Below are 56523 nucleotides of genomic sequence, written 5' to 3'. Positions count from 1 at the left end.
GCGCAGGCGCACCGACAATCTGATCCGTGGTGCCGGCTTCCTGCACCTCGCCATCCTTGAGGACGACGATCCGGTCGGAAATCTGGGCGACCACGGCCAGATCATGGGAGACATAGACACCTGTCATACCCCGCTCGACGATTGCCGATTTGAACGCCCGCAGCACCTCGATCTGGGTGGTCACGTCCAGCGCCGTGGTGGGTTCGTCGAAGACGACCAGCTCCGGGTCGCCAAGCAAGGCCATGGCGGCGGCAAGACGTTGCAGCTGGCCGCCGGAAACCTGGTGCGGATAGCGCTCGCCAATGGTGTCCGGATTGGGCAGGGAAAGGCTGCGGAACAGCTTGATGGCTTTTTCCCGCGCTGTGTTGGCGTCGAAAATACCGTGGATCTCGGCAACTTCGATCACCTGGTCCATGATCTTGCGGGACGGGTTGAAGGAGGCCGCCGCACTCTGCGGCACATAGGAGACCTTGTGCCCGCGCAGCTTGCGGCATTCGCTTTCGCTGAGCTTGGTCAGGTCTCTTCCGTCGACCAGGACCTGACCGCCGGCAAAGTGGCAGCCTTCGCGGACATAGGCGAGCAGAGAGAGCGCAATCGTGGTCTTGCCGGATCCGGATTCGCCAATCAGGGCAACCATTTCACCACGGTGAACGTCGAAGGACACGCCTTTGAGGATTTCGATCTCGCGGCCGCTGTCCGTCGTGGCCGTTACTCTGAGGTCTTTGACGCTGGCAAGGGGCGCTTCCGGGGCATTGGAAAGGGTCGTCATGGCTCACTCCAGATGGTCGCGGATGCGCTGCGGCAGATTGTCGATCAAGAGATTGAGGGCAAGTGCGAGGCTCGCAAGGGCAAGACACGGGATGATCACGGCCGGTGCCCCATAGGAAATCCCGATGATGTTCTCGCGCACCATCGCGCCCCAGTCTGCGTAAGGGGGCTGAACGCCGAGCCCGAGGAAGCTCAGGCCGGACAGGAGCAGCACGATGTGGACGAAACGCAGTCCCAGATCCGCGAGGATCGGCCCGACGATATTGGGCAGGATCTCATGGATCATGATGTAGAAATGCCCCTCGCCTCTGGCCCGGGCCGCAGAGATGAAGTCCAGTGCGTTGACGTTGACAGCCATCGACCGGGTGAAGCGGTAGCAACCGGGGAAGAAGATCGCTGTGATGGCGCCGATCAGGACCGGAATGCTGGAGCCGCCGCCTGCGATGATGACCAGCGCAAGCAGAAGGTTCGGAATGCCGACGAACGTGTCGATGGCCCGGCTCAGAAGCGTATCGAACAGGCCGCCGAAGGCTGCCGCGAGCAGACCGAGCACGACGCCGATGGTGCCGGCCAGGATCAGACCGGCAAAGGCAATGCCGATGGTGTAGCGCGCGCCCATGACGAGGCGGGAATAGATGTCCCGGCCGAGATAGTCCGTACCCAGCCAGTAGTCGGCGCTCATCGGTCCGAAATAGTCGTAGCTGACAAGGTCACCGACCGGATAGCGCAGGAAAAACGGAGCAAAGAGCGCCACGATCACCCAGAACAGGACCACAAGCAGGCAGATGGCCGCCAGGGGCTTGACGCGGAACCGGACCTTGCGGCGCGGCTTGATGCTGGCACTGGTCATCGGCGCAACCTCGGATTGGACAGAATGGCGATGATGTCGGCCGCCATGATCAGGAGCAGGTAGAAACCGCAGAAGATCATCGAGCAGGTTTGAATGAGCGGCATGTCACGGGTCATAACACCGTCGACCATGAGCTTTGCCAGCCCCGGATAGTTGAACACTGTTTCGACGATGATCACGCCGCCAAGCAGGCCGGACATGCTGAGGGCCACCGAATTGACGATGGGCGCAACGGAATTGGGCAGGGCATGGCGCAGCACGAGCCTGGGGCGCGAGGCGCCCTTGAGCAATGCAAGTTCCACATAGGGCGTCGCCATGGCATCGCTGATGGCCGCGCGGGTCAGGCGGATCATCTGCGAACAGCTGCTGAACACCAGAACCGTGACGGGCATGATGAAGGCGAGAACAATGGTCGTGAAACTGGCCGAGGGCGGCAGGAACGACAGCGCCGGCAGCCACTTCAGATAGACCGAGAACAGCATCACGATCAGCGTGGCGATCATGAACTCCGGGAAGGAGACGAACATGATGGCCGCGGAAGAAATGGCCCGGTCGAAGATCGATCCCCGCCAGATGGCCGCAATGATGCCAAGGCCAAGGGCGAGCGGGATGGTGATGGCCATGGTGATGGCCGCAAGGATCAGGGAATTGGGTAGCCGTTCCGAAATCAGGTCGGACACGGGCCGGTTGGAAACCAGCGAAAAGCCCAGGTCGCCCCGGAACAGGCCGAAGATCCAGTCCATGTAGCGCAGCACGGCGGGACGGTCGAGGCCGAGCTGTTCACGCAGGATCGCAGCAGCTTCCTTTGTGACGGCCTGGCCGAGAAGTTCCTGGGCCGTATCTCCCGGCAGAAGCTCGGTGATGAAGAACACGGCGAGCGAGACGAGAAACAGGGAGAGGACGGCGACGGCCAGCCGCTCGCCGATCATCGCCGATGTACGCTTGGTCATGGATATCTGTCTTTCACGGTCTGGTCGTCAAAGGCGGCCGGAAGGCGCGGTGTGCCCGCGCCTCCCTTCTCCGCTTAGGAGGCGAGCCAGACGGAATCAGCGATATTGTAGCCCTGAAGCATACCCAGCGGGTGCGGCTTGAGGCCTCCCACCTTGTTGCTCATGGCATCTGCGCTGGCAATATAGGCCGGGATGATGGTGGCCGCGTCCTTGGCGACCATGGCCTGCATTTCCCCGTAGATCTGCTTGCGGCGCTCTTCGTCGAGCGAACCGCGTGCCTCGACCAGCATCTGGTCGAACTTCGGATTGGCGTATTTGCTTTCGTTCCAGGCAGCATCCGACTTGTAGAGCAGCGAGAACAGGATGTCCGGCGTCGGGCGGGCGTTGATGTTGCCGAAGTGAACCGGCGCCTTGAGCCAGTAGTTGGACCAGTAGCCGTCGGACGGCACGCGCTGGACGTCAATCTGCACGCCGATCTTGGCGGCATCCTGCTGCAGGACCATGGCCATGTCCGGGGAGGACTTGGCAGCGTCCGAGCAGATCATCGGAATGGAGACGCCGACGAGACCGGCCTTTTCGAAATGGTGCTTGGCCTTTTCCAGATCGTAAGCTTCCGGCACCACATCCGCATTGAAATAGCGGCTTGCACGCTGGATCGGCTGATCGTTGTGCGGCTCGCCAAGGCCGCGCAGAACGGCGCGGTTGATGGCATCGCGGTTGATCAGCGCGCGCATGCCTTCGATGAAGTCGCGCTTGGAGCCCGGCTCCATATCCATGCGGATGTTGAGGTTGGTGTAGCTGCCGCCCGGCGAGACCAGAAGGTTCAGGGCCGGATTGCCCTCGATCAGCGGCACGGTGCGGGCATTCATGGTTGCGCCGATGTGGATGTCACCGGAGAGCAGCGCATTGACCCGGGCGTTTTCATCCGGAATGCCGAAATACTCGATGCTGTCCACATAGGCAGCGTCGCTCTTGAAATAATTCGGATTGCGCAGGCCGACCGTGCGGATGCCCGGCTCGAAGACTTCAGTCATGTAGGGACCGGTGCCCACAGCCTTGCTGAAGTCGGTCGTGCCATCCGGAATGATGACGAAATGATAGGTGCCGAGGATTGCCGGAAGGTCGGCATTGGGCTCTTCGAGTTCGATACGCACCGTGTTGGCATCGACGGCTTCGATCTTGATCATCGCCTTGGCGAGGGCGTTGGCGCGGGAGGTCTGCGCCGGGTCCACGTGGCGGTTGAGCGAATAGACCACGTCGGCGGAATCCATCGTCTTGCCGTTGTGGAAGGTGATGTCCTTGCGCAGCTTGACGGTCCAGACCTTGGAATCGGAAGACTGGAAGCTCTCCGCTAGTTCCATCTGCGGGGTCAGCGTGTCATCGAGGACAGTCAGCTTGTTGTAGAAGGTCGACATGCGCATGTAGTCGCCCTGGGCGGATGCGCGGGCCGGGTCAAGCGTGTCGGCCGTCGACGTGGAGCTGAGCGCAACGCGAAGCGCCCCGCCCTTCTGTGCGGTCTGGGCAACAGCACGCGAGGCCGAGCCGAAGATCGTGCCGGCAGTGGACAGGGCAACGCCCGAGGCGCAGAGCATGCGCAGCAGGTCGCGGCGGGTTGCCCCACGGCGGATTGCCGTTTCAACGAGGTCCTGGTCTTTCCGGCTGAAGTGAGGCAGGTCGAATTCATTGGTCATGCGATGCGATCCCTCTGGTTGTTTTGCGCACCATCTATGTTGGCACCCTCCATGCGGAAACCGTGCCAACGGTAGAACTCAATTGCTTCACTATGCCGCTCTTCACCATGCAGGATGCGCGGTTTTGCGCGGCCTCGCCGCATAATGTTCCGCTGAATCGGCTCCCGCAGACAATCTATGCTGTTGCCTCTCGCAAGGGCCTTTTTGAACCTCAGACGGCGTATAATCTGTGCATCCCCGCCATTTTGCGGCGTTTGCAACGGATGCGGGAAGCCGGGCTTTGCGCACGCGAGTTGAACCGTCAAACACACAAGCCCTGCCCTTCGGAGGAAAGGCAGGGCTTGTGTATCACCTTGGGCCGGATGGATCGCCTCCGGCGGGGAGCTGACGGGTTCAGGGCTCCAGGAAGAACTGCCGCCGGAATTCGAACATCGTATCGAAATAGCAGAACTCCGGCAGGCCAAGGTCAAATTCCCTTGGCAGTTTGGTCAGATACTCTGTCAGCTTTGCTTCAAGCCAGGCGCTTTCCTGTTCCGAGGGAAAACGGATGAAATAGGCAATGCTGAGATGGAAGGCATAGGCCTCGTGGGAGGGATGGCGGATCTGCAAGGTGTCGGACAGGCGGTCGCGAAGACCTCGGAGTTCGCTTTCCTGGCTCGCCGAAGCCGGGTTCAGATGGAGACCGATCCCGTTGACGCGCGGGAGATATCCGTCGATGCGCAGGCGGAAAGGTGCATCGAAACCCAGGTTGAACTTCTGAAGTTTGCGAGAATAGACCGCATTGCAGTCCTCAAGCGGGGCATCCATGGGGAGGTCAGAAGGCCAGAATCCCGGCTTGCGCACCTGGTCGCACACGCCTTCGAACACGGTCATGTGCCAGCTGGACGGCGGCAGCAGCGTGATCAGCGTATCTGGATTTTCTGCCTCCAGTTCCCGGTAAAGCGGCAGAAGGGCTTCGAAAAGCGGACTTTCCGGTGACAGGTGGCAGATGATTGTGTTGCCGGGGAAATGCTGAACGCGGCCTTCCGTGTCGAACTTGGCGGGAACGCCTCCTGGACGGCCTGCTTCAGCGCCGGCCAGAGGCCGGCGCTCGATCATTTCGGATTTTGTCATGGACTATCTCTATCGGCCGGGAGGGTAGGCTAATGCCCCCCTCCGGCTCTGATTTCTGGTTCGGATTATTGGGAGAGCACGACTTTCTCGATGAATTGCGCCTTTACGGCATTGGTCGTCTCGATCGGGAGCCAGTCGGTTGCATAAGCGCGCTGCTCGGCCGGAACGCCGCCGGGAACGCCCTTGGCATCACTGTTGACGGGAGATGATCCCATTTCCTTGGCAAAGAGGTCCTGGGTCTCGGCAGAGGTCAGCCATTCCAGGAACACCAGCGCTGCGGCCTTGTGCTTGGCGTTGGCCGGGATGCCGACTGCATTGCCGCCGCCCGGCATGCCGAATTTCGGGATGTAGAACTTCATGCGCTTGTCGACTTCGCCTTTCTGCTGAAGGCCCGCCAGATGATCCTCCCAGGCGGCGACAAGCTGGAACTCGCCGCCGTTGAGGCGGGTCAGGCTGTCAGCGTTCGATGAGGTGAAGCCGTAATTTTCGCTGTTGGCGGCAAACCAGTCCCAGGAAGGTTGAAAGTTTGCGCCCTTGATGTCGTCCGGGGTGCTCGTGTTGACCACCGCAGACTGAATGAAGGCACTTCCCGCACCGCCGCCGCGCGGATCATTGAAGGCGAAGGCCTGCGGATTTTCCGCGATCCAGGCGTTCAGTTCCTCGAAGCTTTGCGGCAGCTTGGCTTCATCAAGCTGGGTCGGATCATAGGCCAGACCGGTCTGATTGCCCCAATAGGCAACCGCATAGTTCTTGCCGTCTCCGCCGTTGATCTTGGTGCGCCGCTTGTCGAAGCCGGGGATCGGGTCGAGCGGGCCCATGAAATAGGTTGCCGGTTCGAATTGGGCGAGCCGGTCTCCGGGAACCGACATCACGTCGATATCGCCTTCGGCGCGGTCGCGCTCTGCCAGGAACTTGCTGAAGTTGCCGTCCACCGTGCCGTCAGGGATGGTGACCTTGATGCCGTATTTGTCTTCAAAGCCCTTCGTGAGCTCGCGGAAACGCGGCTGCAGGAACCAGTTGTACCAGACAACCTCTCCTTCCTGCTTTGCCTGGGCGACGACATCGTCCCACGGCTTGCTGAGGAGGTCGTCTGCTGCGTGTGAGGGACTTGCGAGAAACGCGGCAGTGATCGCTGCCAAGATCGTATGCTTCAACATCTTTTGGCTCCTGGTGGAAATTCAGGCTCTCGTGACATCATCCCTTGCCGCCGGACACCGCCGCTCCTTCACTCTTGAGGAGGCGTTCGAAGACCAGCATGAGGATGACATTGGGGACCACCAGGACTAGCGAGACGACAGCCGCATTCGGCCGAACGAAATTGTAGCCCAGGTAGGAATAGAGAATTGTCGGCACCGTGGTGAAATCCGGCGAGCCAAGAACAAAGGCGATCGCGAATTCCTCGATGCTCTGGATGAAGACGATGATCAGGGCGGCGAGGATGCCTGGCCGCAGGACCGGCAGGTAGGCGGCAGAGAAGCGGGCCCAGGGGCTAGCGCCCAGATCACGGGCAGCATCGATCAGATCCTGGCGGACCTGCGAGAAAGATACGGTGAGAATGCGGATCGCATAGGGCAGGAAAAGCACCACGTGACCCAGCACGATGCCCGCGAACTTGTTGTAGATGCCCAGCTTGTAGAGCAGCGACGTGAAGAACAGGGCAATGATGAAGCTCGGCAGCACCAGGGGCAGAAGCGACAGCATCTGGGCCACGGCCTTGCCGCGGAAAGGAATGCGCCCGAAGGCATAGGCCGTGGGAGCTGCGAGCAGGAGCGTCAGGAACGCAACCACCGGCGCGAGGAGGTAGCTGTTGCCTATGGCGGCCGGCAGGCTGGTCGTCAGCCACATGTCTCCCCAGCGCCGGAACGACAGCTTTTGCGGGAAGAGATCCGGATAGCTCCAGGGTTTGTCCGGATCGACCAGCGACCACAGAAGGGCCATTGCGAAAGGAACAAACAGCCAGAGGAAGAAGACGATGGCGAGCAGGGCGAAGAGGATCACCTGAAGGGGTTTGTTGCGCATCATTTTTTCCCCCAGGAGACCGCCAGCTGGCTTGCCGCCGCCAGAAGGATCGAGCCGGTCAGGGCGATCGCCATCAGGACGATGGCGACGACCGCTGCCTCATTCCATTGTCCGAACTCCCGCTGAACGGTGTACATGTGCTGGGCGAGAGAGCTGGATCGCGTTGGGCCTGCAACAACCTGGAACGAGTAGTCGCCCGCCGCACCTATGAAGATGATGATCAGCGCTGCCTGCATGGATTTCAGGGTCAAGGGCAGCACGATCTTGCGGAAGCGGGCCAAGGCGCCCGCGCCAAGGTCACGCGCAGCGTTGAGAAGGTCGTCATGGATAGACTGGACAGCGGCACTCAGAAGCAGCAGTGCGAAGGGAAGCTGCTTCCAGACCTGAAGAAAGATCACGGCAAAGCCAAAGCGGTCATTTTGCATGCGCAATGGCTTTGATGTGATCCCGAGGCCGAGCAGGGTCTCGTTGATGATGCCGTGAAAGGCGATCACGTTGACCAGGAGGAAGGCTGCGACCAGTCCCGGGACCATCATCGGAGCCTTGAGCAAAGCGCTGATCGCGCCGGAGCCCGGAAAGGGTTTGCGCAGCCAAAGGGCTAGCGGATAGGCCAGCGCGACGGACAGAATTGCAGAAATCGTGGCGATCTTGAGCGAGTAGAGCACGGATGTGCGCAAGATCGGAGAGGTCAGCTGCTTGTGCCAGAAGTCCAGCGTGAACCCGCTTGGGCCGGAAAAGTTGAAATATCCGACGGACTGGGCAACGGCCATCGAGATCACCGTTCCGATGAACAGAACGATCAGCCCGAGGCCCGGCAGGAGCAGGAGCAGCAGACCCGCGGTTTCCCGCCAGCGGGCGGGCTGGGCCGCTCTCATTGAACCGCCTCCAGCACCGAAAACCGCTCCGGCGGAATTGTGATGGCAACCTGCGTGCCGAGGGGCAACGGACGGCGGACCTGAATCCGGCATGTTCCCGTCGAACCTGTGGGGGTCAGGATCACATCCGTCAGATTGCCCTGAAAGGCCTGGGCCGTGACCTTCGCCAGGAAGCTGTTGTTCGCAGAGGCTGCCTCCTGCACTTCAGCATCTTCCGGGCGCCAGCAGATGTAATAGCTGCCCCGGCTCAGTTTCTTGTCCGTGCGGATCTCAAAGGCGGCGACGTCCGTGCGCATGCGCCAGAGACCCGACCCCAGATCTTCCTGGACCTCCGCCTTCAGAATATTGGCGGCTCCGATGAAGTCGGCGACGAAGCGGCTGGCCGGACGGTCGTAAATGTCCTCGGGTGTGCCGATCTGTTCGATCCGGCCCTTGTTCATGACCACGATCCGGTCTGACATGGCGAGTGCCTCTGCCTGGTCGTGGGTCACGTAGATCGCGGTGAAGCCCAGTTCGGCCTGCAAGGCCCGGATCTCGAAGCGGACCTGTTCGCGCAATTTTGCATCAAGGTTCGACAGCGGCTCGTCAAAGAGGATGATGCCTGGCCGCATGGCCATGGCGCGGGCGAGAGCGACCCGCTGCTGCTGGCCTCCCGACAGGGCGGATGGCAGTTTTTCGGCATGGGCGCCAAGGTCCACCTGGCGCAAGGCCGTTGCCAGCCTGTCTGCGCAATCCGCCTTGCTCACACGGTTTTGCCGGGGTCCGAAGAGAATGTTCTCAGACACCGTCATATGCGGGAACAGCGCGTAGGACTGGAAGCACATGGCCGTGTCGCGCCGCTCCGGCTCGACCCGTGTCACATCCTCGCCATTGATGCGCAACGCTCCCGATGAAATCGCATGAAAGCCGGCGATTGCCTTTAGCAGCGTGGTTTTCCCGCAGCCGGACGGGCCAAGCAGGGTCAGAAATTCACCCGGGGCGACATCGATTGAAATGTCGTCGAGCACCCTGAATCCATTGGCAAAGGTTTTGGATACGCGATCCAATTGCAGATGTGCCACGAGTGCCCTCCCAGAAGCCGGCTTATATTTTGTTCACATCATGAACATAAAATAAGTTCATGACATGAACATGACAATCCTTTATTTTCGGATTCTGGATTTTTTTGCTGAGCAGCAAGCTGGAGACGTGCTTTTGGACGGCACCAAAGACGATGAATTACCGGTTCCGGGCCTGACCGAGGTGGAACATCAGGTGCTGAGGTACATTCGCCAGAATCCGGGAAAAAGCCGGACCCAGCTGGCCTCGGATCTCAATTTGTCCAAGGCCATGCTGACCAAGGCCGTTGCCAATTTCGACAAGGCCGGGCTTATTCAGGAGGAGCGCAGCCAGCAGGAAAACGGAGAGCGCGGCAAGCCGCCGGTCTTCCTGTCGGTCCGCAGTTCCGCCTTTCACAGCATCGGTATCTACGCCCACCGGCACTTGTGTGCGGTCGTGCGCACGGATCTGTCCGGCAAGGTTCATTACAGCAGCCTGAGGGAGATGCCGCAGGAAGGTGCCGTCGAGACGATCATCTTCGAAGTGGCGCGTGCGATGGAGAACAGCCCTTCCCCGATCATCGGCATTGGCCATGCCGTGCCGGCGATTGTCGGTGAAGGCGGAGAGCTGTTCGAAGTCACGCCTACCCAGGTCGGACTGCCGCTGGTGGACATTGCCAAGGGTCTGCGCAGCCGGTTCAAGCTGCCCGTTTACTGGGAAAACGACGCCTTTTGTTCAGCGGCCTATATGGCGAACGGCGCTTATGCGGCCAAGCGCTGTGTCTTCTACACGACCTTCGGCTTCGGGGTCGGGGGCGGCGCGGTTGTCAAGGGCGAGGTGTTCCGGGGGGCCTTCAATCAGGCAGCCAACATCGGTGCGCTCATCCCTGAAACGGGTCCGCGGCCAAGCCTGACGGATCTGGCAAGGCATCTGGGATGTGAGCTGGAGACACTCTCCCTCGAGCACCTGTCTGCGCTCTATGCTGAGCGGGACGGGAAGCTTCTCGACTGGATCGCAGACCGGGGCCCCCGTCTGTCCGAACCCTTCTCCGCTGCCATTCAGTTCTTCAACCCGGATGCCATCGTCGTGGGTGGGTTCCTGCCACGGGAAATCCTCTCGGCTCTCTGTGCCGAGGTGACCCTTACCGGCTATGACATCAGCGGACGGCGGCCCCTGACCAAGCCCGTGCTGGAGGTTGCCGGGCTGGTCGGGCCGCTGGCAACAGCGGAAGCTGCCTCCTTCCTGCCCGTCGCCCAGAACCTGCTGGGTCAAAAAGCCCTGATTGCCGCACCTGACTGAGCGGAGCGAAACGAGCCTGAGTTGTCAGGCCAAGGCAAGTTCTTGCAGGCCGCCCCGGCGCACTTGTGCCGGGGCAGGAGTTTGGACGGCTGTCACTCAGCCGCAGCCTTGCAGGCCGTTGGAGCCGCAGGTGCAGCCATCCGGGTGGGAAGCTTCTGCGTCATGAGGGGTGTCGTCCAGGCGGATGACCTCGATCACCCAGTCTTCCGGGCCCGGCACTTTGTAGATCCAATGGAACTGACCCGCGAAGAACTGCTGGAACTGATAGAGCAGCCCCAGCGGATCATGGTCGTTTGTGAACTCGAACGACTGCCCCGGCAACAACGCGTCGAATTGCTGGAAGACCAGCGTATGGCGCTGGGGGCGGGGCAAGGGGCGCAGATCGTGGGAAGCGACCAGTTCGGCGGCTTCAAGCTCGGTTTGGGACATTCCTGATCCTCGGTCAAACAAACGGAAGACCGGGACACTAGGCATTTCGGAAAATGGGAACGTTGTTGCAGAGCAAAGAGTCTGGCTGAGTTTCTCTTTGCTCGGCTGACCATTTGGACGAAATCCTCACTCGCTGTGTTCGGCCAGCACGTAGAGACGGTGCGGGTCGATGACGATCACTTTCTTGCGGCTTGATTGGACGAGGCCCTTGGCCTCCCAGGCCGTCATGACCCGGCTGACCGTGTGCAGCGTCGTGCCGGTCATTTCTGCAATGTCCTGACGGGTGACGGGGAAGTCGATCAGGATGCCTTCATCCGTCTTCTTGCCGGCCTGCTGGACGAGCCGCAGGACAGCATGGGCAACCCGGCGTTCCACTTCTTCTGTAGACAGCTCGCGAATCCGCGAATGTGCATCCTGCAGCCGCTGGCCGACTGTTTGAAGTGCGTTGAGGGCCAGGGTCGGGCTGCGGGCAATGAAGGCTTCCCATTGGGTCGACTTCCAGGCCAGTGCGAGGCTTTCGACGATTGCCACGGCCGTTGCCGGATATTCCGTGCGGCGCATGGCCTTGGCGATGCCGAAGATGTCACCGGGATTGACGTGACGCACCACGACCTGCTGGCCGTCCGGTGTGGTCTGGACGACTTTAAGGCGGCCATTGAGCAGGCAGAAGAACTCGGTTGCAGGCTCGCCCTGGGTGAAGGCTGACCCGCCTTCCGGCAATTGCCGCACGGATGCCATGGCCAGGACATTGTCCAGGTCTTCATCCGACATTTGCTGAAAGATCATGAGATTGCGGATCAGGGACCGATCCAGCTTGTTTGCAGCCATATTTCCCCCGCCCTGATGCGCGCCGCCTTGCTTTGGCTGGGATACTCTTCCGCGCGGAAAATGACAACCAGAAGGGCAAAAACAATCGTCTTTGCCTTTTCGCAAAGATGAATTCCTGCCTTTCGCGTTTACTGCCCTCACCGACACAAACAAGGGTAACGAAAGGAACTGCCATGTTGACCCGTCGCGCAGCCCTGTGTGGGGCAGCAGCCATCGCCCTGATCGCCGGAATGCCGGTTCACGCTGAAAACGCCAAGGTTGTTGCAGCCTCGGCCGCTGAACAGGTCGACCTCGCTGCAGGCCTTGAACACGTCAAGGCAAAGCTGGTCGCTCCTCCGATGGTCATGGAACATGACCAGATCGCCAAGGGTGGTCCAAAGGTTGTCGAATTCACCATGACGATCGAAGAAAAGAAGATCGTCGTCGACGATGAAGGCACGACCTTCCAGGCCATGACCTTCAACGGCTCGATGCCAGGACCGACGATGGTTGTTCATGAGGGTGACTACGTCCAGCTGACCCTGATCAATCCTGAAACCAATTCGATGCCGCACAACATTGACCTTCATTCGGCAACAGGTGCCCTGGGCGGCGCGCAGATGACCTTCGTCAATCCGGGCGAACAGGCCACCATGCGCTTCAAGGCAACGAAGACAGGTACCTTCGTCTATCACTGCGCCCCTCCGGGCATGGTTCCCTGGCACGTTGTCAGCGGCATGTCGGGCACGATCATGGTCCTGCCCCGCGATGGCCTGAAGGATGCTGACGGCAAACAGATCGCTTACGACCGTGTCTACACGATCGGCGAGTTCGACCTCTACATTCCGAAGGACGAGAACGGCAACTACTTGGAGTTCGACAGCCCCGGCGATGCCTACGCCGATACGGTTGAAGTCATGAAAGGCCTGGTCCCGACCCATGTGGTCTTCAACGGTGCCAAGGGCTCACTGACCGGCGACAACGCAATGACGGCAAAGGTCGGTGAAACGGTGATGTTCATTCACAGCAGCGCCAACCGGGATACCCGTCCGCACCTGATCGGTGGTCATGGCGACTACGTCTGGGAACGCGGCAAGTTCGGTAACCCGCCGCAGAAGGGACTGGAAACCTGGTTTGTCGCAGGTGGCAGCGCAGCAACCGCCATCTACACCTTCCAGCAGCCGGGCATCTACGCCTACGTGAACCATAACCTGATCGAAGCAGCCGAACTCGGCGCAACCGGTCACGTCAAGGTCGAAGGCGAATGGAACAATGATCTGATGAAGCAGATCTCTGCTCCGGGCCCGATCGTCGCCAACTGACGTCACTCAGGAACGGCTCGTCCATGACGGGCCGTTCGGCTCTCGTGACCTCGCAACAACTGAATTGACTGTCCGTTCAATGGACGCATGGAGGGTGTCATGACCCTGCTGAAATATGCTGCTTTCGCCGCCCTGGGCCTTGCCGGAATGGCTGCGCTTCAGGGGTTCAAGGCCACTCCGGACGAGGAGGGACTTGTCCGGCTCGAAGATGTCAGCGTCATCTACCGGCACCCGGGAGAGTTTCTGCAGGATGAGACCCCGGTGAATGGCCCTTTGGCCGAAATCAGGTTGCAGAAACCTCTGACAGTCATGCGGAACCAGGTGACCCGCGGCGAATATGAGCGGTGTGTGGCAGCCGGTGTCTGCGAGCCTCTGGACACCAGTGGCGATCCGTCCTTGCCGCTCGGCGGCGTCAACTTCAACGATGCAGTGACTTATGCTGCCTGGCTCAGCGAAGAGACCGGCGAGCATTGGCGACTGCCTACCGATCAGGAATGGGCTCTGGCCGCCGGATCCAGGTTCAAGGACGATGCCTATACGGAGATCAGCGATCCTGACAATCCGGCCAAGCGCTGGATGGCCGTCTATGACGCGGAAGCTGAAACCCAGAAGGAGACTGAAACCCGGCTCATGCCTGCTGGCCACTTTGGCGAGAACGAGCATGGTCTCGTCGATCTTTCCGGCAGCGTCTGGGAATGGACCTCGACCTGTTATGTCCGTCATCACACGAAGGCCGGACAGGAGCCAGTTGTGACCGAGAATTGCGGCGTTCGGATTGCCGAGGGCAGCCACCGGGCCTTGATGACCGCCTTTTTCAGGGATCCGAAGGCCGGGGCCTGTTCGATCGGCATTCCGCCGGCAAATCTCGGGATCCGTCTTGTCCGGGAGGAGACCAACCTTCTGGAGTGGCTGGGGTTCTGATGACCGAACACTCCGACAGGATAAAGGGCGGCGACCGTGCCGGCGCCGCGCAAAAGATCGCCGCTGATCAAGCCCTGCTCCGGCGCTTGTCCAACGTGCTGCAGGACATGGGACTGCCCTGTGCCTGTCAGGATGAGGTTGAACGCACTCTTGCTGTTTTCGAGGAATTCGAAATCCGCAGATCCCGCAAGCGCTTGATCATAGCTGCCCGGAAACATGCAGATGTGTTGTGCGCGGCGCTCCCTTACTTGCAGGATGTTCATCACCTTGAGGAGCCGGACATGCATCCTGATGACGTGACGGCTCTTGTCGAGACCTTCCGGCACATTTCAGAGACAGCGTCACAGGCTGCTGCCAATCTCGAAATCCTCAGCGGCCTCAATCATTCTGAGCCTGCCGGAAAAACCTGACTTTTCACTCGAAGTTTGTTCCCGCTCAAAGAAGCTCTCCGGCTTCTGCGGCATTGTCATGGTCCTGAGATGCCAAACTGGCCCTGGAAACCTGACAAAAATGACAATTGAAACAGCGCCTTACGGCCAAGTCCTGAATATGTGCGAATTGCCCTGCGCATTGCGGCGTGTCACCGCCCTCAAGGCGTTTGAGGCTCTTGTTCCCGGGCGGTCCTTCGAAATCGTCAACGATTGCGATCCCTCCCGCCTGCGCAAGCTGTTTTCAAGCCGGTCCCTAGAACCCTTCGACTGGACCTATCTGGAAGAAGGGCCGTCGGTCTGGCGCGTGAGGGTGAGCCTGCCATGACACTTCCGCTTCAAGATCAGATCCGTGCTGCCCTCTCGACGGTCGACGACCCGGAGCTCGGCGTGAACATCGTTGACCTCGGGCTGGTCCGCTCGGTCGAGATTTCGGGGGTGTCCGTGGAGATCGGGCTGTGCATGACCACACCGACCTGCCCGCTTGGCGGGTTGATCGCCGAAGAGGCCGCTCTGGCGGTGTCGCAGGCGATTGGGCCGGAGTTTGCCGTCAAGGTCCTTCTCGACCGCACGGTTCAATGGATACCGGATTTTGCAGATGCCGGAGTTCTTGAAGCATTCACTCCGCAGCCAAGCCGGCTTGGTCAGGCCATCAGCTCCGCTCTCTCGGGTTTCTGGAGCCGGAAATGAGCGTCATCCGCCAAGGGGTTTCCAGAAGCAAGGTCCCGCATGTCCTGCTCGGGCTTTGCGCAGCAATCAGCCTTGCGGTTGGACTGGCGGCTGGTTTGAGCCGGCTGGGACTCCTGGACTTTGCGGTCAGCATTGCGGATCGTCACGGCGCTTTCATGCTTTGCGGGTTCTTCGGCACCCTGATTTCCCTCGAGCGTGCCGTGGCCAGCGGACAATCCTCGGCGTTTCTCGTGCCAGGCCTCTCTGCAGCGGGGGCTGTTCTTCTCTTCCTTGATCCGGTCGCTTCCGGTTTGCTGTTTGGAATGGCTGGGCTCGGTCTTTTGGGGCTTACAGCGCAGGCGGCATTCCGTCTGCCGCAGCTTTTCACGGGCATCATGGTGATTGGCGCGGCTCTCTGGCCAGCCGGAACCATCTGGTGGCTTCTCGGCGGCGGCCTTCCTGAGGCGAGCTACTACTGGCTGTCCTTTCTGGTCATGACCATTACTGCCGAGCGCATTGAATTGGCACGGCTGCGGATGACTGGGGCGGGGGCAGCGAAAGTCTTAACCGCAATTGTTGCCCTCTTCTGCCTGGCGCTGGTGGCGGGAGAGCCGCTGTCCGGAGATTTTGGCGTTTCCACCCTGGTTCTGATGCCGCTCGCGCTCGTCTGTCTGGCAGTCTGGCTCGCGGCCAATGACATCGCCAGAACCACGATCCGCAAGTGTGGTCTTGCCCGGTTTTCGGCTTTTGCCCTTCTTGCCGGTTATGGCTGGATGGTCATTGCGGCTGCGCTGCTTGTGATTTTGCCTCCCGCCCAGACGGCATCAGGCCATGACGCTGTCATTCACGCTCTTGGTCTCGGCTTTGTGCTGTCCATGGTCTTTGCCCATGCGCCGATCATCCTGCCCGCAGTCGCAGGAGCCAGGGTGCGTTATGTCCCGGCTCTCTATCTGCCTCTCGCTTTGCTGCAGCTGTCCTGCCTCTTGCGGACCAGCGGAGACCTGTTCGGGAAGACGGATTTTGTGTCCCTCTCCGCCTGGCTCACGCTTGGCAGCCTTCTTGTCTATGCCGGTCTTCTGGCCGGGACAGCCCTTTCGTTTCGGCCGAAAGGCCATGCCGTGTTTTCGGAGAGTCTCAAATGACTTACCAGATTGTCACGCCCACCCACCGGCCCAAGATTGCCGGACAGACCGGCCCAGTGGTTCCCCAGTCCGTGCGCGGTTTCTACCGCCGACTGAAATGGGGCCTTCTGGTCATGTGTCTCTGCGTCTATTACGTCCTGCCGTTCCTGCGGTGGAACCGGGGGGCCTCGCAACCCGATCAGGCAATCCTCTTCGATCTGGCGGATGTCCGCTTCTACCTTTTCGGCATCGAGGCCCGGGCCCAGGAACTGATTTATCTGACCGGCTTGCTGGTTCTGGCCACGGTCATTCTCGTTCTGATGAATGCGGTTGCCGGCCGGATCTGGTGCGGTTTCTTCTGTCCGCAAACCATCTGGTCCGACCTGTTTCTCGCCGTGGAGCGGTTTTTTGAAGGCGACCGCCGGGAGCAGCTGATAGCTCGTGGCAAGCCCATGACGGTCAAGCGGGCCATCCGCCTTGTGGCAAAGCATGGTGTCTGGCTCGCGATTGCGGCAGCAACCGGAGGCGCTTTCGTGCTCTATTTTGCCGATGCCCCAACACTGCTGACCGAACTCTTCACCGGCAAGGCGTCCGCGCTTGCCTATGGCATCACAGCCAGCCTGACCTTCACCACTTATGCGCTGGCCGGATTTGCCCGGGAAAAGGTTTGCACCTTCATGTGCCCCTGGCCGCGTTTGCAAGGCGCGATCTGGGATGGGGACGCCCTTACGGTGAATTACCGGGATCCACGGGGCGAACCGCGCATGTCCGCCAAGAAGGCGGAACTCGCGCGCGTCCATTTCCTGCCGGCTGGCGACTGTGTTGATTGCAATGCCTGCGTCACTGTCTGTCCCATGGGTATCGACATCCGCAACGGTCCGAGCATTGCCTGTATCAACTGCGGCCTGTGCGTCGATGCCTGCGACACGACCATGGGCAAGCTTGGCCGGGACCGGGGTCTCATCGACTATGAGAGCTGGCGCAACATTGAGCGGGAGCGCAAGGGCGAGCAGCGGCAACCTGTTAAGGTCATCCGGCCGAAGACCTTGGGTCTGGCAGCTGCGGCCCTTGTGCTGATTGCCGTCATGTCGGTGCACTTTGCCACCCGTTCGCCGCTTGCGCTGACGGTCATCCATGACCGGAACCCGATTGCCGTGCGCCTTTCTGATGGGACGGCCCGCAATTCCTACGAAGTCCGGATTTCCAACCTGGAAACCCAGCCAGCGGTATTCGAGCTTCATGTGACCGCCGGCGCCCCCCTGAGCTTTGCTACGCCGGGACTGGAGCCTAGCCTGGATGGTGCTCCGCTCGTGATCGACGTGCCTGGTGACGACATGCGCAAGCTGCGGGTTTCCGTGACCGGCCCGTCGACCCTGAGTGGCGATATCCAGTTCACGATCACTCGTCCGGCGTCCGGTGAAGAGGTCTCGAAGACAGACCGGTTTCATCAGCCGTGAGAACTTCGAGAAGTTTGATGTGAAACAAAGTCGCGATTTCCGCGTGCCGCTATCAAGAGCCTATAGCTGAGTTTCAACTTCCACTTAATCGGAGAAAAACCGTGCACATCAAGTCCATCGCTCTTGCAGCCGTTGCCACTCTCGCTCTGTCCAGCGCAGTCATGGCAGCTGAAATCGAAGTCCAGATGCTCAACAAGGGCGCCGCGGGAGCCATGGTGTTCGAGCCGGAAGTCGTGAAAGTTGCTCCGGGCGACACCGTCATCTTCAAGGCAACGGATGCCGGCCACAATGCGGAAACCATCAAGGACATGCTGCCGGAAGGCGCTGAAGCCTTCGCAGGCAAGATGGGCAAGGACATTTCCGTGACCTTCGACAAAGAAGGCGTCTACGGCGTCAAGTGCAAGCCTCATGTCAGCATGGGCATGGTCGCCGTGGTTGTCGTCGGTGAGCCCGTGAACCTTGAGGCCGTGAAGGCAGTCAAGGTGCCCGGCAAGGGCGGCAAGAAGCTTGCCGGTCTTCTTGGGGGTCTCTGACCACCCGACAGGCCGCAGAACCCCTTCTCCCTGGGGTTCTGCGGCCTGCATTTCATGAAATTTCCAAGGATTGAAGCCATGGCAAAGACGGCACAAGCATATCAAGGCCCTCACTGGCTTTCGGGCGGGTTCCGTCCCTTCTTCCTTGCGGGCGCCCTGGCCATGGCTGCTCCGGTTCTGATCTGGCTGCCGTTCTATTTCGGCGATCTCACGCTCCCGACTGCCTTTGCTCCCCGTGACTGGCATGTGCACACGCTTCTCTTCGGCGGGGTGCCGGCGATCATCGCGGGCTTTGCCCTGACGGCGGTTGCGAACTGGACGGGCCGTCCTGCTGTCTCGGGAGCGGAACTTCTCGCCCTGCTGCTGCTGTGGTGTGCAGGCCGTGTTGCCGTCTCTATTTCGGCTTTGATCGGTGCGCCATTGGCCGCGGCCATAGACCTCATGTTTCTGATATCGCTCAGTGCCGTCTTTGCGCGGGAAGTCGTGGCTGCAAGGAACTACAGAAACCTGAGGGTGGTTGGCATTGTCGCCTTGCTCGCGCTCGCCAATCTCGGCTTCCATGCCGAAGCCTATAGTGCCGGTGTTGCCGACTATTCGCTGCGTGCGGGGCTTTCTCTCGTGCTTCTGCTGATCCTGGTCATCGGCGGACGGATCATTCCGGCTTTCACCCGCAACTGGCTGGCGGCCCGCAAGGCCGTGAAACTGCCTGCCCCCTTCGGCAAAGGCGACGCCGTCATCATGGGGGTGAGCGCCCTGGCCCTTGCTGCCTGGACGATCCTGCCTCTCCATCTGGGCACCGCTGCCCTGCTGTTGCTGGCAGGAGCCGGAAATGTCTGGCGCCTTGCCCGCTGGCGGGGATTTGCCACCCGGCAGGAGCCGCTGCTCTTCATCCTGCATATTGCTTACGGGATCCTGTGCGCCGGCTTTCTTGCGGTTGCCTGTTCGATCCTTAATCCCGGACATGCAGACCCTGCCGCCGCTCTTCATCTCTGGACGGCAGGCTCGGTCGGCCTCATGACCCTTGCGGTGATGACACGGGCCAGCCGTGGGCACAGTGGTCAGCCGCTGACCGCCAGCCGCATGGACCTTGTGCTCTTCGGCTTGATCCTCGTGGGAACCTTCGCCCGTGCGGCCGCGCCTTATCTGGGAGAGGCCATGCGCCCCTTGCTGGATGTCGCAGGCCTTGCCTGGGCGGGGGGGTATCTGGTCTTTGCCGCAGGCTATGCCCGCTGGCTCTTGTTGCCCCCGGCTTATCTGCGGATGAAGGCCGCCTGATCCATGCACCTCCTGCCCGTAGTGCGTCCGGGGCTGGCCTATGGCGGCGTGCTCTGCCTGTCCTATCTGGCGACAGGACTGACCCGGTCACTTTGGATGAACTCTGCCAGCGGGACGCTGATTGCGGCCCTTTGGGAAGCAGCTGTATTCCTCGTCGCGGGCGTCCTGACGCTAAGTGCCTTGTTGCGGTCGGGGAAAATAGGCGCACAGGCCGAGCAGCACCCCGTGCTCACCGGTCTTATCGCTCTAGGCTGTTTTGTCCTTGCCGATGCCCTGATCGCGGGCCTGCTTTGCGGCGTTCCCCTGCTGAAACACTGGGGCCGCTTCTGGGATCTGGAAGGGCGGATCCAGCTGCTTGCCCTGCTGCTCTATGCGGCATTGCCGTTGATCTGGTTCCATGAACAGCAGCCCGGCAAAGGCGTTACACCCGGTCGTTGATGCAGCGTTCAGGGGCCATACAGCCTGTTTGGCCGCTTTTCTGCGCCGCTTGATCGACGGTCCCGGTAAAGCCCGATGCGGGCACACGCTTCTCCACAACCATTTCGCGAGAAATAGAATTTTTTCTGTCCGGCACATGGATTAGCCGGGTCTGGCATTTTTATCAGGTTCCCTGCGCGGTTGCGCTGCCCGTGCAGTCGTTCCCAGAGGCGCTCAGGATGCCCTCCCCTCAGCTGACTGCTGTTTTGTTTGCTCTACATCAAAGAAGGGAATTGGGCGCAGGGACTAACTGGCGCCATGTTGAACCGTTGGCTCCATATCGTTTTTGCGCTGTTTCTGGCGCTATCGGCCGCTCTCACGGGCGTCCAGAGCGGTGCCATGGCGGCCATGTCTGTCCAGGACGGAAGCCATGCGGTGGCCGGTCAGGTGACGGAGATTGTCATCTGCTCCGGTGAAGGGCGCCGGGTTATCCGCGTTGACGAGAGTGGCAATGAATTGCCGTCTCCGGAAAAGCACCCCTGCTGCAACCTGACCTGCGACAACTGCTCTTTGTGCCAGACGAGCGCGGGTGTTCTGCCCGCAGCCCCTGCCTCCCTTCCCGTTTTTGTCCGGTCCAGCCTGACCCCAGTCTCCCTGGCCCAGTCCCACGCCAGCGCCCGCCGTCTTGCCCGCGCACGCGCACCGCCAAGGACCACGTCATGACCCAAACTTCTGTCCGTCTTTCATGGTCAGCCACCCTGACCAGGCTTTTCGCCGGGCTGCTTGTCATCCTGTGCCTCGGCACGGTGGATGCGGCAGCGCAGGCTGCGACCTCCCACCTTTCCCGGTTCCTGCCCAAGGTCGATGCATCCTCGCTTTTTGAAGGTGCGGACAGCTTTGGCCCGATTGATCCACGCCTACCGGTCGCCCCGGTGCTGAGCGGCGGCAAGACCGTGGCCTATGCCTTCATCACGTCTGACTTTGCCGGCACCACCGGCTATTCCGGCAAGCCGATCCACATCATGGTGGCCATCGGGACGGATGCCGTGCTGAAGGGCGTGAAGCTCCTCAAGCACTCCGAGCCGATCGTGCTGGTCGGCATTCCGGAAGCCAAGATCGTTGCCCTGATCGACGGCTATAAGGGCGTCGACATTGCCCAGGAAGTGGCCTCCGGCGGCGAGAGCCATGATCTCAACATCATCTCCGGCGCGACCGTCACGGTGATGGTCATCGACGACTCGGTGATCCGCTCCTCCATCAAGGTGGCCCGTGGTCTCGGCCTTGGCGGGCTTGCGGAAGAAAGCATGGCTTCCGGGCCAAAAGCGGAGATCAATCCGGAAGCTGTTGCCGCTGACGACTGGCTGACCCAGGTCGGCGACGGCACCGTGCGCCGCCTGTCCCTGGATGTGGGCCAGATCAACTCAGCCTTTGCCGAATTGCCCGATCAGCGCGCTGCCGAACGGCCCGAGCCGGGCGCAGCCGAAGAGGTCTTCATCGACCTTTACGCCAGCCTCGCCAGCATTCCGAGCATTGGCGAAAAGCTGCTGGAGCCGGGTGATTACACCAACATGCAGGACTGGCTGAAGCCGGGTGACCAGGCGATCCTGGTCGCAGGCCGGGGCCGCTATTCCTTCAAGGGATCTGGCTATGTGCGCGGCGGTATCTTCGACCGGATCCAGCTGATCCAGGGGGATGTGTCTGTCCGCTTCCGCGACAAGGATCACATGCGCGTCGGAGGCATTGCTGCCGAAGGCGCTCCGGACTTGAGCGAGCGCGAACTCTTCCGCATCCCGGCCGACAGCGGCTTCAACCCCGCCGAACCCTTCCGGCTTCAACTGCTCGTCCAGCGCAATGTCGGTGCCATCGAGAAGCTGTTCCTGACCTTTGACCTCGGCTGGCAGCCGCCTGCCCGGTTCTTGAAGGTGGTACCTGCTGCCGTTTCAACGGACATGGCAGCAGCTCCGCTGATGGCGGATGGGGACGAGGCGGAGGCGGCCGCTAAGGCTCAGCTCTGGAAACGGATCTGGCAGGACAAGACGTTTGAAATCTCGGCCGTCGCCATCATGCTGGCCGTGCTGACCGCTGCCTTCTTCTTTCAAGGCTTCCTGACCCGTTCGGCCACGCTCACGCTCTGGTTCCGCATGGGCTATCTGACGCTCACCCTAGTGTTCCTCGGCTGGTTTGCCAATGCCCAACTGTCGGTGGTCAATCTCTTTGCCCTTGCTGCCTCGTTGAAGTCCGGGTTCACCTGGGAAGCTTTCCTGCTGGATCCGCTGACCTTCATTCTGTGGTTTTCGGTGGCCGCTGCCCTGATCTTCTGGGGCCGGGGCGCTTATTGCGGCTGGCTCTGCCCCTTCGGCGCCCTGCAGGAGCTGACCAACCGCATTGCCCGCGTCTTCCGCGTGCCCCAGATCACCCTGCCCTGGGGGCTGCACGAGCGGCTCTGGGCTGTGAAATACATCATCTTCCTCGGCCTCTTCGGCGTCTCGCTCGCCTCCATCGAACAGGCTGAGCACCTGGCCGAGATCGAACCCTTCAAGACCGCGATCATCCTGAAGTTCGCCCGTGCCTGGCCGTTCCTCCTCTATGTGGGAACGCTGCTGGTGATCGGCCTCTTCGTCGAGCGTTTCTACTGCCGCTACCTCTGCCCGCTGGGCGCTGCCCTCGCCATTCCGGCCCGGATCCGGATGTTCGACTGGCTCAAGCGCTACCACGAATGCGGCAACCCCTGTCACACCTGCGCCAACGATTGTCCGGTGCAGGCCATTCACCCGACTGGCGAGATCAACCCCAACGAATGCGTCAACTGCATGAATTGCCAGGTTCTCTACCAGTCGAAAACGAGATGCCCCGTCGTGATGCGCAAGCTGAAGCGCCGGGCAGCAGCCGGTACCGGGGAACGCCCGGCCCAGCCTGCGGGCTCCATGCCCTCCTGAACTCTTCCTTATTTGGGAAAGGACACTGAAATGTCGGATACAACTGAACGCAGCGGCATGACCCGCCGCCAGCTGATGGGCGCAACGGCCGCCGGTGGGGCCGCGCTAGGCACCGCCGCGGTTGGCGGCCTGGCTCTCACCGCGGGCAGCGCAGGTGCACTTGTTGCGTCCTCCACAGCGGCCTCCGCCGCCTCGGGAGCCGCGACGGGCCATGTGGCTCCGGGTGAGCTCGACGAATATTACGGCTTCTGGTCCTCCGGTCAGACCGGCGAAATGCGCATTCTCGGCATTCCGTCCATGCGCGAACTGATGCGCGTGCCGGTGTTCAACCGCTGCTCGGCAACCGGCTGGGGCCAGACCAATGAGTCCCTCAAGGTCATGACCGAAAACATGACCGACAAGACACGGGACTTTCTGGCCGCCAATGGCAAGAAGGTTCACGACAACGGCGACCTGCACCACGTCCACATGTCCTTCACCGAGGGCAAGTATGACGGCCGCTACCTGTTCATGAACGACAAGGCCAATACCCGGGTGGCCCGCGTGCGCTGCGACGTCATGAAGTGCGACAAGATCCTAGAGATCCCGAATGCCAAGGCCATCCACGGCCTGCGTCCGCAGAAGTGGCCGCGCACCAACTACGTCTTCGCCAATGGCGAGGATGAAGGCCCGATGGTCAATGACGGCAAGATCCTGGATGATCCGTCCCAGTACGTGAACTTCTACACCGCGATCAATGCGGATGAGATGACCGTCGCCTGGCAGGTGATGGTGTCGGGCAACCTCGACAACACCGACGCCGACTATGACGGCAAATATGCCTTCTCCACGAGCTACAACTCGGAAATGGGCATGAACCTCGCCGACATGACCAAGTCTGACCGGGACCATGTGGTCGTCTACAACATTGCCGAAATCGAAAAGGGCATTGCGGCAGGCGACTTCATCGAACTCAACGGCGTCAAGGTGATCGACGGCCGCAAGGGTAAGAACAAGAACTACACCCGCTACATCCCCGTGCCGAACAACCCGCACGGCTGCAACATGGCCCCGGACAAGATCCACCTGTGCATCGCGGGCAAGCTGTCTCCGACCGTGACCGTCATCGACGTGCGCAAGCTGGACGATGTCTTCTACAAGGATGCCGATCCGCGCTCTGTCGTGGTGGCAGAACCGGAACTGGGCCTCGGGCCGCTCCACACTGCCTTCGACGGCAAGGGCAACGCCTATACGACGCTCTTCCTCGACAGCCAGGTGGTGTTCTGGAACATCGAGAAAGCCAAGCAGCTTTTCGCTGGCGAGAAGGTCGACCCGATCATCTCCAAGACGGATGTGCACTACCAGCCGGGCCACAACTCCACCTCCATGGGTGAAACCCTGGAAGCGGACGGCAAGTACTACATCTCGATGAACAAGTTCTCCAAGGACCGCTACATCAACGTCGGCCCCTTGAAGCCGGAGAACGAGCAGCTCTTTGCCATCGACGGCAACAACCTGACCCTGCTCCATGACGGCCCGACCTTTGCCGAGCCGCATGACTCGATCATCGTTCACCGCTCGTTGGTCAACCCGGTCCATGTCTGGGACCGCAAGGATCCGTTCTGGGAAGACGCCCGCAAGCAGGCGGAAGCCGATGGTGTGGATCTGGACTATGGCGCCGACGTCATTCGCGACGGCAACAAGGTCCGCGTCTACATGCATTCGGTCGCCCCGTCCTACAGCCTTGAAAGCTTCAAGGTGAAGGAAGGCGATGAGGTGACCGTCTATGTGACCAACATGGACGACATCGAGGATCTGACTCACGGCTTCTGCATGGGCAACCATGGCGTTGCCATGGAAGTGCCGCCGCAGGCCACCGCCTCGGTCACCTTCACGGCGTCTCAGCCGGGGGTCTACTGGTACTATTGCCAGTGGTTCTGCCATGCCCTGCACATGGAAATGCGCGGCCGCATGTTCGTCGAGCCGAAGGACGCCTGATCATGTCTCACGGCTTGTGGACCGGACTGATCCTTGGGCTCTGCCTCGTGGCCAATGCCGCGCTGGCGGAAACGCGCCAGGTCTCGCCCGGCCCGCAAGCCCTCGCCAATGCCATCGCCGGGGCAGCCCCCGGCGATGAACTTGTCCTCGAGCGGGGCCTTTATGAGGGACCGGTCGAGATCTTGAAGCCATTGATCGTGACCGGGCTGGATGGCGCAATTCTTCGGGGCAACGGCACCGGGTCCGTGATCGGCATTTCCGGTGAGAACATCACCGTGCGCGGCCTTGCCATTGAGGGCTCGGGCAGCAATTCGACCGACATCGACAGCGGCATCTTTGTGCGGGAAACCGCAAGGAACGTCACCGTCGAAGACAATTTCCTGAGCGGCAATCTCCATGGCATCACGCTCCACGGCGCACAGGACGTGAAGGTGCTGCGCAACCGGATCGAGGGCCGAAACACCGGTCATGTAAACGACCGGGGCAATGGCATCTATGTCTGGAATGCGCCGGGCGCACTGGTGGAAGGCAACGAGATCCGCTGGGGGCGCGACGGCATTTTCGCAAATGTTTCCAAGAAGGACGTCTTTCGCGGCAACCTGATGCGGGACCTGCGGTTTGCGGTCCACTACATGTACACGAACGACAGCGTGATCGAGGGCAATGTCTCCATCGGCAACACGCTCGGCTATGCCTTGATGTTCTCCAACAAGATCATCGTCAAGGACAACATGTCTCTCGCCGACCGGCAGCATGGCCTGATGCTGAACTATGCCAACAATGCGGAGGTCATCGGCAATCTGGTGCGTGGCGGCACCACCGCCAAATGCACCTTCATCTACAACGCCCACAAGAACCGGATCACGGGCAACCGGTTTGAGGGCTGCGGTATCGGCATTCACTTCACCGCCGGATCCGAGCGCAACGCGATCTCCGGCAATGCCTTCATCGCCAACCAGAACCAGGTGAAATATGTCGGCAGCCGCCAGATCGAGTGGAGCGACCAGGGTCGGGGCAATTTCTGGTCCGATCATGCCGCCTTTGATCTCAATGGCGATGGCATTGCAGACAGCCCCTACCGCCCGAACGACCTGATGGATCACATCCTGTGGTCCCAGCCTGCGGCCAAGTTGCTGCTGGGCTCGCCCGCCGTGCAGCTGGTGCGCTGGAGCCAGGATTCCTTCCCGGCCACCCTTCCAGGTGGCGTGACCGACAGCTTTCCGCTGACCGAACCGATTTCCATTTCCGTTCCCGCCCGCTTCATCGCCCTTGAGGCCGATGCGATTGCTGAGGCGCGCGAGAGGAGCATGACCGATGACGATCCTGACAATCTCGCAAGTCACTAAACGCTTCGCCGGACTGACGGCGCTGGACGGCGTTTCCCTTGCCATCGAGGCTGGAGAGCGGGTTGCGCTGCTCGGCCATAACGGCGCGGGTAAATCCACGCTGATGAAGACCATTCTGGGCCTTCTTGCTGCCGACGGGGGCACGATCTCCGTCGATGGCCATGTGCCGGGCAGTCAGGCCGCCAAGGCCCTCACCGCCTATCTGCCTGAAAATGTCGCCTTCCACCCTGCCCTGACCGGGCGTGAGCAGATCGAACTCTATCTGCGCCTCAAGGGGGAACCGGTCAAAAAGGCTGCCGGGCTTCTGGAGCAGGTCGGAATTGCGGACGCCATGAACCGGCGCATCGGCACCTATTCCAAGGGCATGCGCCAGCGCATCGGCCTTGCTCAGGCTTTGATCGGGCATCCGAAGCTGATGATCCTGGATGAGCCGACAAGCGGCCTCGACCCGGTCTCCCGGCAGGAGTTCTATTCCATTCTGGACCTTCTGGCCCATGACGGCACTGCAATCCTGCATTCCTCCCACGCCCTGACCGAGGTTGAGGCGAGAACCGACCGGATCGCGATCCTGTCCCGTGGCGTTCTCGTTGCCAACGACACGTTGAGCGCCTTGCGCCACTCGGCGGGCCTGCCGATCCATATCCGGCTCGTGGCGCAGTCCGGTCAGGCGGACGAGGTTGCCCGGCAACTCGGCGGCACGCGGATAAACGGCAAGCGGGTCGATCTGGCCTGCGCACCTGAGGCCAAGCTTGGCCGCCTGAATGACATCACGCGTCTTGGGTCCCTGGTTGAGGATGTGGATCTCATCCCGCCCAGCCTTGAAGACCTTTACACCCACTACAGCCGGAGGACCGTGCAATGAGCCGGATCCTGGCCACCGCTCAGGCGGAATTCCGCATTGCCCTGCGCAACCGCTGGGTCGCCATAGCCATCGTCATGATGGTGCTTTTCGCCGCCGTCCTGTCCGCAGCAGGCTCTGCGCCGACAGGCGAACTTGGAGCGGACAAGCTGACGGTCACGGTAGCGAGCCTGACCTCTCTTGCCGTCTATCTGGTGCCGTTGATTGCGTTGCTCATGTCCTTTGATGCGATCGCCGGCGAAGTGGAACGCGGCACACTTGCGCTGGTGCTGACCTATCCGGTGCGCCGGTGGGAGCTGGTTCTGGGCAAGTTCCTGTCTCATCTGATGGTCCTCGCCCTGGCGGTTGTCGCCGGATATGGGGTGGCTGCCCTTTCAGCCTTTGCGTTCGATCCACGCTCCATTGATGGTTTGGATGCGCTTGTCCGCCTCACCTGGACTTCACTGCTGCTTGGTGCTGCCTTCCTAGGCATCGGGTATGCGATTTCGGCCCTGTCAAAGCGTCCTGGCACAGCGGCAGGGCTTGTGGTCGCGCTCTGGCTGATCCTGATCGTGCTGTATGATCTGGCGCTTCTGGCCGGTGTGGTGGCAGACAACGGCGGTTATTTCTCGAAGACGCTGTTTCCGCTCGCATTACTCGCCAATCCTGCCGACGCCTTCCGGCTGTTCAATCTGGCCTCTTCCGGAGCCGTTGCGGCTGCCGCGGGGATCGGCGGCGCGGCCAGCACCATTCCGCCTGTTCAAGCCTTGGGCTCGCTGGTCCTTTGGTCCGCCGCAGCCTTGCTTCTTGCCGTCGGCGCATTCCGGAGGGTTCAGCCATGATCCACCTGTCACGATTTGCCGGTGTGGCCCTTGTCGGCCTCCTCCTCGCAGGCTGTCAGCCGGAAGCATCCGCTCCGCGTCCGGACCCTGTCGCCATGACAGACAATGCGCTCGGCTTCTATTGCCAGATGAACCTGAAGGAGCATCCGGGGCCGAAAGCCCAGGTGCATCTGGAAGGCCTGACAGGCATGCCTCTGTTCTTCGCGCAGGTGCGCGATGCCATTGCCTATCAGCGCATGCCCGAGCAGGAGAGCCCCATTGTGGCGGTCTATGTCAGCGACATGGGCAAGGCAAAGAGCTGGGAAGAACCGGGAGCAGATAATTGGATCCGGGCGGATGACGCCTTCTACGTTGCAGGCGCCGATGTCGGCGGCGGCATGGGCGCTCCGGAGTTCGTGCCGTTCGGTACTGAGGCGGATGCCGAGACCTTTGCGAAGCAGCATGGCGGGCATGTGGTCCGCCTTGGCGGTATTGCCGACGAGGATGTGCTGGCACCTGTCGACTTCAAGACTGATGCGGACGGCAACTTCCTGCCGCCGGAAACCACCCCTTCCAAGTGATGGAGGCTCTGATGCCGACCCTTTCCCGCCGCAGGTTCCTGTCCATTTCTGCAGGAGCATCCGCCCTCAGCCTTGCTCTGCCCGGTGCTCTTTTGGCTGCCGAAACGCCGCCTCTCTCCCGCTGGCAGGGTTCGGCCCTCGGAAGTGCCGCCTCCATCACGCTGGCGCATCCGCAGGCGAAAGCCATTCTTGCCGAGGTTCTGGCCGAGATCGAACGTCTCGAGGCGATTTTCTCGCTTTACCGGACGGACAGTGCGCTTGTCCGCTTGAATGCCGAGGGCGAGCTGATCGCGCCTCCTTTTGAATTGGTCGAGTGCCTGGGACTTTGCGGGTTGCTTCACCGGCAGACAGACGGTGCCTTCAATCCAGCGGTTCAGCCGCTGTGGACGCTTTATGCGGACAATTATGGCACCGGCCAGCGCCCCACGGACAAGGACATTGAAAAGGCGAAGGCCCTGTCGGCTTGGGAAGGCGTTGCCTATGCCCCTGACCGGATTTCGCTGGAAGGCAAGGGCCGGGCGTTGACGCTCAATGGCATTGCCCAAGGGTTCATTGCAGACAAGGTCGCGCGGCTTCTCACAGAGCGCGGGCTGACTAATGTCATGATCGACACTGGGGAGCTGCGCGCTCTCGGCGGGCAGCCCGATGGTCACGAATGGACCGTTACTCTGGCCGGGGACCGGGGAACCAGGTCCTTGCGGGACCGTGCTCTGGCCACCTCTGCACCGCTCGGAACGACCTTCGATCAACAAGGCCTGACGGGCCATATTCTCGATCCGCGCACAGGTCTTCCGGCGGGGACGCAATGGCGGCAAGTCAGCGTTTCGGCTCCCTCGGCAGCCATTGCGGATGGGCTGTCGACGGCCTTTTGCCTGATGCCGCTTTCGCAGATCGAAGAGACCCTTAAGCGGATGCCCGAGGCCGCCCTAGCGGATATCGTCTAGGGGACCCAGGCTTCTGCACGGCCTGGGCCGAGACGCAGAAGGTCTATGGCCCGGGCGGCGATCTGGTTCACTGCGGCCTCGAGGCTCGGCGGATTGAGATAGAAGGCCGGAACAGGCGGCATGACAATGGCGCCCATCTCTGTGACCAGTGTCATGTTGCGCAGATGCGCGAGGGTTAGCGGTGCCTCGCGTGCGAGCAGCACCAGCGGCCGGCGTTCCTTCAACTGGACCGATGCGGCACGGGTCAGAAGGTTATCGTCAAATCCGTGCGCGATTGCGGCCAGCGTGCGCATGGAACATGGCGCGACGATCATGCCGGAAATTGCATGGGAGCCAGAGGCGATGCCCGCGCCGATGTCCTCGACCTCATGGATCCTCGCCGCCAGCTTCTGCATCTCTTCCAGTGCGCACGGAGTGCATTCGGTCTCGAAGGTCCGCCGGGCGGCATGACTGATCACCAGGTCGAAGAGGATCTGGCGATGGGCAAGGTCCTGCGCGCAGGCTCTTGCCAACATCGCACCGGAAGCACCTGAAACGCCGAGGATGACGCGGGTCATGCGAGGCCCTCCAGCTTCAGGATCCGTTGGGCACTGTCTTCCGCCGCCTTCGACAGTTTCATCACCTTGCCGAAGTCGCGGGTGGTTTCCGAGCCGATCTTGGTGGTGGCGTCCAGTCCGATCTTTCCGGCCAGCCCCTCGAGGGGCGAGGCAAAGTCCAGATAGTCCATGGGGGTGCGGTCCAGGATCATGCTGTCGCGGGCCGGGTCGTAGCGTGTGGCAAGTGCCCAGGCGATGTCATCCCAGTTGCGCGGATTGATGTCGTCATCCACGGCGATGATCATCTTTGTGTAGCTGAACTGGGGCAGCAGGCCCCAAAGGGCCATCATCACCCGCCGGGCCTGTCCGGCATATCGCTTGGCGATGCTGACGACGGCGATCCTGTAGGAACAGGCGGCTGGAGGCAGCCAGAAATCACGAATTTCCGGGATCTGCTGGCGGATCACCGGCAAGGCCAGATCATTGAACACTTCGCCGATGATTGACGGCTCGTCCGGTGGCCGGCCGGTCCAGGTCGACAAATAGAGCGGATTCTGGCGGTGGGTGATGGCGGAAACGGTCAAGACCGGAAAGGGCTCGACGGAATTGTAATAGCCGGTGTGATCCCCAAAGGGTCCTTCAGGGGCCGTATCTCCCGGCTGGATCCAGCCTTCGACGATGATTTCCGCATTGGCGGGAACCAGCATGGGAATGGTGCGCGCCGGAACCAGCCGCGTGCGCTGGCCTCTGAGCACGCCGGAGAACGTCAACTCGGACACATGCTCCGGCAAAGGCAAGGCTGAGGCAAGCAGAAGCGCCGGGTCTGCCCCAAGAACCACAGCGACAGGCATCGGTTCTCCCGCCCGCTCATAAGTCTGATGGTGGCCTGCCCCGCCCCGATGCGCCAGCCAACGCAGGATGAGGTGGTCCTTGTCCAGAACCTGCGCCCGGTAGATGCCGGAATTGTAGCGGCCGGTGTCCTCGGCCGTGCTGTCCTGCGGCCGGGTCAGGATCACCGGCCAGGTCATCAGCGGCCCGCCATCTTCCGGCCAGCAGGTCTGCACGGGAATGCGGGTCAGATCCGGCGGATCCATGCTTTCGTCCTGAACCGGCGCGGATTTCGTGAGCTTGGGGCGGGTCTGAAGAGCGGCGGCAAGATGCGGCCATTTGGATAAGGCATCCTTGAAGCCCTCCGGCGGGACGGGATTGCGCAGGGCTGCGAGAAACTCGCCGAAGACCGGGACGCTTTCAAGTTCCAGACCGAGCCCGGCGGCGACCCGCTCCCGGGTTCCGAACAGATTGGTGATCACCGGCATTTCCGCCTGCAGCCCCTTAACCGTTTGCGCCGAATCGAAACGGAGGACCGGTCCACCTGCCAGCAGCACTTGCCGGTGGATGGCGGTCATCTCTTCGACAAGGGAAACCGGGCTCCGGATGGGTTTCAGATCTTGCCGCGCCTCGCACCAGTCAAGGAAGGCGCGAAGGTCTGGGAAACTGGGAAGCTGGCGCATGGAAACTCCGCAAGGGTTTGTCCCGCGCACTTAATCAAATCAAGGCCTTCGGGATGTTGATGCGCATCAACGTCCCGGCATGGTTTCCCTTCTCCAGAAGACATTTCGTCTTTCTGTGGGGGGCTTTCTGGAACCCTTCCAAATCTGATCGCGAGTTTGTTCCGGCACAACGTTGGCCGGGCGTCTTGGCCTTAGCAGTGGTTTCACCGTCGGCAACCGCCAACAACGGGAGATAACAATGTCAGGACCAAGCGAACCGCACCGGCCACCGGTCGAGCGTTTCACAAAATCGGCCGCGAGAAATATTTTCTACGGCGGCTCCATCTTCTTTTTCGTCGTCTTTGTCGGCCTCACCGCCCAGAGCCATTGGCACGTCCTCACCAACTCGACGGATGTTGCCACCCTCAATGACAGTGTCGTGCGCGGCAAGCATGTCTGGGAAAAGCATGCTTGCATCAACTGCCACTCGATCCTGGGGGAAGGCGCCTATTTCGCGCCGGAACTCGGCAACGTCTGGATCCGCTATGGCGGCAAGGATGACCCAGAGGGTGCCCGCGACGGGCTGATCGCCTGGATGCAGTCCCAGCCCTCCGGCATTGAGGGCCGCCGCCAGATGCCGCAATTCAACCTCTCTGACCAGGAACTCAACGATCTTGTTGATTTCCTTGAGTGGACCAGCCGCATCGATACCCAGGGCTGGCCGCCCAACGATGCCGGTTGAGGAGGATCCATCATGAAATACGCTTCACAAAAGGTGGCCTACTGGTACTTCGTTTGTGCCATGGCCCTGTTCGGGGTGCAGATCCTGGCCGGTGGTCTGGCCGGCATCGTCTATGTGCTGCCGAATACGCTCTCCGAGCTTCTGCCTTTCAACATCATCCGCATGATCCACACCAACGCCTTGATCGTGTGGCTGCTGATGGGTTTCTTCGGCTCGGCCTATTATCTTGTGCCCGAGGAAGCCGAGCGGGACATTGAAAGCCCGCTTCTGGCCTATATCCAGCTCGGTCTCTTGATGTTCGGCGCATTGTCGGCCGTCGCCGGCTACACGCTTGGCATCCACGAGGGGCGCGAGTTCCTGGAGCAGCCGCTGTGGATCAAGATCGCCATCGTCGTGGTGGCTCTGATCTTCCTCTACAACATCTCCCTGACGGTTCTGAAAGGCCGCAAGACGGCGGTGACCGGCGTGCTGCTGCTGGGGCTTTGGGGCATTGCTGTCTTCTGGCTCTTCGCCTTCTATGCACCGGACAACCTGTCACTCGACAAGATCTACTGGTGGTACATCGTCCATCTCTGGGTCGAGGGCGTCTGGGAACTGGTCATGGCGGCGGTGCTTGCCTTCCTCATGATCAAGATGACCGGCGTCGACCGGGAAGTCGTTGAAAAGTGGCTCTATTCCATCGTCGGGCTGGCTCTCTTCTCCGGTCTTCTGGGGACCGGGCACCACTACTACTGGATTGGCGCGCCGGGTTACTGGCAGTGGGTTGGGTCGGTGTTCTCCGCTCTCGAGATCGCGCCCTTCTTCGCCATGGTGATCTTTGCCTTCTCCATGGTGTTCCGGGGCCGCAAGGACCATCCGAACCGGGCTGCCGTGCTGTGGTCGCTGGGCTGCACGGTCGGTGCCTTCTTCGGCGCTGGCGTCTGGGGCTTCCTGCACACCCTGTCTTTCGTGAATTACTACACCCACGGGACACAGGTGACGGCAGCGCACGGCCACCTCGCCTTCTTCGGCGCCTATGTGATGCTGAACCTGGCGATCATCACCTATGCCATGCCCTATCTGCGGGGCAAGTCGCCCTATTATCAGACCCTGAACATCTTCTCGTTCTGGATCATGACCGGGGCCATGACGGTGATGACTTTCGCGCTGACCTTTGCCGGCGCAATCCAGGTGCATCTGCAGCGGGTGATGGGCATGTCCTACATGGAAGTCCAGGACCAGATTGCCCCGTTCTACTGGGTGCGTCTGGGCGCAGGCGTCCTCGTGCTGATCTCCGCGCTGATGTTCCTCTGGGCCGTCTTTGGTCCGGTGCGCGAGCGCCGCGCGGTGCGGGCCTCCGCCATCGCCCAGCCTGCCGAATAGCAACAGGACCGGGCGCAGCAGCAGCTGTGCCCGGGTCCGCCCCAGCCTTTCCTCCCCTTCCATCAGCCGGAGCGCATCATGATCCCGAACGCCACCCTGTCCGCCGAAGAAGCCCCGTTCTATGCCCCGGCGGTCAATGAAATCGCCCTGTTTGAAAACGCCTACCGGAACCAGTTGCCTGTGCTCCTCAAGGGGCCGACCGGTTGCGGCAAGACGCGGTTCGTCGCCCACATGGCTGCCCGGCTTGGACGCCCGCTTTATACGGTTGCCTGTCACGATGATCTGACCGCAGCCGATCTGACGGGCCGTTATCTGCTCAAGGGCGGTGAGACGGTCTGGGTCGATGGCCCCTTGACCCGCGCCATCCGCGAGGGCGCAATCCTTTATCTCGATGAGGTGGTGGAAGCGCGCAAGGATGTGACCGTGGTCCTCCATCCGGTCACGGACGACCGGCGCACCCTGCCAATCGAGCGGACGGGCGAGCTTCTCACTGCACCCATGGAATTCATGCTCGTGGTGTCCTATAACCCGGGCTATCAGAACGTCCTCAAATCCCTGAAACCCTCCACCCGCCAGCGCTTCATTGCCATGGAATTCGGCTATCCCGATCCGGAGACGGAAGCTGCCATCGTGTCGGCGGAAAGCGGTCTGCCAAAGGACCGCTGCGTGCCGCTGGTCCGGGTGGCCAATGCGCTGCGCGATCTCAAGGGACAGGATCTGGAAGAAGGCGCCTCCACCCGCCTGATCGTCTATGCGGCAACTCTGATCCAGTCCGGCTTGAGACCCGCCGAAGCTCTGGAAGCGGCCCTTCTGCAGCCCCTCAGCGACGATCCGGATATCCAGAGCGCTTTGGCCCGCGTTGCTGAACTGGCCCTGGGGTGATGCCATGTCCATCTTCGAGCCCGAAGAATTCATCGGTGAACACTGGCACAGGCTTGTCGGCGGGCTGACCAGCCTGCCCCGCCACCCGGAGGCCGCGGTCAATCTGAAAGACATGCGGGTCCGGCTTGGCGTTTTGTTCCGGGCCTTTGGAGGGGACGGTGCGATCCGGCTGACGGAGAGTGCTCCAGCGGCCTCTCATCACAGACTGTCCTTGCTCCGCAAGGCAGGGCTTGGCACGGAGAAGATTGCACCCGCCGTACTGGATGCCTCAACCCTGCGGCTGCCGCCGGTGATCGACTGCTTTCCGGATAACCACGACAATGCCGCTCTTTATGAGTGGCTGGCGGCCTGGTTCGCCCATGCGCCTGCGGCGATTGCTGCCTCGAACCAGGAGGGGCCTGTGCCGGACAATCTTCTGGCCAGGGACATCCAGCGCCTGCGTCTTGCCATCCTGGCCACCCGTACGACGCTGACAGCCTGGCCGGGCCTGCGGCCGCTCTATCACCGGCTGAAGGCAGCGGCACTGGAGGCACGGCCTGACCGGTCGTTGCCCAGGACAGAAGCTCAGATGGAAGAGGCGATCAGAGCCATGCTGGGCGGCAAGAGAACCTCGGACAATCCATTGCTGCGAGCGATCGAGGATCCTTCGGTTACCCTGGATACTCTGAAGGCTTCCCGCGGATACCGGCCCTTTTTGCCCGTGCCCTTGTTCGGGGAACTCAGGTTCGACAAGGGGAAAGGCCGTGCGGATGAACCAGAGGAGGCGCCGGGCGCTTCCGTGCCGATGGACACCAAGCAGCGTCAGGCGGAACGCCGGGATACGGACCACAGCGACCGGGGCGACCCGCTCTATTTCCACCGGTTCGAGACGATCTTTTCCCTCGCCGAGATGGTGAATGTGAACAGGCGGGTCGATGAGGACGACGAGGAAGGGGCAAAACAGGCAGCCGATGACTTGTCTGAACTGACGATTGGCTCCAACAGCCAGAAGACCGGCGTGCGTCTGAAGATGGATCTGGACCTCGCTCCGGGAGACGCGGAGGACGGGGCGCTGGACAGTGGCCTGACCTATCCCGAGTGGGACTGGAAGCTGAACGCGCACCGGCCGGACCATTGCCGGGTGATTGCCTCCAGAGCGCAAGAGCAAGGCGAGGACTGGGAACCGGATGAGGCCATGCGGCGTCAGATCCGTTCCGTCCGCCGTCATTTCGAGGCCTTGCGCCCGCGCCGTGTGGTGCTCCATGGCCAGCCAGACGGTGACGATCTGGATTTGACGGCCGTGGTCAGGGCGGCAGCCGACCGGGCAGCAGGAGGGGCCGGCAGCGACAATCTCTTCCTGTGCGGCCGGGCGATCGAGAGGGATCTTTCCATGGCCGTGCTCATGGATGTTTCGCTTTCAACAGATGCCTGGATCGGTGAGCATCGCGTTCTCGACGTGGAAAAGGCAGCCTTGCTGGCGCTGAGCCAGGGCCTGACGGCCTGCGGTGATGAGCATGCCATTTTCACCTTCACGTCCCGCCGCCGCAACGCGGTGCGTGTCGAGACGGTGAAGGAGTTTGATGAACGTGCTGGAGAACAGGTCACCCGGCGCATCAATGCCCTGAAACCGGGGCAATACACCCGGATGGGTGCTGCTATCCGCCATGCAGCGGCAAAGCTGGCAGATCGCCCGCAGAGGCACCGGCTTCTGCTGATCCTCACCGACGGCAAGCCGAATGATATCGATTATTATGAAGGCCGCTATGGCATTGAGGATACGCGTGCCGCGATCCGGGAGGCCCGGAAACAGGGGCTGAAGGTCTTCGGTGTCACAGTCGACGAGGCGGCGCGGGACTATTTCCCCTATCTCTTCGGCAGAGGCGCCTATTCGATCATTTCCAATCCGGAGCGTCTGCCTTCCGCCCTGCCGGCTATTTACCGGCAGCTCACCTGCTGACGTCCTTCCTTGCCTCTATCACCTGGGCAATCGAGAAGATTGCCCAGGCCAGACCCCAGAATGCGGAAGCAAGGCAAAGCAACTCGATCCGGAAGGTGAGCCAGATACCGGCTGTCACACGGGAAGCTGCTGCCAGCTGCACCAGTGCCAGAGACAGATGGACAAGCCGGAGAACTGTTGAGCCTTTCTCGCCGCGTGGCAGCACAAGCCTTGCCATCACGGCCATGGTCATGCCGCCGATCGCCCCGGCACCTGCTGCGTGAAAGGCGGCATCCGATCCGGGAAAGCTCTCAGGCAGAGCGGAAAACCCAAGCAGAAAAAGTCCCGCACACAGCCAGGCATAAGCTGCATGGAGCGCGATGACCTCCAGCCGCCGCAAGCGCCAGCCTTGCCACAGGATGAGGCGAAGCAGATGCGTTGCACCAGTGAACAGGCAGAGGATGAAGAACGCCAATCCGCTGCCTTGCGTGACAACAAGGCCTGAAAGTACAGCAGCAAGACTGAGTAGCGCCAGCCGGTCGAGCCAGGGATAGACCCGCACATGGCTGGCATCGGTCCGGTTCTCCAGGGACGTTCGCGTCAGGCTCGGAACCAGCTTGCCGCCGATCAGGGCAATGACATTCAGGACCAGGAGAAGCAGCACGGGTATGGCTGCCGTGACTGTGTCTGCAAGGCCCACCCCTGCGAGCAGGGCGATCCGCATGAGGGCGGCTGCCGATGATATAGACAGAAAGGCAAACAGGGAGAGGAACGCCCGTGCCGAGGGCCTGCGCCGGATCTCGCGCGCCAGAACCATGGTGCCCAGCAATGGGAACATGGCTTCAAGCAAGACCATGCCCAAGCCTGGCAAGGGCAGTGGCAGGAACAGCAAAAGGGTTGGCAGAGCCCAAGTGCCAAACAGCGCCGCCAGAGGCCAGCCTGAAGCAGGAAGGTGCCCGCTCCAGTTCGGAGTGGCTGACAGAAGATAGCCGCACATGACCGCTCCGGCGAAGCCGGGTACCATCGCCCGAAGATGCCAGGGAAGGCCTTCAAGTCCTCCGACCTGAGGGGTGCCGTTCAGATAGAAAAGCACCCACAACGGTACGGCAAGAGCTGCAAGTAGGGACGCGCCGAGAAAGAACGGCCGGTAGGGAGCCGCGAACACCCAACCTGCCTGTTGCCGGGCACGCTTGGCAAGATAGGCAGGCGAGCGTTCGCGGCTCCGTCCCGGACTGATGCCTTCCATGGGCTACACGGCGGCGGAATGGCGGCCGCCGGCTCCCAGATAGGCATCAAAAGCACTGGCCACGACACGGGCAATCTCGTGGTGGTGCTCCCGGATGACGACGCGGTTGCCGGTCAGCTCCACCCAGCCCTTCCGGGCAAGGGGAGCAAGCCGGTCCTGAATTTCCGGCGTTGCAGCGGTTTCTCCGGTTTCGAACCGGCAAAGAAGATCCTCGATCACCTGTCCGCGCCGGATGTCGTCCGGTTCCAGCCGCCTTCCCCGAACGATGGGAAGCTCTCCGGCTTCAATCCGCCTGCGCCAACCATGATTGTCCGGAGCATTCTGGGCATAGCCGAAAGGCGTGCGGCTGATGGACGAGGCCCCGATGCCTATCAGGGCTTCGGCTTCATCGGTCGTGTAACCCTGAAAGTTTCGCCGCAGGGTTCCAGCTTTGGACGCCAGAGACAGGTCATCTTCCGGCTCCGCAAAGTGATCGATCCCGACTTCCGCATAACCGGCTTCGACCAGCAGGTCTCTTGCCAGACGGGCCTGTGCGTAGCGCGCCTTCGCATCGGGAAGGTCCTCATCCTTGATGAGCTTCTGATGGCTTTTCATCCAGGGCACGTGGGCATAGCCGAAAACCGCGAGCCGGCCGGGCCGCAGACGGGCAACATGTCCGACGGTCTCACGGATGGAACCAAGGTCTTGCAGCGGAAGGCCATACATCAGGTCGGCGTTGATCCGGTTGATCCCTGCGGAGCGCAATGCGTCAAAGGAGGCTTCGATCCGCTCCAGGGGCTGGATCCGGGCGATGGCCTTTTGGACGGCTGCGTCCAGGGTCTGAACGCCGAGGCTTGCACGGGTGATGCCGAGACTTGCCAGATGCCGCGCGCCCTCATGGGTAACGTGGCGCGGGTCCAGTTCGATGGCATGTTCCATGCCGGGGCGGAACCGGAAGCGGGTCTTCAGGTCTTCGACCAGATCGGCAAAGACCTCTGGCGGCAGGATGTTGGGCGTGCCGCCACCCCAGTGCACATGAGACACCTCGACCGGGCCAAGATGCTGATGCAGCAGGGCAATCTCGTCATGAACAACGGCGGCATAGGCGCGGACAGGATCGTCCCTCAAGGCTGCCTTGGTGGTGCAGCCGCAATAGGTGCAGATCGTCCGGCAGAAGGGAATGTGAAGATAGAGGGAGACCGGCTTTCCGGCCTTGCCGGTTTGACGCAGCCAGGTGCCATAGTCGGCCGCCGTTATGTCCGCAGAAAAATGCGGGGCGGTCGGATAGGAGGTGTAACGCGGCACTGCCTGCCGCGACACGTCCAGAAGGTCCTGTGAGATCGATGGAGCCATTGCACAAATCCTTGACGGGTGTCCGGCCTGCTCCTGTTGTGAGGATGTCTTGCGGACGCCAGGCAAGATGCCGCTCGAATCCCCTCTCAACGTTGCTCTGGGACAAAGTTCTCGGCAGTTTCCGGCGCTAGACTTCTTCATGCTAGACAAGGAGAAGTGCCATGCAGGCAACCTTGATACCTCCCATCACCCCTGACACCATTCTCGACGAGATGATGGCGGCCTATAAGGCCACGATCCCGCTTTTCATTCATCGAAAGATGCTATGTATCGGATGTCCGGTGGCCCGGCTTCACGACGTGCGCGAGGCCTGCCACGAGCATGGAATTCCCTTGCAGGAATTTCTGGATGAGTTGAACGCGGCCGCAACGGGACCCTGATCTTGTCGCCGCAGGCGGAAATCTGAGGCGTGAAATGATGGCTCCCGACCAGAAGGCTGCTCCCGAACTTGATGCGGAAACGGTGGCCGCTGGCTTCGGGATCCCTGCAGAAGATGTCCGCAGGCTCATGAAGGCCGGTGAAATCACGGGCAAGCTCTACCTGGGTCAGGGGGAGGATGAAGGTTCCTACGCCTATATCCTCTTTCATCAGAACTCGAAGCTGACCTTGATCCTGAGCGAGGATGGAACGGTCCTCAAACGCTCGCGGATCAATTTCGGGGATCGTCCCCTGCCCGGTTCCTTGCGCAACGCGCCTCCACCGGATGGGACCAGCCGCCGCTAGACTTCGGTTGCAGCGATCCTGTCCTGCCGTTTCGCAGATTCCCTGACCACGAGCAGAGGCTTGAGGCTGGGTGGGGGAGAGAGCTTGCGGGAGGCTTCGTCGCCGATCATGGAAATGATCCGCGTCATCACCGTTTCCCCCGTCGCCTCGCTGAAGACGTCAACGGTCGTCAGGGATGGGGACACGTAGCGGCTGGTCGGAATGTTGTCGATGCCAGCCACTGCCACGTCCTGGGGAATCTTGAACCCCAGGGACCGGGCTTCCGTCATGAAGCCGATGGCCACAAGGTCGTTGCAGCCGATCACGGCTTGCGGCCTGTCCGGCCGCAACAACACGCGGGCTGCCACCTGTTCCCCGGCTTCGCTTGTCGGAGCTTCCGCGTCGAATTCCATCAACTCGACACCGGCGGCATCGAGAACGTCATGCAGACCGCGCAGGCGTTCCGCGTTCCAGGCGGCACGGCCGTAGCCGACATATCCGATCCGGGTGAAGCCCTGCTGCACGAGATAGCCAGCCAGGAGGGACGCGACTTCGACGCTGTCCATGCCGACGCAAACGACCCCCTGCCGCTCCGGCTGGCCGAGGAAGACCACGGGTTTGTTCAAGCCTGCAAGCCAGTCCACCACATCTGCCGGAATACGGGAACTGACGATAAGGCCGTCGGTCCGCAGGGCAAGCGGCTCGAGCATTTCCCGTACGCCGGTGCCCTTCTCCTCCAGATCGACGACAAGAAGATTGTAGTCATTGGCCAGAGCGACCCGGTTCGCACCCTTCATGACATTGGCATAATGCGGGTTGGCGATGTCCATGACCGCCAGACCGATGGCTGTGGTCTTTCCGGTCACCATGCTGCGGGCCGCTGGATTCTGGCTGTAACCAAGTTCCGCAATTGCGGACCGCAGCTTTTCTTCGACCGAGGCGGAGAAGGATTGCTGGCGGTTGATGAATTTAGAAACGGTGGCAATAGACACACCAGCCGCTTCAGCGACATCCCGGATCGTTGCGGTCTTGCGTGAGCTCATGGCTGGTTAAACGATTTCCTCTTCCCAAGTCTTCTGGTTGTAACGTGCTCAATCGGCGCTGGCAACAAGCCGCTGAAACTTCCGTATTTTTCGCACGGTTCGCCGAGATTTGGGAACTTGCCCCTTGCGAGTGATAATTATATTACAAAATTTGATTTTGCGGCGCACAAAACATCTAGTTAAGCGTTTACTTGAATTTTGTTTTTCCGCGTCCTATAGTCCGGTCACCGTCTGGGAGGGAGGCCATCAATTGTCGCGGGTTTCTGCGCTTTTTGTGGCGAATGTCTGGATGGCCGATTGTGGAGGAACTCTATGAAAACGATTTGCACGGCTGCATCCGCAGCCCTGATGACTTTTGCGCTTGCATCGACCGCCCTGGCCTCTGATCCGCTGAAGGTCTGGATGCGCTATGGTGACAACGAGAAGAACGTTCTCGATCAGATCACCAAGGATTTCACGGCAAAGACCGGCGTCGAGATCGATCTCTTCCTGGCCAATACGGACTTTGAAACCCGTCTTGCGCGCGCCGCCGTCGGTGGCTCCCTGCCGGATGTGGTGGTCAATGATGCCACCGCCATGGGTCAGATGCTGGATATGGGTATCCTCAAGGAAGTGGATCGCTCCGCCGTTCAGGGAGGCGATCAGCTTTATGATGTGGCCTGGCAGAGCGTTCAGGCGCAGGATGGCAAGTTCTATGGTGTTCCGACCTCCGCTCAGGCCTTCGCCGTCTTCATCCGCAAGGACTGGCGCGAGAAGCTGGGCTATGACGTACCCAAGACCTGGGACGAACTTGCCGAACTGGCAAAGGCCTTCACCGAGAAGGATCCGGACGGCAATGGCAAGGCAGATACCTATGGCTATGTCATGCCGGTCTCCGCGACCCGTGGCTATGCGTCCTGGTTCCTCTCCGATCTGATCTGGCAGGCTGGTGGTGATTTTCTCGCCAAGAAGGACAATGGCTACACGTCGTCTCTTGCTACGCCCGAAGTGGAAAAGGCCGTCTCCTTTGCCCGTGACATGATCTGTAACGGCTATGCCCAGCCGTCTGCGATCACCGCAACCACGGGTGATGCAACGCCGGTCTTCAGTTCTGGTCAGGCGGGCATCTATCGCTCCGGCCCCTATCACCTTGCTCCCTTCAGCAAGGAGCCGGGCCGTGACAAGATTGAGGTCATTGCTCCGCCGGCCGGTCCGGCAGGTCAGGCAGAGCTGGCCGAAGGCGAAGCCGCTTTCATCACCGTATCCTCAACGCAGGATGATGCCGCCCGCCAGTTCATCGAGTATCTGATCTCTGCGGAAGGCCAGCAGACCGGTATGGCCGTTGGTATCGACTCCAGCCCGATCGTCCGCCTGCCGGTCAACAAGACCGTCAATGTTGCCGAAATCCAGCCGGACAAGGCATGGGCGACCTATGCAGATCTCTACGGCAAGAGCGGTCACTATTTCCCGCGCGTTCCGAACTGGAAGCCGATCCGTCAGCTGACGGCCGACGGCTTCAACAAGATCCTCTCGGACTGCTCTTCGGACATTGCAGCAGGTCTCGCCGCCACGGACGAAACCGTCAATGTCGAACTCGCCAATCAGGGCGTGAAGGCCGACTGATCTCCCCTCCCAAGGCAAGAATGCCGCTGGCAGGCGCCTGTATGGGGCCTGCCGGTGGTGCCCGGTGTGTCTCGCTGCCAGGTCTCCCGGCGGCTCAAGGATAAAGCTATGAGCATCGAACCGAAGCGCTGGAGATGGACCATTCCATGGTTGTTTCTGGCCCCTGCCCTGATCTTCTTCACCTGGTTCAAATTCGTGCCCATCCTCAAGGGCCTGATCATGAGCTTCTATCAGGTGAAATTCATCGGGGCGGACAGATGGGTCGGTCTTGCGAATTTCGAGCGTGCCCTGACAGACAGCGCATTGGGCGCGGCCGCCCTGAATACCTTGATCTATGTGTTTTCGACGACGATCGCCGGAGGACTTCTGGCCTTTGCCGTTGCGCTCATTCTTGAGGGACAAGCGCTTCACATCCGTATCATCCGGACGGCGATTTTCTTTCCGGCAGTGACCTCTGTGGCCGTCTTGGCCGAGGTCTGGCGCATTCTGTTTTATCCGGCGCAAACCGGCGTTGTGAACAGCATTCTCGGCCTGTTCGGAGCTGATCCCCAAGGGTTCATGTCCGATCCAAACCAAGCGCTTTTCGTGGTCATCCTGCTGCAGGTCTGGAAGAACATTCCCTACAGCATGGTGATCTTCATTGCAGGCCTCGCCGGCATCAACCGCGAACTCTATGACGCTGCGGATGTGGACGGTGCAAGTCCGCTGCGCAAGCTCTGGCACGTCACCATTCCGGGTCTGGTTCCCGCGTTCTCCGTGGTGATCATGCTGTCCTTCATCCGTGGCTTCCGTGTCTTCACCGAGATCTACACCACGACGGGTGGCGGGCCGGCAGGATCGACCGAAGTTATCATGACCAGCATCTTCAAGACCGGATTTGAACGGCTGGATTACGGCTATGCCGCCGCTGTTTCCTTCATGCTCTTCACATTCACCGTTGGCCTGACGGTGGCGCATGTCGCCATCAAGAACCGCTTTTCCAGAACGTGAGGCCGCACCAATGAAGACGACCTTCCCTCAAAAGCTGGCCCGGGGCGCCGTCTATGCCCTTCTGCTGATCGTGTTTTGCGGTCCGTTCTGGGGCATCCTGGCGACCGCTTTCAGCAAGACCACTGTTCAGCCGGGACAACTGCTGATCTGGCCGGACCAGCCGACCTTCGATCACTTCATTTATGCCTGGACCGAGGTCAAGGCGTGGATCTACCTCTTCAATTCCCTGCTGGTGGTTGCCATCGGCACCGTGCTGCAAACCACGGTCAGTGCGCTGGCGGCCTATGCGCTGGCCCGCAAGAAGTTCCGTGGTGCCGCCTTCATCAGCCTTGCGATCCTGTCGACCATGATGCTGCCGGATGAAGTCATCTCGATCCCGCTCTATCTCATCCTGCACCAGAAGCTCCCGCTCCTGGGCGTGTCGATCTACAATTCCTATGCGGCGCTTATCCTGCCACTGGTCGGCTGGGCCTTCTCGGTGTTCCTGCTGACAGAATTCATGAAGGCTGTGCCGCGGGACCTGGAGGATGCGGCCCGTGTCGACGGAGCCAATGAAATCCAGATTTTCCTGAAGGTCATCGTGCCGCTGGTCAAACCTGCGCTCGGGACAACCACGATCTTCGGGTTCCTCATGATCTGGGATCAGTACCTGCTGCCGCTCATCGCCGTTGATGACCGCAGTCTCTACACCATTCCCGTCGTCCTGCGCTCTCTCCGGGTCGATGAGATCATGCAGCAGAACATCTTCATTGCCGTCACGGTCATCGCCACCGTGCCCTGCATCGTCGTCTATCTCCTGCTTCAGAAGCAATTCAACCGCGGCCTCATGTCTGGCGCGGTCAAGGGCTGAAGCACGAAAGGTTCAGGTGAAACCCATGGGTTCAGTTAGTCTCAAGAATGTCAGCAAGTCCTTTGGCGCGGTGAAGGTCATTCACGACGTCTCCCTGGAGATCGAAGAAGGCGAGTTCTGCGTGCTCATCGGCCCGAGCGGCTCCGGCAAGTCGACGCTTCTGCGGATCATCGCAGGCCTTGAGGACGTCAGCGCCGGCAATATTTCCATCGGGGACCGGCAGGTCACGGACTTGCCGCCCAAGCACCGCGATATCGCGATGGTGTTCCAGACCTACGCGCTCTATCCGCAGATGACCGTGCGCGAGAACATGGGCTTTGCCCTCAAGCTGGCGGGCATGCCCAAGGCGGAGATAAACGCAAAGGTGACGGACGTGGCCCGGATGCTGGAACTTGACCAGCTTCTGGAGCGGCTGCCCAAGGAACTGTCCGGCGGCCAGCGCCAGCGTGTCTCCATGGGCCGGGCGATCGTCCGCAATCCTTCCGTGTTCCTGTTCGATGAACCGCTCTCCAATCTGGATGCAAAGCTGCGTGTGCAGGTGCGCGGCGAGATCGCCGACCTCCATCGCCGCCTCCAGACAACCTCTGTTTATGTCACGCACGATCAGGTGGAGGCCATGACGCTTGGCCAGAAGATCGTGGTTCTGAAGGATGGGCGCGTGGAACAGGTCGGCCGTCCGCTGGAACTCTATGATGATCCGGTCAATACGTTCGTCGCCAGCTTCCTCGGTACGCCGTCCATCAATCTGATTGAGGCGGACGTGACAGGGGCCAGTGATGCGTGTGCTGCCCGTCTTCCTGACGGCACCGAGGTAAAGCTCGGCAAGAACAACGGCTGTATGCCTGGGCAGAAGATCTTTTTCGGGATCCGGCCGGAACATGCCCGCCTGTCTCTGGAGGATCAGCCAGGGGCCATTCGTGCCCGGATCCATGCCGTCGAGAACACTGGCTCGGACATGGTCATCCTGAATGAGGCTGAGGGGTTCCGGATCACGGCCGCCTTCAAGGAGCAACGGGCGCTGGAACCTGGTGCCTCCGTCAGCATTCTACCCGATCCGGCCAAGATCCGGATCTTTGACGCTGCGACCGGCAAGCGGATCCGCCGCGGCGAAGACGCCTGACCTGACTGACCTTGCAGACCGCTAGCGGTCGGAATTTCCCATTTGGAAGACCTAGATGTTTCAAGACGCGATGAAAGTCGAGCGCCTGCTCGAAGGGCTGATCAGCACCAAGGACTGGAAGCCCTTTCCCGGGATCGAAAGCCGGGACCAGTGGGAAAAAGCCGCAAATGACCCTCGCCTGTCCCTGCAGGTTCAGGCCATCCGCGCCTATGCGGATGAGATCCTGAACGGGGACATCGATCCGCTCACCGGCACGATGTACATGAGCTTCATGACCACGGGTGACCGGCTTGTCTATGAGGAAAACTACTTCCGCCGCCGCTATGAACTCTCCCATCTGGTGATCGCCGAATGCCTGAGCGCGCAGGGCACCTATCTCGACCGGATCATCGACTATGTCTGGGCCATCCTCGGAGAGGTGACATGGTGTGTGCCGGCGCATAACTTTGCTGGTGAGCACGAGATGGTGATGTTCAAGGAGGGCAATCCCTGGAAGGCGGATGACCCGATGCCGGTTCCTGGCGACGATTATCTGGACCTCTTTGCCTGTGAGACTGCAGCGACCCTTGCGGAAACCTGCTATCTGCTCCGGTCGGTACTCCTGGAAAAGTGCCCTGCCCTTTATCACCGGATCCATCAGGAAGTTGACCGGCGGGCCTTGCAGTTGCTCGAGGGGCCGAAGCTTTATGGCTGGTATCTGGGCCGTAACAACTGGACGGCCTGGTGCGCTCACAACCTGCTTCTGACCGCCTGTTATGTGGTTGAGGACAAGTCCCGCCTGACAAGCATCGCGGCGAAGCTCATGGTGCCGATGCAGCGCTTCTTCGACACGATCGAGGACAGTGGCAGCTGCATTGAGGGCCCCAGCTACTGGATGGTCAGTGCGGGCCGTCTCGCCGCTTTCACCGATCTGGTCGAGACCCGGTTCCAGATGGATCTGCGCTCAGACAAGAACCAGAAGTTCCGGAACTTCGGCGAACATATCGCGCCGCTGCATATCGGGGAGAACCGGTTCGTCAACTTCGCTGACGGAAGCCTCAAGATCGACTTCGATCACGGTCTGATCAGCCGCTATGCGCTGAAGATCGGTTCAGAACCTTTGGCAAGCCTCGTCTGGAAGGACGTGGAGCGGGTGGCAAGGCGCAAGCTTGGCCGGTCTGCGAAGGCGCGTGGCCACAATGAATATGCCCGGCAATTCCTCATTCACCTGACCCGGCTTCTGTTCTGGACACCGGATCTGCCATCGGACGGCGAACATGTCTGCGAAAGGAGCGTCTGGCTGCCGGACATGCAGGTGATGATTGCGCGGCAGAGCTCAACCCCTGGCGAAGGCGTCATGCTCAGCGCGATTGCCGGCAGCAACGATCTCCACATCAACCACCATTCCCACAATGATGTTGGGCACTTCAGTGTCTATCTGGATGGGGAGCCGATGGTCATCGATCTCGGGCAAGGCGCCTATTCCAAGGCGACCTTCACCGACAAGCGCTATGACATGTGGCACATCAGTTCCGAGGGGCACAACGTTCCGGAGGCCAATGGCTTGCGTCAGCGGGCGGGCATTGGCTCTGAAGCCCGCGATGTCCTTTACGCCCACGAAGGGCAGACAAGTGTCCTGAGCCTTGATGCAAGTCCCGCCTATTTTGAGGCTCCCGGCGCACGATCCTTGAACCGCAAGATCAGCTTCAATCATGACACGGGTGAAATTGTCATCGAGGATGAGATTGATCTGGGAGAACCACTGGAAAGCCTTCTCCTGCCGGTTCACGTCCGCAATTGTCCTGTGTCCGTCGGTGATGATGGCTCCTGCCGCGTGCAGGGCTCAAGCAAGGCGTTGATCTTTGCCGCTGACAATCTGGCCGTGGAGAGTGTCGAAACAATCACGATCACCGATCCGCGTCATCTGGAGGTCTGGGGAGATCAGATCCTCCGGATCAGGTTCGCCGGGCAGGATCTGGCACATCCTCGTTTCACGCTGCGGATCCGCGCTGAAGCCTGACCATCTCTTGAAACTAAGTCAGCCTGTTCAATGACAAACACAGGCCGGCTTAGTTCTCATGTGAGCTTCGGGGCCGTTCATATTGCCGGGAATCAGGGCGCATGGAGCGGCAGATCTTCTGCGCTCACGACCAGCCCTTGAGGGCGCGGCCCGAGTAGTAGCTCGGGGTCGTTGCGCGGTAGAGCGGGATGGTTGCAGCGCCCAGGTGAGGTTTGTCGCTCAGACCTGAAAGCCGGATTTCCGGCGGCTCCACGTGAAAGTCTTCGCCCAGAATGTCCAGCGATCCGAGATGCTGAACGAAATGGCGGAGGATCCAGTCCGGCAAGGAGCCACCAAAGACGATTGCACTAGGATCGAGTGTTCTGGCGACGGTCAGGGACAGGCTGCGTAGCTGATCAGTTGCGCGATCTAGCCATTCCCGCATGCCCGGGTAGTCTCGGAAACTCTCATCGATTTCACGCAGGCGGTGAATTTCCACCCCTGTGCCTGAAAGAAGATTACAAAGATCCTGGCCAGAAGGACGCGGATGAGATTTCGGGAAAAGACCGCCGAATTCCCCCGCATTGCGGTTTGTCCCCCGGTAGAGCTGTCGCTGGACGACCACTGCGCCGCCGATACCATAGGTCAGCCAGATCATCACAAAGTTGCGAAGGTTGCGCCCGGCTCCATAGTAAAGTTCCGACAAGATGGCTGCCTTGCCATCGTTTTCGTGGAAAACCGGCATTCCAAACAGGGGTTCGAAGTCGGCGTTCACATCGACATCGTGCCAGCCCGCAAATTGCGGGATCTGAAAGACATGGCCCGGATTGCGCGAAAAATGGCCGGGAAAGGATAGCCCGCAGCCCAACAGCCTGTCCTTGTCGATTCCGGCTTTTTTGATCACCTTTCGAACTGCAGGTACAGCCAGGCCCATAATGTGGTTGAAACTGTGATCGTCCAGTTCCTGGATATGTTCTGCCCGGATGTGTCCCTCGAGATCGGCAACACAGACACGAATGTCATCCGGGTTGAAGTAGACGCCTACAGTGAAGAGACCATCGGGGTTGAGCTTCACGGCGGTCTGTGGTTTGCCGCGGCCGTTTGGGGCTCGGGGCTCTGCTTCTTCCAGGATCAGGCCGTTATCGATAAGGCTGGATGTGAGGCGGGTCAGGGTCGGCGCAGAAACTTCCAGCTCACGGGCAAGCTCGCTGCGGGACAGTCCGCCTTGCCTCCGGAGCATTTCAATCACGCGGCGCTCATTATAACCCAGATTGATCAAACCGGTCCTCACAGCTTTTGATCCCTGTTTCCTCCACTAGCCGAGATCGGACGGCCAAGCACTCAAAATTTCATTTGTTACAATCAGGCATCATGGCTGGCAGCTTGTCAAACTTCTTATAAATCACATAATTTCAATAGCTTGCGCCGATTGTGACAGTTTCGTGAATATCTGCTTGACTTATTTACTTACATAACAAAACTTATTGGCAGCCTTTCATCCGGCAGATCCGATCAATGACAAAAACGACAAGCGGATCGGGATGGAGAGCAGGGAACCAACAGTGATGGGAGTTCAAAATGAGCAACTTCAAGAAAATCCGCACCGCGGCAGCGCTGACCGCTGTCCTTCTCAGCACCACGTCCTATGCCATGGCCGATGGCACCGTCGTTGTCTATTCCGCAGCGCCGCAGCAGCTGATGGACGAGCTTCTGCCGCTGTTTGAAGCAAAGACCGGTACCAAGGTTGAACTCATCAAGGCGGGTTCCGGCGAGCTGATGAACCGCCTGAAGGCCGAGGCCGACAAGCCGGCAGGCGACGTGATCTGGAGCGTTGATGGTACCGTCATCGACTTCTCCGCAACGCTTTTCGAGCCCTATGAGCCGAAGGAAGCTGCCTCGATCAATCCCAAGTTCACGCCGAGCAAGAACTGGGTTCCGTTTACCGCAGTGGTCACCGCTTTCATCGTCAATGAAGATGCGCTCAAGGGCGCTCCGGTTCCCACCTCCTGGGCCGACCTTGCCAAGCCTGAATATAAGGGCCTGATTTCTTCTGCCCGCGTCGACAAGTCGGGCTCCGCCTATATTCAGCTGGCGACTGTGCTGCAGGACTTCCCGACCGAGGAAGAAGGCTGGGCTGTCTACAAAGGCCTTCTGACCAACTCTGTCCTGTCCGCCTCCTCCGGCGCGGTGCCGCGCTTCGTCAATGACGGGGAACAGGCCGTCGGTATCACTCTGGAAGACGCTGCCCTGCGCTACAAGATTGGCGGCGCCAATGTGAAGATCGTCTATCCGAGCGAGGGCACGGCCATTGCCCCGGACGGAATGGCGCTGGTGAAGGGCGCGCCGAATTCTGAAAACGGCAAGGCTTTCATTGACTTCATCGTTTCCAAGGAAGCACAGGCTGCTGTTGCCAAGGCCGGACGCCGTCCGATCCGTACGGATGTTGCCTCCAATGAAGAGCTGGTCCCGCTCGATCAGGTTCCTGACGCGGAATATGACTTCGCCTGGGCCGCAGACAACCGCGCACGCCTGCTCGAAGCCTGGAACGACCTGCTTCTCGACCTGGAATAACCCTGACTCTGGGGTCCCCTGGAACGGGGATGGCCTGCTCATGGCTATCCCCGTCTTTTTCCTGAAAAATCAAATGAATTGCCCGCACCGGGCAAACGGAGTCCCTTTGCATGGCCGCTGTCGAGATTTCGAACATCCGCAAGAGCTACGGCGACGTTCTTGCCCTGTCAGGCATCAACATCTCGATCCCCTCCGGATCCTTCTTCACTCTGCTCGGGCCAAGCGGCTGCGGCAAGACCACCCTTCTGCGCACGATTGCGGGCTTCCATCAGCAGGACAGTGGCGGCATCAGCGTTGAAGATCAGGCCATCGAGCACATGCCCGCTCACAAGCGTGATGTCGGCATGGTGTTTCAGGACTATGCCGTCTTCCCGCATATCAGCGTCTACGACAACATCGCCTTCGGCCTGAAGCAGCGCAAGATCGCCAAGAGCGAGATCGCCGCGCGGGTTGGCAAGATCCTGGATGTGGTTCAGCTCACCCCCTACGCAGCGCGCATGCCGCACGAACTCTCCGGCGGCCAGCAGCAGCGCGTGGGTCTGGCCCGGGCGCTCGTCATCAATCCCAAGGTTCTCCTCATGGATGAGCCTCTCTCGAATCTGGATGCCAAGCTGCGCGTGGACCTGCGCCGGGAAATCCGCTCCATCCAGCAGTCGATGAACATGACCACGGTCTACGTGACCCATGACCAGGAAGAGGCGCTGGCGATGTCCGATATCGTCTGCGTCATGTTCGGCGGTATCATCCAGCAGGCTGCCGCGCCCTGGGAGGTCTACAACAATCCGTCCAACCGCTTCGTGGCATCCTTTGTCGGCGCGAACAACTTCCTTGGCCTATCGCTGTCTGGCGCCGGTGCCAGCATTGCCGGACTGGCTGTTAACCTGCCGCAGGCGGCGTCGCTGAAGGCTGGCGAGACCGTTGTCGCAGCCATCCGGCCGGAATTCATTTCCATCAATCCGGAAAGTATTGCACCGGACACGGTGACCTTGAAGGCAAAAATCCGGCAGGTCAGCTTCACGGGCCGCGAGCTGACGGTTGCTGCCGTCCTGCCCTCCGGTGAAGAAATCGAAGCCATCACCGCGCCGTCAGAAAGCGTGCTGGCCCTTCACACGAATGACGAGGTTACCCTCGCCTTCCCGGCCAGCAAGGTTCAGCTCTTTGCAGATGGTGTCACGGGAGCACGGCTGTCATGACAATTCTTGCCATGTCCCCTCTGGCGGGAAAACTGCGCATGCCGGGTTTCTGGACGGTCGTGACCGTACTGGCCGTGCTGTTGCTTGCCGTTTTCCTGATCCTGCCAATCCTCAATGTTTTCGCCATCAGCTTCTTTGATGCGAAATCCGGCGAACTCGGCATATCCAACTACATTCAGGTCTTCTCGCGCCGGTATTACACCACGGCACTCTGGAACACGTTGATGATCGGTGTTCTGGGCATGCTTGGAGCCTGCCTGATCGGTGTACCGCTTGCGTTCTGCACGTCTCGGTACCGCATTCGTGGCCGGGCCGTGATCGCGACCTTTGCCGTGCTTGTGCTGTGCGCCCCACCCTTCATCGGGGCCTATGCCTGGATCATGCTGTTCGGCTCGAACGGTGCCGTGACCAATTTTCTGGAGCAGTTCGGCGTCAACGTTCCCACGATCTACGGCATACCCGGCATCGTTCTGGTCTTCAGCCTGAAGTTCTTCCCCTACATCTATCTGATGACTGAAAATGCGCTGAACACGATCAACAAGTCGTTTGAGGATGCGGCGGAAAACCTTGGCTGCACCGCTTTCGAGCGGTTCATGAAGGTGACCCTACCGCTGGTTTTCCCGGCGGTCAGCACCGGTGCAATCATCTGCTTCGTCCTGTCGATCGCGGATTTCGGCACCCCGGCGATCCTGGGACAGGGCGTGCGGACACTCTCGACCATTGCCTATTCGCAATACACTTCCGAGATGGCCGGAACCCCGACGATGGCGGTCACCATTTCCATGGTCATGATCGCGATTTCCATGGGTGCCCTGCTGCTTCAGCGCCGCATCCTGGCAAAGCGCCGCTATGCGGGCGCCATGACCAACCGGCCGGTCAAGAAGTCGATGTCGCCTTCGAAGTCGATGCTGGTGCACGGGTTCTGCTACTTCGTGGTTTTCATCGCCATGCTGCCGTCCTTCACCGTGGTCTATACCTCGTTCCTGGCCACCAATGGTCCGGTCTTCACGGGCGGCTTCGGTCTAGACAGCTATGCACGCATCCTGCGGGATTCCCCGGCCGCAATCACCAACAGCTTCCTCTTTGCCCTGGCGGCAGTGGTGCTGATCGCGATCGTCTCGGGTCTCCTGTCTTTCATCGTGGTGCGGCGGGACAATCTGGTCGCAGGCTCGCTCGATCTCCTGCTCATGGTTCCTTACCTGATCCCGGGCATTGTCATGGCGATCGGTTATGTTGCGACTTTCCGCCATCCGCCGTTCGATATCACTGGAACGGCGCTGATCATCGTGCTGATCGTCTTTATCCGGCGTCTGCCCTACGGGGTTCGCTCGACCACATCGATCCTGCGCCAGATCAAGCCTTCAATCGAGGAAGCGGCCGTCAATCTGGGGGCATCTCCTGCCAAGACCTTCACCTCCGTGACGGTCCCGCTGATGATGCCGGGACTAATCATTGGGTCGTTGATGAGCTTCATCACCGCGATCAATGAACTGTCCTCGACCCTGATCCTCTACACCTCGAAGACCATCACCATGCCGGTGCTGATCTACATTCAGGTGATCGACGGCGAATTCGGAACGGCCGCAGCGCTTTCGACAGTGCTGTTGCTCAGCACGGGCCTGTGTGTCTTCGCTGTCTTCCGCATGTCGGAAAGCAAGGAATCTGCTTTCGTCTGATCGCGAAGGCCTCTCAGTCTCCCCGCCTGGTTCTCTGGTGCAGCGCGCCGGGCGGGGACAACGTGTCTTGAAGGAATGCCCATGAACATCGAGGCGATCTCGCGTTCAAAATACAAGACCGGCAATCGGCCGGGCGACGATTTGATCTTGATTGAGCCGGATCAGGTGCTGGCCGTCTTTGACGGCGCGACGGATCCGACGGGCGCGGATTATCAGGGGGAAAGTTCCGGCCGGATTGCTGCTCGTGCAGCTGCCCGCTGCATTTCGGACTTGCGGGCAAAGAACGCCCTCGACACCGGAAGCGCAGGCTCGATCTTCCAGGCGATCAGCGATGCCGTTAAAGCTGCAGCGGAGGATTGCCGGATCGCGCATCCGCCCTCAACGACTGCCGCTATTGCCGTGAAGGGCAAGGACAGTGTCCGCATTCTGGCGCTCGGTGACACGGGTGTACGCATCAATGGAAAGTCGGTCTATCAGCATCACAAGATCATCGACACGGTCAGCACTGCTGCGCGCATTTCCGTCTTCAAAACCCTGACGTCCCGGATGGGCGTGACGGATGAAGCCGAATATGCGACCCGGCGCACGATCTTTCTGGGGCTGGCAGCTTCCATTGACGAGGGGCGGTTGAACCAGGAGGAATCCTCCGAAGCCATGGAAGCGGCTGCACGCGCCTCCGGGCTGGACCTGGGGCTTATTGCCGACTTCCTGATGGGCGGCATCCGCACCCAGTTCCACTATGCCAATGCGCACCACCAGCTGGGCTATGCCTCCTTGAACGGCAGCGCAGTCCTGAGCGAAGGCGTGACGGACATCCGCCTGCCCGTTGGTGAAATCGAAACCATCGAGATCTTCTCCGACGGATATGTTTCCATTCCCAGCACTGGTGCGACCTGTGCTGACTGGGAAGCCGAGTTTGCCCGTGTCGAGCAGGCCGATTTTCACAAGACGGGTCTTTTCCCGGCGGTCAAAGGCTCGACATCGGTCGAGACCTGCGATGACCGTACGGTGATTTCAGCAAGCTTCTAGGATGGCACTCAGGCTAGGAGGGACAGCGGTCAACCCGCTGTCCAGCCCCCCTCGGTGGCCTTGCTGAGAAGTGGCGTTGAGAAGCAGCTGCGGATCCGGTCCTGGAATGGAGCCAGGGCCGGGTTTTCCCGCCAACGGTTTGATTGCAGCATGGCCGCGCCGATGACGACTGGCTCCAGATCCTGCTTTTTCAGCAAGTCCAGACCGGCGCAGATCGAAGTGCCGCTGGAGATCACATCGTCCACCAGAGCGATCCGGCGCCCTTCAAGCAGTGGCAGCATGCGCGGGTCCACATAGAGGCGTTTGATCTGGTCGGGCGTGGTGATGGACGACAGGGGAACCGACAGTTCCTCCTCGTACCAGAACTTGCGCGAGGTGCCGAGCGGCACATAGCGGCTGTGGCCGAGCTTGCGGGCCACTTCCGCCGCCAGCGCCAGGCCAAGGGTAGGCAACCCCGCCACCACGTCCGGCTCAAACGGCGCGAGTTTCCGGGCGAGGATCTCAGCGAGTACCTCCAGCACATCAAAGCTTGCCTGATTGATGATGATGGAGGCCAGTGCATGCTCTCCGTCCGCCAGAGGCCGGATCGGCAGGCAGAGCTGGCGGCCATCTTCCAGAGTGACCGGAAAGAAGCGGTCATGGCTCATGCTGTCATCGAAGCTCTGAGCAGGAAGAAGCTCCTGCCAGAATTCGTGCGGCGCAGCTGGAGGCGTGTTGTGGCTCATTGGTTGGAAAGCTCCCGTTCCACCAGCCGGGTCCAGAACCGGACACCCGATCCGATGGCGTCATCGCAGAAATCATAGGCGGTGTTGTGATGGAGTGCTCCGTCGACAGCAGGGCCATTGCCGAGCCAGACGTAGCATCCCGGAGCCTCTGCACCGAAAAAGGCGAAGTCATCTCCTGCCGTCGACGGCGGGAAGTCCGTGCGTACCTTGCCGCCGAAAACGTCTGTGGCGGCACCAAGAGCACGCGCCGTTGCATCCGGATCATTGACCACGGGCGGAATGCGGCGCTTGAAGAAATACTCCGCCTTGATGCCGAACATGGCGGCGGTGCCTTCCGCAAGGCGGCGGATTTCCGTGTCGAGCTGGTCGCGCACAACGGGAGAATAGGCCCGGGCGGTGCCGCCGATCTCGACGAAATCTGGAATGACATTCAGCGCCTTCGGATCGCCAGCCTGAACCGAGCAGGCGCTGACCACGGAAGGCTGCAGCGGGTCGACAACCCGGCCCGGAATGGTCTGGAGTGACGTTAGGAAGACACCAGCGGCGGTCACCGGGTCGCGGCCAAGATGCGGCTTTGCCCCATGGGTGCCCGTGCCGCGGAAGGTGACGGTCCAACTGTCGGAGGACGCAAGCTGGGGCCCGGCGACAACGGCCATCTCGTCCGGATCCATGCCGGGCATGTTGTGAAGGCCATAGATCGCATCACAAGGAAAGAGGTCGAAAAGCCCCTCTTCCACCATGCGCTTGGCTCCACCCCTGCCCTCTTCCGCTGGCTGGAAGATAAAATGCACGGTGCCGGAAAAATCCCGGCTCTGGGCGAGTGCCCGGGCTGCGCCCAGCAACATGACCGTGTGGCCGTCATGGCCGCAGGCATGCATCTTTCCGGGCACCGTCGACTTGTAAGGCCGGTCTGCTGTTTCCGGCATGGCAAGCGCGTCCATGTCCGCTCTGAGCCCGATGGACCGTGTACCATTTCCGACCTGAAGGGAGCCCACAACACCGGTGCCGCCAAGGCCCCGGTGAACCTTGAGGCCCGCTTCCGCCAGCAGCCTTGCGACGATCGCGCTGGTGCGCTCTTCCTCGAAGCCGAGCTCCGGATGGGCATGCAGGTCATGGCGCAAGTCGCGCAGGAACGGCAGGTCGTCGTCGATCTTGCTCATGCGTAGATCCTTGGAAAAGAGCTTCTAATGGGCTGATACCAATTTCCGTCGCGGTCACCCCGGGCGAACATCGTGAGACCCGGGGCCCACTCGCAGTTCCTTTGCAAGAGAAGGATAGGCTTGGTCCTGTTCGACCCGGACAACCGTTCGTATCCTTGCAGAACATATGCGCTCTGCGAATGAGTTGGCCCCGGATCTCCGGCTTCGCCTGCGTCCGGGGTGACAGTCGAGGGGGCTATTGCCTTCACAGATCGCATCAGCCCAGAATTTCCAGAATGGGTGATGTGAGGACTTGGCCGGTTGCCACATCGGCGATGCCAAGATCCGTCTGGTGCGGGCCAGCGTTGCAGGCGAGCGTCGCGCCGAAACAGGCCTTGAACACCAGATAAGGCGGTTGCCAGCCGACAACCTGATCCATTGCATCCCGCAGGGCGGTGAATTGCCGCGCGACCACATCAAGCGGCTCTTCGGAGACGAGACCCGACACCACAAGCGGCAGCTTTGCCAGAACCTTGCCTTCAGAGACGACCGCCATGCCGCCGCCTGCCTCGATCACCGTATTGGCGGCCAGGGCGAGGTCTTCCGGCGATCCGCCAAAGACGGTCAGGTTGTGGCTGTCATGGGAAACGGTGGTCGCAAAGGCGCCGTTCCACCTGCCCCATTCGCGCAGGTACCCGACCTTGGGTTTGCCGTTGCCCAGACCATGACGGTTGCAGACGGCAATCAGGGTTGCGCCTTCAGGCGGCTGGACAAAACCGTTTTCCGTTGTCGTCTCCGCTTCCCCCCAGCGGGTGAAACGGGGCCGGTCAATGGTGGCAACGCGCAGGCTTTGGCCTGCGCTGCGATTGCGGAAGTCATCCGGCTGGAGTGGCTGGAGCTTCACAGAGGCCCGGAAATCGCCCGGATCGGTCTTGCGTGAAGGTTCGGCCAGAACGCCATCCCTGGCAACGGGCA

At 60.7% G+C, this 56523-nt stretch carries 54 protein-coding genes (2 of these 54 cut by a window edge); 34 read left to right on the top strand and 20 right to left on the bottom strand.

All coding sequences use genetic code 11. The features are described from left to right. From BUA94_RS20170 to BUA94_RS20125, 9 genes are all read right to left on the bottom strand, one after another. On the bottom strand, window positions 1–769 hold the 5' end (the start) of the coding sequence (locus BUA94_RS20170) for an ABC transporter ATP-binding protein (RefSeq protein WP_073015152.1). Its footprint begins 911 nt before the window's first position; 769 of the gene's 1680 nt are visible here — the first part of the coding sequence; the start codon lies at window positions 767–769; the stop codon falls past the left edge of the window. 3 nt (window positions 770–772) lie between these two features. After that, on the bottom strand, window positions 773–1618 hold the full coding sequence (locus BUA94_RS20165; protein WP_073015151.1) for an ABC transporter permease: 846 nt from the start codon (window positions 1616–1618) through the stop codon (window positions 773–775). Beyond that, window positions 1615–2568, bottom strand: coding sequence for an ABC transporter permease (locus BUA94_RS20160; RefSeq protein WP_073015150.1), 954 nt, complete (start codon window positions 2566–2568; stop codon window positions 1615–1617). The genes BUA94_RS20165 and BUA94_RS20160 overlap by 4 nt, the downstream gene beginning before the upstream one ends. 74 nt (window positions 2569–2642) lie before the next feature. Beyond that, the gene (locus BUA94_RS20155) at window positions 2643–4259 is read right to left on the bottom strand and encodes an ABC transporter substrate-binding protein (RefSeq protein WP_073015149.1); all 1617 of its coding nucleotides are present in this window, start codon (window positions 4257–4259) and stop codon (window positions 2643–2645) included. A 393-nt stretch (window positions 4260–4652) separates the two neighbouring features. Then, a complete protein-coding gene (locus BUA94_RS20145) occupies window positions 4653–5372 on the bottom strand; it encodes a DUF1868 domain-containing protein (protein ID WP_084082149.1) in 720 nt (239 codons plus the stop codon). 65 nt (window positions 5373–5437) lie between these two features. Then, window positions 5438–6529, bottom strand: a complete 1092-nt coding sequence (locus BUA94_RS20140) for an ABC transporter substrate-binding protein (protein ID WP_073015146.1) — start codon at window positions 6527–6529, stop codon at window positions 5438–5440. A 37-nt stretch (window positions 6530–6566) separates the two neighbouring features. Next, window positions 6567–7391: an ABC transporter permease gene (locus BUA94_RS20135; RefSeq protein WP_235860656.1), complete on the bottom strand. Its 825-nt coding sequence runs from the start codon at window positions 7389–7391 to the stop codon at window positions 6567–6569. Beyond that, window positions 7391–8266 (bottom strand): ABC transporter permease, encoded by an 876-nt coding sequence (locus BUA94_RS20130; RefSeq protein WP_073015144.1) that lies wholly within the window; start codon window positions 8264–8266, stop codon window positions 7391–7393. The genes BUA94_RS20135 and BUA94_RS20130 overlap by 1 nt, the downstream gene beginning before the upstream one ends. After that, window positions 8263–9327, bottom strand: coding sequence for an ABC transporter ATP-binding protein (locus BUA94_RS20125; protein WP_073015143.1), 1065 nt, complete (start codon window positions 9325–9327; stop codon window positions 8263–8265). The genes BUA94_RS20130 and BUA94_RS20125 overlap by 4 nt, the downstream gene beginning before the upstream one ends. A 133-nt stretch (window positions 9328–9460) precedes the next feature. Here BUA94_RS20125 and BUA94_RS20120 point away from each other — a divergent pair, with 133 nt between their 5' ends. Then, the gene (locus tag BUA94_RS20120; RefSeq protein WP_175558092.1) at window positions 9461–10603 is read left to right on the top strand and encodes an ROK family transcriptional regulator; all 1143 of its coding nucleotides are present in this window, start codon (window positions 9461–9463) and stop codon (window positions 10601–10603) included. 96 nt (window positions 10604–10699) lie between these two features. On the opposite strand, the gene BUA94_RS20115 is transcribed toward BUA94_RS20120, so the two are convergent. Beyond that, entirely contained in the window at window positions 10700–11032 is a 333-nt protein-coding gene (locus BUA94_RS20115; RefSeq protein WP_073015141.1) for a DUF2249 domain-containing protein, read from the bottom strand. Between the two features lie 126 nt (window positions 11033–11158). Then, on the bottom strand, window positions 11159–11860 hold the full coding sequence (locus BUA94_RS20110) for a Crp/Fnr family transcriptional regulator (RefSeq protein ID WP_073015140.1): 702 nt from the start codon (window positions 11858–11860) through the stop codon (window positions 11159–11161). A 173-nt stretch (window positions 11861–12033) separates the two neighbouring features. Between BUA94_RS20110 and nirK the strand changes: the two genes are divergently transcribed. The 18 genes from nirK (at window position 12034) to BUA94_RS20020 (ending at window position 29425) form a co-directional block, all read left to right on the top strand. Next, entirely contained in the window at window positions 12034–13161 is a 1128-nt protein-coding gene (nirK, locus tag BUA94_RS20105; protein WP_073015139.1) for a copper-containing nitrite reductase, read from the top strand. A gap of 99 nt (window positions 13162–13260) precedes the next feature. Further along, entirely contained in the window at window positions 13261–14082 is an 822-nt protein-coding gene (locus BUA94_RS20100; protein WP_073015138.1) for an SUMF1/EgtB/PvdO family nonheme iron enzyme, read from the top strand. Continuing rightward, window positions 14082–14492 (top strand): hypothetical protein, encoded by a 411-nt coding sequence (locus BUA94_RS20095; protein ID WP_073015137.1) that lies wholly within the window; start codon window positions 14082–14084, stop codon window positions 14490–14492. Before BUA94_RS20100 ends, BUA94_RS20095 begins: the two co-directional genes overlap by 1 nt. A gap of 100 nt (window positions 14493–14592) precedes the next feature. Then, window positions 14593–14838 (top strand): DUF2249 domain-containing protein, encoded by a 246-nt coding sequence (locus BUA94_RS20090; protein WP_208980177.1) that lies wholly within the window; start codon window positions 14593–14595, stop codon window positions 14836–14838. Further along, the gene (locus BUA94_RS20085) at window positions 14835–15200 is read left to right on the top strand and encodes a metal-sulfur cluster assembly factor (RefSeq protein ID WP_073015136.1); all 366 of its coding nucleotides are present in this window, start codon (window positions 14835–14837) and stop codon (window positions 15198–15200) included. The genes BUA94_RS20090 and BUA94_RS20085 overlap by 4 nt, the downstream gene beginning before the upstream one ends. After that, the gene (locus BUA94_RS20080) at window positions 15197–16321 is read left to right on the top strand and encodes a hypothetical protein (protein WP_073015135.1); all 1125 of its coding nucleotides are present in this window, start codon (window positions 15197–15199) and stop codon (window positions 16319–16321) included. The genes BUA94_RS20085 and BUA94_RS20080 overlap by 4 nt, the downstream gene beginning before the upstream one ends. After that, window positions 16318–17757, top strand: coding sequence for a cytochrome c oxidase accessory protein CcoG (gene ccoG, locus BUA94_RS20075; protein WP_073015134.1), 1440 nt, complete (start codon window positions 16318–16320; stop codon window positions 17755–17757). Before BUA94_RS20080 ends, ccoG begins: the two co-directional genes overlap by 4 nt. A gap of 101 nt (window positions 17758–17858) precedes the next feature. Next, entirely contained in the window at window positions 17859–18290 is a 432-nt protein-coding gene (locus tag BUA94_RS20070; RefSeq protein WP_408011974.1) for a pseudoazurin, read from the top strand. Window positions 18291–18368: 78 nt separating this feature from the next. Then, window positions 18369–19565 (top strand): NnrS family protein, encoded by a 1197-nt coding sequence (locus BUA94_RS20065; protein ID WP_073015237.1) that lies wholly within the window; start codon window positions 18369–18371, stop codon window positions 19563–19565. A 3-nt stretch (window positions 19566–19568) separates the two neighbouring features. Continuing rightward, a complete protein-coding gene (locus tag BUA94_RS20060) occupies window positions 19569–20003 on the top strand; it encodes a hypothetical protein (protein ID WP_073015133.1) in 435 nt (144 codons plus the stop codon). 297 nt (window positions 20004–20300) lie between these two features. Beyond that, a complete protein-coding gene (locus tag BUA94_RS20055) occupies window positions 20301–20705 on the top strand; it encodes a hypothetical protein (RefSeq protein ID WP_073015132.1) in 405 nt (134 codons plus the stop codon). Next, window positions 20702–22918 (top strand): NosR/NirI family protein, encoded by a 2217-nt coding sequence (locus tag BUA94_RS20050; RefSeq protein ID WP_073015131.1) that lies wholly within the window; start codon window positions 20702–20704, stop codon window positions 22916–22918. Before BUA94_RS20055 ends, BUA94_RS20050 begins: the two co-directional genes overlap by 4 nt. Window positions 22919–22948: 30 nt before the next feature. Next, window positions 22949–24895, top strand: a complete 1947-nt coding sequence (gene nosZ, locus BUA94_RS20045) for a TAT-dependent nitrous-oxide reductase (RefSeq protein ID WP_073015130.1) — start codon at window positions 22949–22951, stop codon at window positions 24893–24895. Window positions 24896–24897: 2 nt separating this feature from the next. Beyond that, entirely contained in the window at window positions 24898–26241 is a 1344-nt protein-coding gene (locus tag BUA94_RS20040) for a nitrous oxide reductase family maturation protein NosD (protein ID WP_073015129.1), read from the top strand. Further along, window positions 26210–27103 (top strand): ABC transporter ATP-binding protein, encoded by an 894-nt coding sequence (locus tag BUA94_RS20035; RefSeq protein ID WP_175558091.1) that lies wholly within the window; start codon window positions 26210–26212, stop codon window positions 27101–27103. Before BUA94_RS20040 ends, BUA94_RS20035 begins: the two co-directional genes overlap by 32 nt. After that, entirely contained in the window at window positions 27100–27921 is an 822-nt protein-coding gene (locus tag BUA94_RS20030) for an ABC transporter permease (RefSeq protein ID WP_073015128.1), read from the top strand. The genes BUA94_RS20035 and BUA94_RS20030 overlap by 4 nt, the downstream gene beginning before the upstream one ends. After that, window positions 27918–28481 carry a nitrous oxide reductase accessory protein NosL gene (locus tag BUA94_RS20025; RefSeq protein WP_073015127.1) on the top strand — a complete coding sequence of 188 codons (564 nt, stop codon included), beginning with the start codon at window positions 27918–27920 and terminating at the stop codon, window positions 28479–28481. Before BUA94_RS20030 ends, BUA94_RS20025 begins: the two co-directional genes overlap by 4 nt. An 11-nt stretch (window positions 28482–28492) precedes the next feature. Further along, window positions 28493–29425: an FAD:protein FMN transferase gene (locus BUA94_RS20020; protein WP_073015235.1), complete on the top strand. Its 933-nt coding sequence runs from the start codon at window positions 28493–28495 to the stop codon at window positions 29423–29425. Here the strand turns inward: BUA94_RS20020 and BUA94_RS20015 are convergent. Both BUA94_RS20015 and BUA94_RS20010 read right to left on the bottom strand, forming a co-directional pair. Then, window positions 29422–29982 (bottom strand): UbiX family flavin prenyltransferase, encoded by a 561-nt coding sequence (locus BUA94_RS20015; RefSeq protein ID WP_073015126.1) that lies wholly within the window; start codon window positions 29980–29982, stop codon window positions 29422–29424. The two genes, BUA94_RS20020 and BUA94_RS20015, sit on opposite strands and share 4 nt — an antisense overlap. Continuing rightward, the gene (locus BUA94_RS20010; RefSeq protein WP_073015125.1) at window positions 29979–31472 is read right to left on the bottom strand and encodes a UbiD family decarboxylase; all 1494 of its coding nucleotides are present in this window, start codon (window positions 31470–31472) and stop codon (window positions 29979–29981) included. The genes BUA94_RS20015 and BUA94_RS20010 overlap by 4 nt, the downstream gene beginning before the upstream one ends. 238 nt (window positions 31473–31710) lie before the next feature. Here BUA94_RS20010 and BUA94_RS20005 point away from each other — a divergent pair, with 238 nt between their 5' ends. The 4 genes from BUA94_RS20005 (at window position 31711) to BUA94_RS19990 (ending at window position 36373) form a co-directional block, all read left to right on the top strand. Then, entirely contained in the window at window positions 31711–32193 is a 483-nt protein-coding gene (locus BUA94_RS20005; protein WP_073015124.1) for a c-type cytochrome, read from the top strand. A gap of 12 nt (window positions 32194–32205) precedes the next feature. Further along, a complete protein-coding gene (locus tag BUA94_RS20000) occupies window positions 32206–33555 on the top strand; it encodes a cbb3-type cytochrome c oxidase subunit I (RefSeq protein WP_073015123.1) in 1350 nt (449 codons plus the stop codon). Between the two features lie 78 nt (window positions 33556–33633). Beyond that, on the top strand, window positions 33634–34437 hold the full coding sequence (locus BUA94_RS19995) for a CbbQ/NirQ/NorQ/GpvN family protein (protein WP_073015122.1): 804 nt from the start codon (window positions 33634–33636) through the stop codon (window positions 34435–34437). 4 nt (window positions 34438–34441) lie between these two features. Next, a complete protein-coding gene (locus tag BUA94_RS19990) occupies window positions 34442–36373 on the top strand; it encodes a nitric oxide reductase activation protein NorD (RefSeq protein ID WP_073015234.1) in 1932 nt (643 codons plus the stop codon). Here the strand turns inward: BUA94_RS19990 and BUA94_RS19985 are convergent. Both BUA94_RS19985 and hemN read right to left on the bottom strand, forming a co-directional pair. Beyond that, window positions 36363–37598 carry an NnrS family protein gene (locus BUA94_RS19985; protein WP_073015121.1) on the bottom strand — a complete coding sequence of 412 codons (1236 nt, stop codon included), beginning with the start codon at window positions 37596–37598 and terminating at the stop codon, window positions 36363–36365. The genes BUA94_RS19990 and BUA94_RS19985 overlap by 11 nt on opposite strands. 3 nt (window positions 37599–37601) lie before the next feature. Then, window positions 37602–38930 (bottom strand): oxygen-independent coproporphyrinogen III oxidase, encoded by a 1329-nt coding sequence (hemN, locus tag BUA94_RS19980; RefSeq protein ID WP_073015120.1) that lies wholly within the window; start codon window positions 38928–38930, stop codon window positions 37602–37604. Window positions 38931–39091: 161 nt separating this feature from the next. On the opposite strand from hemN, the gene BUA94_RS19975 reads away from it, so the two are divergent. Beyond that, window positions 39092–39310 (top strand): DUF1858 domain-containing protein, encoded by a 219-nt coding sequence (locus BUA94_RS19975; RefSeq protein WP_084082148.1) that lies wholly within the window; start codon window positions 39092–39094, stop codon window positions 39308–39310. A gap of 34 nt (window positions 39311–39344) precedes the next feature. Continuing rightward, window positions 39345–39653, top strand: a complete 309-nt coding sequence (locus BUA94_RS19970; RefSeq protein ID WP_073015119.1) for a DUF6522 family protein — start codon at window positions 39345–39347, stop codon at window positions 39651–39653. Here the strand turns inward: BUA94_RS19970 and BUA94_RS19965 are convergent. Then, window positions 39650–40675 (bottom strand): LacI family DNA-binding transcriptional regulator, encoded by a 1026-nt coding sequence (locus tag BUA94_RS19965; RefSeq protein WP_073015118.1) that lies wholly within the window; start codon window positions 40673–40675, stop codon window positions 39650–39652. The two genes, BUA94_RS19970 and BUA94_RS19965, sit on opposite strands and share 4 nt — an antisense overlap. Window positions 40676–40987: 312 nt before the next feature. Between BUA94_RS19965 and BUA94_RS19960 the strand changes: the two genes are divergently transcribed. From BUA94_RS19960 to BUA94_RS19940, 5 genes are all read left to right on the top strand, one after another. After that, complete coding sequence (locus BUA94_RS19960) at window positions 40988–42277, top strand: ABC transporter substrate-binding protein (protein WP_073015117.1); 1290 nt, start codon at window positions 40988–40990, stop codon at window positions 42275–42277. A gap of 108 nt (window positions 42278–42385) precedes the next feature. After that, window positions 42386–43267: a carbohydrate ABC transporter permease gene (locus BUA94_RS19955; protein ID WP_073015116.1), complete on the top strand. Its 882-nt coding sequence runs from the start codon at window positions 42386–42388 to the stop codon at window positions 43265–43267. A gap of 10 nt (window positions 43268–43277) precedes the next feature. After that, complete coding sequence (locus BUA94_RS19950; RefSeq protein ID WP_073015115.1) at window positions 43278–44117, top strand: carbohydrate ABC transporter permease; 840 nt, start codon at window positions 43278–43280, stop codon at window positions 44115–44117. Between the two features lie 25 nt (window positions 44118–44142). After that, window positions 44143–45237 carry an ABC transporter ATP-binding protein gene (locus tag BUA94_RS19945; protein ID WP_073015114.1) on the top strand — a complete coding sequence of 365 codons (1095 nt, stop codon included), beginning with the start codon at window positions 44143–44145 and terminating at the stop codon, window positions 45235–45237. A gap of 55 nt (window positions 45238–45292) precedes the next feature. After that, window positions 45293–47236 (top strand): heparinase II/III domain-containing protein, encoded by a 1944-nt coding sequence (locus BUA94_RS19940; protein WP_084082147.1) that lies wholly within the window; start codon window positions 45293–45295, stop codon window positions 47234–47236. A 124-nt stretch (window positions 47237–47360) separates the two neighbouring features. Here BUA94_RS19940 and BUA94_RS19935 read toward each other — a convergent pair whose 3' ends face one another. Continuing rightward, window positions 47361–48494 (bottom strand): ROK family transcriptional regulator, encoded by a 1134-nt coding sequence (locus BUA94_RS19935; RefSeq protein ID WP_073015112.1) that lies wholly within the window; start codon window positions 48492–48494, stop codon window positions 47361–47363. Window positions 48495–48793: 299 nt separating this feature from the next. Here BUA94_RS19935 and BUA94_RS19930 point away from each other — a divergent pair, with 299 nt between their 5' ends. The 4 genes from BUA94_RS19930 (at window position 48794) to BUA94_RS19915 (ending at window position 53684) form a co-directional block, all read left to right on the top strand. Further along, window positions 48794–49786, top strand: coding sequence for an ABC transporter substrate-binding protein (locus tag BUA94_RS19930; RefSeq protein ID WP_073015111.1), 993 nt, complete (start codon window positions 48794–48796; stop codon window positions 49784–49786). A 110-nt stretch (window positions 49787–49896) separates the two neighbouring features. Beyond that, the gene (locus BUA94_RS19925) at window positions 49897–50979 is read left to right on the top strand and encodes an ABC transporter ATP-binding protein (RefSeq protein ID WP_073015110.1); all 1083 of its coding nucleotides are present in this window, start codon (window positions 49897–49899) and stop codon (window positions 50977–50979) included. Beyond that, a complete protein-coding gene (locus tag BUA94_RS19920) occupies window positions 50976–52655 on the top strand; it encodes an ABC transporter permease (protein WP_073015109.1) in 1680 nt (559 codons plus the stop codon). The genes BUA94_RS19925 and BUA94_RS19920 overlap by 4 nt, the downstream gene beginning before the upstream one ends. 81 nt (window positions 52656–52736) lie before the next feature. Continuing rightward, window positions 52737–53684 carry a protein phosphatase 2C domain-containing protein gene (locus tag BUA94_RS19915; RefSeq protein ID WP_073015108.1) on the top strand — a complete coding sequence of 316 codons (948 nt, stop codon included), beginning with the start codon at window positions 52737–52739 and terminating at the stop codon, window positions 53682–53684. Between the two features lie 29 nt (window positions 53685–53713). Here the strand turns inward: BUA94_RS19915 and BUA94_RS19910 are convergent, their stop codons facing one another. The 3 genes from BUA94_RS19910 to BUA94_RS19900 form a co-directional block, all read right to left on the bottom strand. Then, a complete protein-coding gene (locus tag BUA94_RS19910; protein WP_073015107.1) occupies window positions 53714–54409 on the bottom strand; it encodes a phosphoribosyltransferase in 696 nt (231 codons plus the stop codon). Beyond that, a complete protein-coding gene (locus tag BUA94_RS19905; RefSeq protein ID WP_073015106.1) occupies window positions 54406–55569 on the bottom strand; it encodes a M20 aminoacylase family protein in 1164 nt (387 codons plus the stop codon). Before BUA94_RS19905 ends, BUA94_RS19910 begins: the two co-directional genes overlap by 4 nt. A gap of 256 nt (window positions 55570–55825) precedes the next feature. Further along, window positions 55826–56523 carry the 3' end of an adenine deaminase gene (locus tag BUA94_RS19900; protein WP_073015105.1) on the bottom strand. The gene runs 1090 nt beyond the window's last position, so only the last 698 of its 1788 coding nucleotides appear in the window; its start codon lies beyond the right edge, outside the window — the gene reads right to left on this strand; it ends in the stop codon at window positions 55826–55828.

The organism is Roseibium suaedae (assembly GCF_900142725.1).
Classification (GTDB): Bacteria; Pseudomonadota; Alphaproteobacteria; order Rhizobiales; family Stappiaceae; genus Roseibium; species Roseibium suaedae.
This window is presented reverse-complemented; position numbering and strand designations above follow the sequence as displayed.

Coding starts and splice junctions, on each gene's coding strand:
- BUA94_RS20065 (WP_073015237.1), top strand. CDS start 18,369: ATGGCAAAGACGGCACAAGCATATCAAGGCCCTCACTGGCTTTCGGGC.
- BUA94_RS20145 (WP_084082149.1), bottom strand. CDS start 5,372: ATGACAAAATCCGAAATGATCGAGCGCCGGCCTCTGGCCGGCGCTGAA.
- BUA94_RS20025 (WP_073015127.1), top strand. CDS start 27,918: ATGATCCACCTGTCACGATTTGCCGGTGTGGCCCTTGTCGGCCTCCTC.
- BUA94_RS20165 (WP_073015151.1), bottom strand. CDS start 1,618: ATGACCAGTGCCAGCATCAAGCCGCGCCGCAAGGTCCGGTTCCGCGTC.
- BUA94_RS20140 (WP_073015146.1), bottom strand. CDS start 6,529: ATGTTGAAGCATACGATCTTGGCAGCGATCACTGCCGCGTTTCTCGCA.
- ccoG (WP_073015134.1), top strand. CDS start 16,318: ATGACTTACCAGATTGTCACGCCCACCCACCGGCCCAAGATTGCCGGA.
- BUA94_RS19915 (WP_073015108.1), top strand. CDS start 52,737: ATGAACATCGAGGCGATCTCGCGTTCAAAATACAAGACCGGCAATCGG.
- BUA94_RS20060 (WP_073015133.1), top strand. CDS start 19,569: ATGCACCTCCTGCCCGTAGTGCGTCCGGGGCTGGCCTATGGCGGCGTG.
- BUA94_RS20030 (WP_073015128.1), top strand. CDS start 27,100: ATGAGCCGGATCCTGGCCACCGCTCAGGCGGAATTCCGCATTGCCCTG.
- BUA94_RS20010 (WP_073015125.1), bottom strand. CDS start 31,472: ATGCGCCAGCTTCCCAGTTTCCCAGACCTTCGCGCCTTCCTTGACTGG.
- BUA94_RS19925 (WP_073015110.1), top strand. CDS start 49,897: ATGGCCGCTGTCGAGATTTCGAACATCCGCAAGAGCTACGGCGACGTT.
- BUA94_RS20020 (WP_073015235.1), top strand. CDS start 28,493: ATGCCGACCCTTTCCCGCCGCAGGTTCCTGTCCATTTCTGCAGGAGCA.
- BUA94_RS20035 (WP_175558091.1), top strand. CDS start 26,210: ATGACGATCCTGACAATCTCGCAAGTCACTAAACGCTTCGCCGGACTG.
- hemN (WP_073015120.1), bottom strand. CDS start 38,930: ATGGCTCCATCGATCTCACAGGACCTTCTGGACGTGTCGCGGCAGGCA.
- nirK (WP_073015139.1), top strand. CDS start 12,034: ATGTTGACCCGTCGCGCAGCCCTGTGTGGGGCAGCAGCCATCGCCCTG.
- BUA94_RS19975 (WP_084082148.1), top strand. CDS start 39,092: ATGCAGGCAACCTTGATACCTCCCATCACCCCTGACACCATTCTCGAC.
- BUA94_RS20085 (WP_073015136.1), top strand. CDS start 14,835: ATGACACTTCCGCTTCAAGATCAGATCCGTGCTGCCCTCTCGACGGTC.
- BUA94_RS19990 (WP_073015234.1), top strand. CDS start 34,442: ATGTCCATCTTCGAGCCCGAAGAATTCATCGGTGAACACTGGCACAGG.
- BUA94_RS20015 (WP_073015126.1), bottom strand. CDS start 29,982: ATGACCCGCGTCATCCTCGGCGTTTCAGGTGCTTCCGGTGCGATGTTG.
- BUA94_RS20100 (WP_073015138.1), top strand. CDS start 13,261: ATGACCCTGCTGAAATATGCTGCTTTCGCCGCCCTGGGCCTTGCCGGA.
- BUA94_RS19920 (WP_073015109.1), top strand. CDS start 50,976: ATGACAATTCTTGCCATGTCCCCTCTGGCGGGAAAACTGCGCATGCCG.
- BUA94_RS19940 (WP_084082147.1), top strand. CDS start 45,293: ATGTTTCAAGACGCGATGAAAGTCGAGCGCCTGCTCGAAGGGCTGATC.
- BUA94_RS20090 (WP_208980177.1), top strand. CDS start 14,593: ATGACAATTGAAACAGCGCCTTACGGCCAAGTCCTGAATATGTGCGAA.
- BUA94_RS20050 (WP_073015131.1), top strand. CDS start 20,702: ATGACCCAAACTTCTGTCCGTCTTTCATGGTCAGCCACCCTGACCAGG.
- BUA94_RS20055 (WP_073015132.1), top strand. CDS start 20,301: ATGTTGAACCGTTGGCTCCATATCGTTTTTGCGCTGTTTCTGGCGCTA.
- BUA94_RS20135 (WP_235860656.1), bottom strand. CDS start 7,391: ATGCGCAACAAACCCCTTCAGGTGATCCTCTTCGCCCTGCTCGCCATC.
- BUA94_RS20130 (WP_073015144.1), bottom strand. CDS start 8,266: ATGAGAGCGGCCCAGCCCGCCCGCTGGCGGGAAACCGCGGGTCTGCTG.
- BUA94_RS19955 (WP_073015116.1), top strand. CDS start 42,386: ATGAGCATCGAACCGAAGCGCTGGAGATGGACCATTCCATGGTTGTTT.
- BUA94_RS20110 (WP_073015140.1), bottom strand. CDS start 11,860: ATGGCTGCAAACAAGCTGGATCGGTCCCTGATCCGCAATCTCATGATC.
- BUA94_RS19945 (WP_073015114.1), top strand. CDS start 44,143: ATGGGTTCAGTTAGTCTCAAGAATGTCAGCAAGTCCTTTGGCGCGGTG.
- BUA94_RS20040 (WP_073015129.1), top strand. CDS start 24,898: ATGTCTCACGGCTTGTGGACCGGACTGATCCTTGGGCTCTGCCTCGTG.
- BUA94_RS19910 (WP_073015107.1), bottom strand. CDS start 54,409: ATGAGCCACAACACGCCTCCAGCTGCGCCGCACGAATTCTGGCAGGAG.
- BUA94_RS19905 (WP_073015106.1), bottom strand. CDS start 55,569: ATGAGCAAGATCGACGACGACCTGCCGTTCCTGCGCGACTTGCGCCAT.
- nosZ (WP_073015130.1), top strand. CDS start 22,949: ATGTCGGATACAACTGAACGCAGCGGCATGACCCGCCGCCAGCTGATG.
- BUA94_RS19995 (WP_073015122.1), top strand. CDS start 33,634: ATGATCCCGAACGCCACCCTGTCCGCCGAAGAAGCCCCGTTCTATGCC.
- BUA94_RS19965 (WP_073015118.1), bottom strand. CDS start 40,675: ATGAGCTCACGCAAGACCGCAACGATCCGGGATGTCGCTGAAGCGGCT.
- BUA94_RS19950 (WP_073015115.1), top strand. CDS start 43,278: ATGAAGACGACCTTCCCTCAAAAGCTGGCCCGGGGCGCCGTCTATGCC.
- BUA94_RS20115 (WP_073015141.1), bottom strand. CDS start 11,032: ATGTCCCAAACCGAGCTTGAAGCCGCCGAACTGGTCGCTTCCCACGAT.
- BUA94_RS19970 (WP_073015119.1), top strand. CDS start 39,345: ATGATGGCTCCCGACCAGAAGGCTGCTCCCGAACTTGATGCGGAAACG.
- BUA94_RS20000 (WP_073015123.1), top strand. CDS start 32,206: ATGAAATACGCTTCACAAAAGGTGGCCTACTGGTACTTCGTTTGTGCC.
- BUA94_RS19930 (WP_073015111.1), top strand. CDS start 48,794: ATGAGCAACTTCAAGAAAATCCGCACCGCGGCAGCGCTGACCGCTGTC.
- BUA94_RS20080 (WP_073015135.1), top strand. CDS start 15,197: ATGAGCGTCATCCGCCAAGGGGTTTCCAGAAGCAAGGTCCCGCATGTC.
- BUA94_RS20155 (WP_073015149.1), bottom strand. CDS start 4,259: ATGACCAATGAATTCGACCTGCCTCACTTCAGCCGGAAAGACCAGGAC.
- BUA94_RS20005 (WP_073015124.1), top strand. CDS start 31,711: ATGTCAGGACCAAGCGAACCGCACCGGCCACCGGTCGAGCGTTTCACA.
- BUA94_RS20095 (WP_073015137.1), top strand. CDS start 14,082: ATGACCGAACACTCCGACAGGATAAAGGGCGGCGACCGTGCCGGCGCC.
- BUA94_RS20160 (WP_073015150.1), bottom strand. CDS start 2,568: ATGACCAAGCGTACATCGGCGATGATCGGCGAGCGGCTGGCCGTCGCC.
- BUA94_RS19960 (WP_073015117.1), top strand. CDS start 40,988: ATGAAAACGATTTGCACGGCTGCATCCGCAGCCCTGATGACTTTTGCG.
- BUA94_RS19985 (WP_073015121.1), bottom strand. CDS start 37,598: ATGGAAGGCATCAGTCCGGGACGGAGCCGCGAACGCTCGCCTGCCTAT.